The 56,850-nt window shown below is 71.1% G+C and carries 52 protein-coding genes (1 of these 52 only partly in view); 21 read left to right on the forward strand and 31 right to left on the reverse strand.

The genetic code is table 11. The features are described from left to right. Positions 1–139 precede the first annotated feature (139 nt). Positions 140–301 (reverse strand): hypothetical protein, encoded by a 162-nt coding sequence (locus AB0J74_RS22015; RefSeq protein WP_363450714.1) that lies wholly within the window; start codon positions 299–301, stop codon positions 140–142. 60 nt (positions 302–361) lie between these two features. Here AB0J74_RS22015 and AB0J74_RS22020 point away from each other — a divergent pair, with 60 nt between their 5' ends. Next, positions 362–766: an SRPBCC family protein gene (locus AB0J74_RS22020; protein WP_363450716.1), complete on the forward strand. Its 405-nt coding sequence runs from the start codon at positions 362–364 to the stop codon at positions 764–766. 3 nt (positions 767–769) lie between these two features. Here the strand turns inward: AB0J74_RS22020 and AB0J74_RS22025 are convergent, their stop codons facing one another. After that, complete coding sequence (locus AB0J74_RS22025; RefSeq protein ID WP_363450718.1) at positions 770–1,762, reverse strand: class I mannose-6-phosphate isomerase; 993 nt, start codon at positions 1,760–1,762, stop codon at positions 770–772. A gap of 36 nt (positions 1,763–1,798) precedes the next feature. Beyond that, positions 1,799–2,497: an AAA family ATPase gene (locus tag AB0J74_RS22030; protein ID WP_363450720.1), complete on the reverse strand. Its 699-nt coding sequence runs from the start codon at positions 2,495–2,497 to the stop codon at positions 1,799–1,801. Between the two features lie 70 nt (positions 2,498–2,567). Between AB0J74_RS22030 and AB0J74_RS22035 the strand changes: the two genes are divergently transcribed. The 10 genes from AB0J74_RS22035 (at position 2,568) to AB0J74_RS22080 (ending at position 12,762) form a co-directional block, all read left to right on the forward strand. Continuing rightward, the gene (locus AB0J74_RS22035; RefSeq protein WP_363450722.1) at positions 2,568–3,683 is read left to right on the forward strand and encodes a PfkB family carbohydrate kinase; all 1,116 of its coding nucleotides are present in this window, start codon (positions 2,568–2,570) and stop codon (positions 3,681–3,683) included. After that, a complete protein-coding gene (locus AB0J74_RS22040; protein ID WP_363450724.1) occupies positions 3,680–4,687 on the forward strand; it encodes a LacI family DNA-binding transcriptional regulator in 1,008 nt (335 codons plus the stop codon). The genes AB0J74_RS22035 and AB0J74_RS22040 overlap by 4 nt, the downstream gene beginning before the upstream one ends. Continuing rightward, positions 4,684–6,099, forward strand: coding sequence for an FGGY family carbohydrate kinase (locus AB0J74_RS22045; RefSeq protein WP_363450726.1), 1,416 nt, complete (start codon positions 4,684–4,686; stop codon positions 6,097–6,099). The genes AB0J74_RS22040 and AB0J74_RS22045 overlap by 4 nt, the downstream gene beginning before the upstream one ends. Beyond that, the gene (locus tag AB0J74_RS22050; RefSeq protein ID WP_363450728.1) at positions 6,096–6,998 is read left to right on the forward strand and encodes a hypothetical protein; all 903 of its coding nucleotides are present in this window, start codon (positions 6,096–6,098) and stop codon (positions 6,996–6,998) included. Before AB0J74_RS22045 ends, AB0J74_RS22050 begins: the two co-directional genes overlap by 4 nt. A 2-nt stretch (positions 6,999–7,000) precedes the next feature. Next, positions 7,001–7,759 (forward strand): ATP-binding cassette domain-containing protein, encoded by a 759-nt coding sequence (locus tag AB0J74_RS22055; RefSeq protein WP_363450730.1) that lies wholly within the window; start codon positions 7,001–7,003, stop codon positions 7,757–7,759. Positions 7,760–7,829: 70 nt separating this feature from the next. Then, a complete protein-coding gene (locus AB0J74_RS22060) occupies positions 7,830–8,912 on the forward strand; it encodes an ABC transporter permease (protein ID WP_363450732.1) in 1,083 nt (360 codons plus the stop codon). Next, positions 8,909–9,901 (forward strand): ABC transporter substrate-binding protein, encoded by a 993-nt coding sequence (locus tag AB0J74_RS22065; protein ID WP_363450734.1) that lies wholly within the window; start codon positions 8,909–8,911, stop codon positions 9,899–9,901. Before AB0J74_RS22060 ends, AB0J74_RS22065 begins: the two co-directional genes overlap by 4 nt. A 96-nt stretch (positions 9,902–9,997) precedes the next feature. Then, entirely contained in the window at positions 9,998–10,573 is a 576-nt protein-coding gene (locus AB0J74_RS22070) for an RICIN domain-containing protein (RefSeq protein ID WP_363451244.1), read from the forward strand. A 15-nt stretch (positions 10,574–10,588) separates the two neighbouring features. Continuing rightward, positions 10,589–11,395, forward strand: a complete 807-nt coding sequence (locus tag AB0J74_RS22075) for an alpha/beta fold hydrolase (protein ID WP_363450736.1) — start codon at positions 10,589–10,591, stop codon at positions 11,393–11,395. Between the two features lie 158 nt (positions 11,396–11,553). Continuing rightward, positions 11,554–12,762, forward strand: coding sequence for an epoxide hydrolase (locus tag AB0J74_RS22080; protein ID WP_363450737.1), 1,209 nt, complete (start codon positions 11,554–11,556; stop codon positions 12,760–12,762). Here AB0J74_RS22080 and AB0J74_RS22085 read toward each other — a convergent pair. The 11 genes from AB0J74_RS22085 to AB0J74_RS22135 form a co-directional block, all read right to left on the reverse strand. Then, positions 12,725–13,525, reverse strand: coding sequence for a methyltransferase domain-containing protein (locus AB0J74_RS22085; RefSeq protein ID WP_363450739.1), 801 nt, complete (start codon positions 13,523–13,525; stop codon positions 12,725–12,727). The two genes, AB0J74_RS22080 and AB0J74_RS22085, sit on opposite strands and share 38 nt — an antisense overlap. 41 nt (positions 13,526–13,566) lie before the next feature. Beyond that, complete coding sequence (locus AB0J74_RS22090; RefSeq protein ID WP_363450741.1) at positions 13,567–14,292, reverse strand: alpha/beta hydrolase; 726 nt, start codon at positions 14,290–14,292, stop codon at positions 13,567–13,569. A 150-nt stretch (positions 14,293–14,442) separates the two neighbouring features. Then, complete coding sequence (locus tag AB0J74_RS22095) at positions 14,443–17,781, reverse strand: ThuA domain-containing protein (RefSeq protein WP_363450743.1); 3,339 nt, start codon at positions 17,779–17,781, stop codon at positions 14,443–14,445. A 97-nt stretch (positions 17,782–17,878) separates the two neighbouring features. Next, positions 17,879–18,982, reverse strand: a complete 1,104-nt coding sequence (locus tag AB0J74_RS22100; RefSeq protein ID WP_363450745.1) for a sugar phosphate isomerase/epimerase — start codon at positions 18,980–18,982, stop codon at positions 17,879–17,881. A gap of 321 nt (positions 18,983–19,303) precedes the next feature. Further along, a complete protein-coding gene (manD, locus tag AB0J74_RS22105; RefSeq protein ID WP_363450748.1) occupies positions 19,304–20,512 on the reverse strand; it encodes a D-mannonate dehydratase ManD in 1,209 nt (402 codons plus the stop codon). 15 nt (positions 20,513–20,527) lie between these two features. After that, positions 20,528–21,367 (reverse strand): sugar phosphate isomerase/epimerase family protein, encoded by an 840-nt coding sequence (locus AB0J74_RS22110; protein ID WP_363450750.1) that lies wholly within the window; start codon positions 21,365–21,367, stop codon positions 20,528–20,530. After that, a complete protein-coding gene (locus AB0J74_RS22115; protein WP_363450753.1) occupies positions 21,364–22,446 on the reverse strand; it encodes a Gfo/Idh/MocA family oxidoreductase in 1,083 nt (360 codons plus the stop codon). The genes AB0J74_RS22110 and AB0J74_RS22115 overlap by 4 nt, the downstream gene beginning before the upstream one ends. Then, positions 22,443–23,276 carry a sugar phosphate isomerase/epimerase family protein gene (locus AB0J74_RS22120; RefSeq protein ID WP_363450755.1) on the reverse strand — a complete coding sequence of 278 codons (834 nt, stop codon included), beginning with the start codon at positions 23,274–23,276 and terminating at the stop codon, positions 22,443–22,445. Before AB0J74_RS22120 ends, AB0J74_RS22115 begins: the two co-directional genes overlap by 4 nt. Further along, on the reverse strand, positions 23,273–24,136 hold the full coding sequence (locus AB0J74_RS22125) for a carbohydrate ABC transporter permease (RefSeq protein ID WP_363450757.1): 864 nt from the start codon (positions 24,134–24,136) through the stop codon (positions 23,273–23,275). The genes AB0J74_RS22120 and AB0J74_RS22125 overlap by 4 nt, the downstream gene beginning before the upstream one ends. Beyond that, complete coding sequence (locus tag AB0J74_RS22130; protein WP_363450759.1) at positions 24,133–25,023, reverse strand: sugar ABC transporter permease; 891 nt, start codon at positions 25,021–25,023, stop codon at positions 24,133–24,135. The genes AB0J74_RS22125 and AB0J74_RS22130 overlap by 4 nt, the downstream gene beginning before the upstream one ends. Beyond that, positions 25,020–26,357, reverse strand: coding sequence for an extracellular solute-binding protein (locus AB0J74_RS22135; RefSeq protein WP_363450761.1), 1,338 nt, complete (start codon positions 26,355–26,357; stop codon positions 25,020–25,022). Before AB0J74_RS22135 ends, AB0J74_RS22130 begins: the two co-directional genes overlap by 4 nt. Before the next feature lie 123 nt (positions 26,358–26,480). Here AB0J74_RS22135 and AB0J74_RS22140 point away from each other — a divergent pair, with 123 nt between their 5' ends. Beyond that, on the forward strand, positions 26,481–27,497 hold the full coding sequence (locus AB0J74_RS22140; protein WP_363450763.1) for a LacI family DNA-binding transcriptional regulator: 1,017 nt from the start codon (positions 26,481–26,483) through the stop codon (positions 27,495–27,497). Positions 27,498–27,567: 70 nt separating this feature from the next. Here the strand turns inward: AB0J74_RS22140 and AB0J74_RS22145 are convergent, their stop codons facing one another. The 6 genes from AB0J74_RS22145 to rhaI form a co-directional block, all read right to left on the reverse strand. Continuing rightward, positions 27,568–28,770 (reverse strand): hypothetical protein, encoded by a 1,203-nt coding sequence (locus AB0J74_RS22145; protein ID WP_363450765.1) that lies wholly within the window; start codon positions 28,768–28,770, stop codon positions 27,568–27,570. 72 nt (positions 28,771–28,842) lie between these two features. Continuing rightward, the gene (locus AB0J74_RS22150; RefSeq protein WP_363450767.1) at positions 28,843–29,493 is read right to left on the reverse strand and encodes a ThuA domain-containing protein; all 651 of its coding nucleotides are present in this window, start codon (positions 29,491–29,493) and stop codon (positions 28,843–28,845) included. Positions 29,494–29,498: 5 nt separating this feature from the next. Further along, entirely contained in the window at positions 29,499–30,659 is a 1,161-nt protein-coding gene (locus AB0J74_RS22155; protein WP_363450769.1) for an MFS transporter, read from the reverse strand. Continuing rightward, a complete protein-coding gene (locus AB0J74_RS22160; protein ID WP_363450771.1) occupies positions 30,656–32,074 on the reverse strand; it encodes a rhamnulokinase family protein in 1,419 nt (472 codons plus the stop codon). The genes AB0J74_RS22155 and AB0J74_RS22160 overlap by 4 nt, the downstream gene beginning before the upstream one ends. After that, on the reverse strand, positions 32,071–34,101 hold the full coding sequence (locus AB0J74_RS22165; RefSeq protein ID WP_363450773.1) for a bifunctional aldolase/short-chain dehydrogenase: 2,031 nt from the start codon (positions 34,099–34,101) through the stop codon (positions 32,071–32,073). Before AB0J74_RS22165 ends, AB0J74_RS22160 begins: the two co-directional genes overlap by 4 nt. Positions 34,102–34,105: 4 nt before the next feature. Beyond that, positions 34,106–35,287: an L-rhamnose isomerase gene (gene rhaI, locus AB0J74_RS22170; RefSeq protein ID WP_363450775.1), complete on the reverse strand. Its 1,182-nt coding sequence runs from the start codon at positions 35,285–35,287 to the stop codon at positions 34,106–34,108. A 123-nt stretch (positions 35,288–35,410) separates the two neighbouring features. Between rhaI and AB0J74_RS22175 the strand changes: the two genes are divergently transcribed. Then, positions 35,411–36,436 (forward strand): LacI family DNA-binding transcriptional regulator, encoded by a 1,026-nt coding sequence (locus AB0J74_RS22175; RefSeq protein WP_363450777.1) that lies wholly within the window; start codon positions 35,411–35,413, stop codon positions 36,434–36,436. On the opposite strand, the gene AB0J74_RS22180 is transcribed toward AB0J74_RS22175, so the two are convergent. From AB0J74_RS22180 to AB0J74_RS22190, 3 genes are read right to left on the reverse strand one after another with little or no spacing between them, the layout of a single operon-like run. Continuing rightward, on the reverse strand, positions 36,433–37,152 hold the full coding sequence (locus AB0J74_RS22180; RefSeq protein WP_363450779.1) for a hypothetical protein: 720 nt from the start codon (positions 37,150–37,152) through the stop codon (positions 36,433–36,435). The genes AB0J74_RS22175 and AB0J74_RS22180 overlap by 4 nt on opposite strands. A 23-nt stretch (positions 37,153–37,175) precedes the next feature. Further along, positions 37,176–37,958, reverse strand: coding sequence for a class I SAM-dependent methyltransferase (locus AB0J74_RS22185; protein WP_363450781.1), 783 nt, complete (start codon positions 37,956–37,958; stop codon positions 37,176–37,178). A 10-nt stretch (positions 37,959–37,968) separates the two neighbouring features. After that, complete coding sequence (locus tag AB0J74_RS22190; protein ID WP_363450783.1) at positions 37,969–38,865, reverse strand: SDR family NAD(P)-dependent oxidoreductase; 897 nt, start codon at positions 38,863–38,865, stop codon at positions 37,969–37,971. 57 nt (positions 38,866–38,922) lie between these two features. Here AB0J74_RS22190 and AB0J74_RS22195 point away from each other — a divergent pair, with 57 nt between their 5' ends. Next, entirely contained in the window at positions 38,923–39,339 is a 417-nt protein-coding gene (locus tag AB0J74_RS22195) for a MerR family transcriptional regulator (protein ID WP_363450785.1), read from the forward strand. Here AB0J74_RS22195 and AB0J74_RS22200 read toward each other — a convergent pair. After that, positions 39,322–39,939: a TetR/AcrR family transcriptional regulator gene (locus tag AB0J74_RS22200; RefSeq protein WP_363450787.1), complete on the reverse strand. Its 618-nt coding sequence runs from the start codon at positions 39,937–39,939 to the stop codon at positions 39,322–39,324. The genes AB0J74_RS22195 and AB0J74_RS22200 overlap by 18 nt on opposite strands. Before the next feature lie 63 nt (positions 39,940–40,002). Here AB0J74_RS22200 and AB0J74_RS22205 point away from each other — a divergent pair, with 63 nt between their 5' ends. Both AB0J74_RS22205 and AB0J74_RS22210 read left to right on the forward strand, forming a co-directional pair. Continuing rightward, complete coding sequence (locus AB0J74_RS22205) at positions 40,003–40,434, forward strand: VOC family protein (protein ID WP_363450789.1); 432 nt, start codon at positions 40,003–40,005, stop codon at positions 40,432–40,434. Further along, positions 40,431–41,432 carry an aldo/keto reductase gene (locus AB0J74_RS22210; protein ID WP_363450791.1) on the forward strand — a complete coding sequence of 334 codons (1,002 nt, stop codon included), beginning with the start codon at positions 40,431–40,433 and terminating at the stop codon, positions 41,430–41,432. The genes AB0J74_RS22205 and AB0J74_RS22210 overlap by 4 nt, the downstream gene beginning before the upstream one ends. On the opposite strand, the gene AB0J74_RS22215 is transcribed toward AB0J74_RS22210, so the two are convergent. The 4 genes from AB0J74_RS22215 to AB0J74_RS22230 all read right to left on the reverse strand — a co-directional run bounded on the left by AB0J74_RS22215 (position 41,422) and on the right by AB0J74_RS22230 (position 47,512). Next, positions 41,422–42,276, reverse strand: coding sequence for a carbohydrate ABC transporter permease (locus AB0J74_RS22215; RefSeq protein ID WP_363450793.1), 855 nt, complete (start codon positions 42,274–42,276; stop codon positions 41,422–41,424). The two genes, AB0J74_RS22210 and AB0J74_RS22215, sit on opposite strands and share 11 nt — an antisense overlap. Further along, complete coding sequence (locus tag AB0J74_RS22220) at positions 42,273–43,205, reverse strand: sugar ABC transporter permease (protein WP_363450795.1); 933 nt, start codon at positions 43,203–43,205, stop codon at positions 42,273–42,275. The genes AB0J74_RS22215 and AB0J74_RS22220 overlap by 4 nt, the downstream gene beginning before the upstream one ends. Positions 43,206–43,266: 61 nt before the next feature. Then, on the reverse strand, positions 43,267–44,592 hold the full coding sequence (locus AB0J74_RS22225) for an extracellular solute-binding protein (RefSeq protein WP_363450797.1): 1,326 nt from the start codon (positions 44,590–44,592) through the stop codon (positions 43,267–43,269). Positions 44,593–44,686: 94 nt separating this feature from the next. After that, positions 44,687–47,512, reverse strand: coding sequence for a glycoside hydrolase family 78 protein (locus AB0J74_RS22230; RefSeq protein WP_363450799.1), 2,826 nt, complete (start codon positions 47,510–47,512; stop codon positions 44,687–44,689). 152 nt (positions 47,513–47,664) lie between these two features. Here AB0J74_RS22230 and AB0J74_RS22235 point away from each other — a divergent pair, with 152 nt between their 5' ends. Further along, positions 47,665–50,025, forward strand: coding sequence for a glycoside hydrolase family 3 C-terminal domain-containing protein (locus tag AB0J74_RS22235; protein WP_363450801.1), 2,361 nt, complete (start codon positions 47,665–47,667; stop codon positions 50,023–50,025). 24 nt (positions 50,026–50,049) lie between these two features. On the opposite strand, the gene AB0J74_RS22240 is transcribed toward AB0J74_RS22235, so the two are convergent. The 3 genes from AB0J74_RS22240 to AB0J74_RS22250 all read right to left on the reverse strand — a co-directional run bounded on the left by AB0J74_RS22240 (position 50,050) and on the right by AB0J74_RS22250 (position 52,634). Then, the gene (locus tag AB0J74_RS22240) at positions 50,050–51,150 is read right to left on the reverse strand and encodes a crosslink repair DNA glycosylase YcaQ family protein (RefSeq protein ID WP_363450803.1); all 1,101 of its coding nucleotides are present in this window, start codon (positions 51,148–51,150) and stop codon (positions 50,050–50,052) included. A gap of 322 nt (positions 51,151–51,472) precedes the next feature. Beyond that, the gene (locus tag AB0J74_RS22245) at positions 51,473–51,667 is read right to left on the reverse strand and encodes a hypothetical protein (protein ID WP_363450805.1); all 195 of its coding nucleotides are present in this window, start codon (positions 51,665–51,667) and stop codon (positions 51,473–51,475) included. A 136-nt stretch (positions 51,668–51,803) separates the two neighbouring features. Then, entirely contained in the window at positions 51,804–52,634 is an 831-nt protein-coding gene (locus AB0J74_RS22250; protein ID WP_363450807.1) for a ThiF family adenylyltransferase, read from the reverse strand. A gap of 87 nt (positions 52,635–52,721) precedes the next feature. Here AB0J74_RS22250 and AB0J74_RS22255 point away from each other — a divergent pair, with 87 nt between their 5' ends. The 4 genes in view from AB0J74_RS22255 to AB0J74_RS22270 are tightly spaced (at most 38 nt apart) and all read left to right on the forward strand, a layout consistent with a single transcriptional unit that may run on beyond the window. Next, the gene (locus AB0J74_RS22255) at positions 52,722–53,933 is read left to right on the forward strand and encodes an ROK family transcriptional regulator (protein ID WP_363450809.1); all 1,212 of its coding nucleotides are present in this window, start codon (positions 52,722–52,724) and stop codon (positions 53,931–53,933) included. Next, complete coding sequence (locus AB0J74_RS22260; RefSeq protein WP_363450811.1) at positions 53,930–54,808, forward strand: sugar ABC transporter permease; 879 nt, start codon at positions 53,930–53,932, stop codon at positions 54,806–54,808. Before AB0J74_RS22255 ends, AB0J74_RS22260 begins: the two co-directional genes overlap by 4 nt. Continuing rightward, positions 54,801–55,610, forward strand: a complete 810-nt coding sequence (locus AB0J74_RS22265; RefSeq protein ID WP_363450814.1) for a carbohydrate ABC transporter permease — start codon at positions 54,801–54,803, stop codon at positions 55,608–55,610. Before AB0J74_RS22260 ends, AB0J74_RS22265 begins: the two co-directional genes overlap by 8 nt. A gap of 38 nt (positions 55,611–55,648) precedes the next feature. Continuing rightward, positions 55,649–56,850, forward strand: partial view of a sugar ABC transporter substrate-binding protein gene (locus AB0J74_RS22270; RefSeq protein WP_363450816.1) — the 5' portion only. Its footprint extends 55 nt past the window's final position; only the first 1,202 of its 1,257 coding nucleotides appear in the window; it begins with the start codon at positions 55,649–55,651; its stop codon lies beyond the right edge, outside the window.

The following is a 56,850-nucleotide window of genomic DNA, read 5'->3' on the forward strand; positions in this document are numbered from 1 at the left end:
CACCCGCTTCGCGAAACGCGCCGCGATCTACCGGGCCAGCCTGCTGCTGATAGCCACCATCATCTGGCTCTCATGATCGGCAGGACACGCCCTAGTCGCCAGCCATCCGCACCGACGCGAGGAACCGGTCGCCGCGGTCCTAGAGGATGGCGCCTGCCTCGGCGACCTGCCGCGCGATGGCCTGGGCGCCGCTGGCCTCGGCGAGGTCGGCGGCGGAGTGGTCGGAGCGCAGCGTGCTCGCGCGGCTGGCGTTGGGCGTGCGCTTCGATGCCAGCGCCCTGATCTGGCACGTGGCGGGCATCCTCCCGCTGGCCGTCGTCCACCACGGGCTCGCCCGAAACAGCGATCGGAGGTAGCGAGCATGGCAACGGTCAGTGTCGACGCCGTGGTCGACGTCCCCGCACAGCGGGTCTGGGACGCCATCGCCGACGTCGGTGCCGTGCACCGGCGGCTGTTGCCCGGCCGGGTGGCCGACGCACGCATCGAGGGCGACGTGCGCATCCTGACCATGCCGGACGGCACGGTGGTCCGCGAACTCATCCTCGCCGTCGACCACAGCCTGCGCCGGATGGCCTACACGGTGACCGACGGGCAACGCCTGCCGCTGACCTACCACCACGCGGCGTTCCAGGTCTTCGCCGAGGGCGACCGCAGCCGGGTCGTGTGGGTCACCGACGTTCTCCCACACGACATGGCCGACCTGGTCCGGCCCCGTGTCCAGCGGGGGATCGCGGAGCTCAAAGCGGTCCTGGAAAGCGGACGGTAGCGTTCAGGCGACCGGCGGGCGGCAACGGACCAGCTCGACCGGGCCCTCGACGCGGACCGTGCCGGCGGCGTGCGGTACCAGCACGGTCATGCCCTTGCGCAGGGCCAGCGACTCGTCGGTGCCCCAGGCCAGCCGGCCCTCTCCGGAAAGCACCACGGCGATCGAGAAACCGGGCTCCCAAGTGGACGGTCCATCGTGGTGGACGGCACGGAAGAAGGCATCGCCGTACGCCGGGAAGATTCGTGAATCGTCGATCCGCCCGCAGAGTTCGTTGAGGGTGTCGGCCGGCACCGCCTGGTGGCGCACGCACGGCAGGGCCGCGTCGAAGCCGATGCCGAGGTGGCCGTCGCGGGGGCCGTCGATCGCGAAACCGTCATACTCCAGCAGCAGCGACAGGTCGGCGGCCTGCTGGAGTTCGAGCAGCAGGATGCCGGCGCCGATCGCGTGCGCGTAGCCGGCCGGCACGAAGACCGTGTCGCCGGCGGCCACCTCGACCGCGTGCAGCGCGCCCAGCATCGCTTCCCGGTCCTGGCGGGCCACCCAGCCGGCCAGGGTCGCCGGCTCGACGTCTTCGCGGAAGCCGAGGTGCACCTTGGCGCCCGGTTCCGCGTCCAGGATGATCCACGACTCGGTCTTGCCGTTGCGGCAACCCAGGTGCGACTGGGCGAACGCGTCATCCGGGTGTACGTGCACCGGCAGCCGCTCGCCCGCGTCGAGCAGCTTGACCAGCAGGGCCGGGTCGGCGCCGAAGCGCGCGACGTGCTCGGCGCCCAGCCAACGCACCGGATCGTCGGCGATCGCGGCGCGCAGGAAGCGGCCGTCGTCGAGGACGGTCAGCCCGAGCGAGTCGAAGCCCGCGACCGTGGTGGTCGACCCCACCCAGTCTTCCGGCGTGTGGTCACCGGCGGGCGCGCTCCCGCGGAACGCCGCGATCCGGTCGCCGCCGAGGTAGAACCGGTCGGCCGGCTGATTGGCGGGAAGCACGATGACGGTCATGGGTTTCTCCTCCGAGCGAGAGCGGCGGCGACGTGATCATTGGCGGGGTGGTCCCGCGGCGTCAAGGTGGTCCCGCACGAGCCGGACCTGGTCGGCGGGTGCGGCGGCGGCGGAAACCGCGAGGTGGGGGACCGTCGGCGGGGCCAGGTCGACCCGGTCCAGGAAGGCGGCGAGATCGGCGAGCTTGGCGCGGTCGCGCGCGGCCGACCGGCCGCTCATCCGCTCGCGCAGCAGGTCCGGTGTCGCCCGTAGCCAGACAAGCGTCGTCTTACCGCCGAAAGCCGCGAACCGGTCGGCGACGCGGCGCAGGGCGAGCGGATCACGGCGTTCGGCGGTGAACGGCGCGACCAGCACGACCGGGTTGCCGATCGCGAGGTTGTCGGCGGCGGCGTCGAACAGCGTCTCGTAGCGAGCGGCCCGGGTGGACAGAGCCAGCCGCGGATCATCGAGATCGTCGGTGCCGAGCAAGCCGGCGACCACCGCGGTCAGCGGCCTGGTGAGCACGTCCTGATCGAACAGAGCTGCGTTGAGCGATCGCGCGACGGCGCGGGCGAGCACGGTCTTGCCGCTCGCCGGCGGCCCGGTAACGAGCACGGCGGGCAGGTTGACCAAATTGGTCACCTCCGTCCTGACGGAACGTGACTGCTGCGTCACTCTCCATGTAGTACGGCCCGTTCCGGGAAACGATCCTGTTACGAAACGTCCCTGAAAACTCTTCGTCATCTTGACAGTCATGAAGCACCGTGCACATAGTTCGAGCACCGCTGTGACATCGATTACCTCGTCTCGTGACAACGATTACCTGATGAGTCGAAGAGGGGACCGGTCAGTGCTGATCGCGACGCCCAACCTGTGTCTGGATCGGACACAGCTCGTCCCGGAGCTGGTGCTCGGTGGGGTGATGCGCGCCCGGTCGGTGGAGGTCACGGCCGGCGGCAAGGGTGTCAACATCGCCCGCGTCGCCCGGGCACACCGTCAGCGCGCGACCGTCGTCGGCCTGGTCGCCGACCGCGACCGGGAACGCCTGTTGCGGCTGCTCGCCGAGGAGGGCGCCGACGTCGTCGACGTGCCGATGCCCGGCGACACCCGCAACGCGATCATCGTGATCGAACAGCCCGGCGGCCGCACCACCATCGTCAACGAGCCCGGTTCCACCATCGACGCCGCCATCTGGAAGCGCTACCGCGACGCGATCGCGGCCAGCCTGCCCGGCCACCGCACGTTGGCCTGCTCGGGCAGCCTGCCGCCGGGCGCGCCGGAAGACGGCTACGGACAGTTGGTGCGCCTGGCCCACGAGGCCGGCGTGATCGCCGTCGTCGACACCGCGCCGGCCGCCCTGCGCGCGTCCCTGGCCAGCGGTCCCGACCTGGTCAAGCCCAACCTGCAAGAGGCCGAGGCGGCCATCTCCGGCACCTCCGGCCTGGTGCTCCTCGACGCCGACAGCGACGTGCGCGAGCGGGCCATGGCGGCCGCGACCACCCTGTGCGAGTTGGGCGCCCACAACGCCGCGGTCACCGCGGGCGCGCACGGTGTCGCGCTCGCCGAAGGCACGAGCCGGGTCCGCTGGTTCCCGGCGATCAAGGTCGAGGTGGTCAGCGCCGTCGGCGCCGGCGACTCCTTCCTTGGCGGCGTGCTGCTCGAGATCGAAGCCGCCGGCGCAGCGTCGGACAATGCCGCAGGCGCAGGCAGCGCCGGCGGCGGTGGCGCGAGCCGCGCCGAGAGCGGTGGCGCGGGCAGCGCCGCGGGTTCCGGCACCGGGGGAGCGGGGAAAGCCGGCGGCACCGTCGACTGGGCGGCCGCCATACTGCGCGGGTCCGCCACCGCCAGCGCGTCCTGCGAGCAACTCCGGGCCGGCGGCGTCGACCCGGACCGGGCCGCCGAATTGCTGGCGCAACTGCGCAAGCTGGGCACCCAGCCATGAAGCGGCCCCGGGCCCGGCTTCGCGACGTCGCGGAGGCCGCACAGACCAGCACCAAGACCGCGTCCCGGGTGATCAACGGCGACGAACGGGTCTCGGCGGCCACCCGGGCGCGGGTCGAGCAGGCGGTCGTCGAACTCGGCTACCGGCCCGACCCGCTCGCGCGGTCGCTGCGGCTGGGCCAGGACGAGACCATCGGCGTGGTGGTCGACGAGGTCGGCGACCCGTTCTTCGCCAGCGTCATCGGCGAGATCGAGCGGATGGCCCTCGACCGCGGTGTCTCGGTCATCATCGCCAGCACCCGCCGGCGGGCCGAGCGCGAGCGCATCGTGCTCGACGGCCTGTTCCAACGGCGGGTCGCCGGGCTCATCATCGCGTCCATTTCAGACGATCACGCGTACCTGCGTACCTCCAGCTGCCCTTTGGTCTTCATCGACCGTGCCGCCGAAGACCTGGCGGCCGACGCGGTGGTGGTCGACGACCGCGGGGGTGCCCGGATGGCCGTCGAGCACCTGATGCGGCACGGCCACCGGCGGATCGCCTACATCGGCGACCGGCTGAGCACCGCGACCGCGCGCTACCGGCTGGCCGGTTATCGGGACGCGATCGAGGCCGCCGGCATCGCGTTCGACGACGACCTGGTCGCCCAGGTCGAGCCGGCCAAGGGCGACGCCGGCGTGGCGGTCGAGGCGCTGCTGCGGATGACCGACCCGCCGACCGCCGTGTTCAGCGCCAACACCCGCTGCTCGCTGGGCTCGCTGCCGACGATCCACCGGCTGCGCCGCACCGACCTCGGCTTCATCTCGTTCGGCGACTTCGCCATGGCCGACACGCTGACCCCGGCGATCACCATCGTCGACCACTCGCCCGAGGCGATCGGCCGGCTCGCGGCGGAGCGGCTGTTCAGCCGGCTGGCCGGCGACGAGCCGCCGGTCGAGACCATCCTGGCGCCGCTGCGGGTGGTGCCCCGCGGCAGCGGCGAGTTGGCACCGGAGGTGACCGCATGACCGAAGTCGTCGCCGGTGTCGACCTCGGCACCACCGTCACCAAGGCCGTGCTCACCCGCCCGGACGGCAGCACCGTCGCCTTCGCCCGCAACCCGACCACCTGGACCCAGACGCCCGACGGCCGGCTGGAGACCACCGGCGCGGCGCTCGTGGCCGACGTGCTGCGCACGCTCGAAGACGCGGTCGGCCAGGTCGAGGGAGACGTTCAGGTGGCCGGCATCGGCATCGCCGGCCTGGCCGAGAGCGGCACGATCCTCGACGCGTACGGCCGGGAAACCTCACCGGTCATCGCCTGGTTCGACGAGCGCGGCGCAGCCGAACTCAAAGGGCAGGGAAACCAGTTCGTCGCCGACTTCCCGCGCCGCACGGGCCTGCCGGTCGGTTCACAGTGGAGTCTGCCCAAGCTGCTCTGGATGCGCGGCGCCGGCATCGGGCTCGACAAGACGTCGCGCTGGCTCAACATGCCGGAGTTCGTCGCCTACGTGCTGACCGGCGAACGGATCAGCGAACCCTCCCTGGCCTCCCGCACCGGGCTGCTCGACCAGGCCACCGGCCAGCCGTGGACCGAGGCCCTTGACCGGATCGGCGTCGGCCCGGAGTTCCTGCCCGAGACCAGGCCGGCTGGCCAGCCGGCCGGCCTGGTCCGGAGAGGCATCGGCATCCCGGCACTCGAGGGCGCCGCCGTCACCGTCGCCGGCCACGACCACCCGGTCGCCGCGATCGGCGCCGGCGCCACCGGCCCGGCCGACCTGTTCGACTCGTGTGGCACCGCCGAGGTGCTGCTCCGCTCGGTGCCCCGCATCCTCACCGACGACGAGCGGGCCACCCTGGTCGGCCTCGGTATCGACGCCGGCCGGCACGTGCTGCCCGACCACGCGGTGCTGATCGGGGGAATGCGCTCGGGCCTGGTGATGCGCCGGGTGCTCGCGCTGGTCGGCGCCGACGGCCCGAAGCGCCGCGACGACCTCGACCGGCGCTGGCAGCCCGACGCCCCTGTGGGTGACGCGCTGACCGTGGTCGGCGCAGCGATGCACGACAACGACGTGACCCTCCGGATCCGCGACGGCGCCAGCCCCGACCTGCTCTGGGCGGCCACGCTCAAGCACCTCGGCGAACAGACCGCGGCGCTGCTGGCCGCGGTCAACTCGGTCGTCGGCGAGCACCGCACGGCGGTCGCGGCCGGCGGCTGGACCCGGATGGCGAGCGTGCGGCGGGCCAAGGCGGCGGTGATACCCCGGCTGCGGATCTCCGAACTGGAGCAACCGGGCGCGCGGGGTGCCGCGATGTTCGGCGCCTGCGCCGCGTACGACATCCCACTGGACAAGGTGACTCGGCAGTTCCTCGACACGGTTGACCGGGCGGACGTCACCGCCGTCGCGACCGCAGCGAGCACACGAAAGGACAACGCATGACGGAGCGAGATACAGGTCTGAGCGCGATCGCGGACGCCAACGGCATCTTCTCGATCGTCGCGATGGACCAGCGCAACACGCTGCGCCGGATGTTCGCCGCGGTCGGCCAGGACCCCAGCGAAGGCGACATGCACCAGGCGAAGATCGACGTCGCCGCGGCGCTCACCCCGCTGGCCAGCGCCATCCTGCTCGACCCGACCTACGGCGTGCCCTCGGTGACCGAGGCCGGCGCCCGGGCGGCGTCCTGCGGACTGCTGGTCGCGGCCGAGCCGGCCGACCGCGGCAACTACAACGGCGAGCCGCGGACCCACCGCGACCCGAAGCAGGACGCGGCCTGGGTCAAGGCCCAGGGCGGCGACGCGGTCAAGTTCCTCGTCCAGCTTCGCCCGGGCCGCCCGGTCGGTGACGGCCCGGACATCTCGGCCGAGGTGCTCGACATCGTCCGTGAGGTGGCCGCCGACTGCAAGGCGGTCGGCATCCCGTCGGTGGTGGAGAACCTCATCTACGCGCTGCCCGGCGAGGAGTTGACCGCGCAGCAGCGCGAGGACCTGATCGTCGAGGCGGCGGTGCGGATCGCCGACACCGGCGTCGACCTGGTGAAGATCGAATACCCGGGCTCACCGCGCGGGTGCCGGCGGGTCGCCGAGACGGTCAAGGCTCCGTGGGCGGTGCTCTCCGCGGGCGTCGGCTTCGACGAGTTCCAGAACGTGCTGCGGGTCTCGTGCGACGAGGGTGGCGCGTCCGGGTTCATCGCCGGGCGGTCCATCTGGAAGGAAGCGATCGGCCTTTCCGGGCCGGCACGGCAGGAGTTCCTGGACACCGTGGCGCGCCAGCGGTTGCAGACCTGCCTCGACACGGTGGCGGGGCGGGCACGGCCCTTCACGGAGGCGGTGAACTAGCCATGACAGCGGTACTCGAAGCGCGCGGGATCACCAAGCATTACGGCCACGTCGAGGCGCTGACCAACGCCAACTTCGACGTACAGGCCGGCGAGGTGGTCGCCCTCATCGGTGACAACGGCGCCGGGAAGAGCACCCTGGTGCGGATCCTGTCCGGGGCGGAGAGCGCCGACGCGGGCGAGATCCTTTTCGACGGCAAGCCGGTGCAGCTCACCTCGCCGACCGACGCCCGTGAACTCGGCATGGAGACCGTGTTCCAGGACCTCGCGCTGGCACCGCACCTCTCGCCGGTGCAGAACATGTACCTGGGCCGCGAGGTGATGCGCAAGGGCCTGCTCGGCAAGCTCGGCTTCATGGACGGCAAGGCGATGCGCGACGGCAGCCGCAGCGCGTTCGACCGGCTCGGCGCCACCGTCCGCGACCTGGGGGGCACCGTCGGCGGGATGTCGGGCGGCCAGCGCCAGGGCATCGCCGTCGCCCGGGCCGCCGCCTGGGCCCAGAAAGTCATCTTCCTCGACGAGCCGACGGCCGCGCTGGGCGTGGTGCAGACCCAGAACGTGCTCGAACTCGTCCGCCGCGTCAGCGGCGAGGGGATCGGGGTGGTGTTCATCAGCCACTCGATGCCGCACGTCATGGAGGTCGCCGACCGCATCCAGGTGATGTGGCGGGGCCGCCGGGTCGCGACCTACAACAAGGCGGACACCTCGATGGAGCAGTTGGTGTCCGCGATGACCGGTGCCGTGGCACAGGAGGCGTCATGAGCGAGCGAAGCGAGCGCAGCCGGCTCAGTGACCGGTTGTCGTGCCCCGCCGACCGAAGGGAGGCAGCGGCATGACCACCACGCAGACGGCGCCCGCGGCGTCCACCGAGGACGCACCGGCCGGCCGGCTCAGCCGGATCTCCCGCCTGCAGGCGCTGCAGATCCTGATCCTGCTGGTCGTCACGGTCGCGGTGTTCACCGCGCTGCGCCCGGACACGTTCCTGACCGGGTTCAACATCCGCGGCATCGTGCAGAACACGGCCATCTACGCCGTACTCGGCGTCGGTATGACCTTCGTGATCATCACCGGCGGAATCGACCTGTCGGTCGGCAGCGTGCTGGTGTTCAGTGGCGTGGTCGCCGACAAGATCATGGTCGCGTTCGGCGGCCAGGGCTGGGGCACGGTCCTCGTCGGACTCGTCGCCGCCCTCGTCTCCGGGCTGGCCTGGGGCCTGCTCAACGGGTTCCTGGTGGCCAAGGCGAAAGTGCCGCCGCTGGTGGTGACGCTCGGATCGCTGAGTGCCGCGCTGGGCTTCGCGCAGATCATGACGAAGGGTCTCGACCTGCGTGACGCGCCGCAGACGCTGGTCAACGACATCGGCTTCGGCAACATCGTCGGCCAGGTGCCGACGATCGCGGTGATCTCCGCGGTCGTGGTGATCTTCGGCATCGTGCTCCTGCACCGCACCCGGTTCGGCCTCTACACCTACGCCATCGGTTCCAACGCCGAGGCCGGCCGCCGGGCCGGTGTCAAGGTCGAGCGACACCTCATCAAGGTGTACGCGTTCGCGGGGCTGCTGGCCGGCTTCGCCGGCCTGCTCAACCTCGGCTTCTTCCAGTCCACGACGATCGGCGGCCAGTCCAACACGCCGCTGAACGTCATCGCCGGCGTCGCCATCGGCGGCACCAGCCTGTTCGGTGGCATTGGTTCCGTGTTCGGCACCGTCATCGGACTGTTCATCCCGATCGTGCTGCAGAACGGCTTCATCCAGACCGGCGTGCAGCCGTTCTGGCAGCAGGTCGTCGTCGGCGCGGTGCTCGTCGCCGTCGTCTACGTCGACCAGCTCCGCCGTGCAGCCGCGATTAGAGGCACGAAAACACGCCTGCCATTCCTGTCCCGTGCAGGAAGCGCATCGAGAAAGGGATCAGCATGAAGCGCAAGTCAACCGCCATAGTCGCCGCGTTGGCCGCCGTCGCGCTCGGCGCGGCCGCCTGTGGCTCCGACAGCGACGGCGGCGGCTCCACCGCCGGCGGCGCGAAGTCCGGCAACTACAAGCTGGCGTTCGTCCAGGGCGTCGCGGGCGACGCGTTCTACATCACGATGGAATGCGGCATCAAGGAGGAGGCGGCCAAGGAAGGCGCCACCGTCACGACCCAGGGTGCGCAGAAGTTCGACCCGACCCTGCAGACCCCGGTGTTGCAGTCGGTCATCGCGTCCAAGCCCGACGCGATCCTGATCGCTCCGACCGACGTCTCGGCCATGCAGCAGCCGATCGCACAGGCCAAGGCCCAGGGCATCAAGATCGTGCTGGTCGACACCACGCTCAACGACCCGTCGGTCGCGGTGTCGGCGATCTCGTCCGACAACAGCGCGGGTGGCAAGGCCGCGTTCGAGGCCATCCAGAAGCTCGCGCCCAACGGCGGCAAGGTGCTCGGCGTCGGCGTGCAGCCCGGCATCAGCACCACCGACGCCCGCGACAAGGGCTTCGGTGACGCCGCCAAGGCCGACCCGAAGTTCACCTACCTGGGCGTGCAGTACTCGCAGAACGACCCGGCCAAGGCCGCCTCGATCGTGAGTGCCGCACTGCAGAAGGACCCCGACATCGTGGGCATCTTCGCGTCGAACCTCTTCTCGGCGCAGGGCTCGGCGACCGGTATCCGCCAGGCCGGCAAGCAGGGCAAGGTCAACGTGGTCGGCTTCGACGCCGGACCGGAGCAGATCAAGGCGCTCCAGGACGGCACCGTGCAGGCACTGATCGCGCAGCAGCCGGGCGACATCGGCGTACGGGGCGTGCAGCAGGCGATCAAGGCCCTCAAGGGCGAGCCCAACGAGGCCAACATCCAGACCGGCTCGACCATCATCACCAAGGACAACCTGACCAGCGCCGAGGGCCAGGCCGCCGCCTACAAGGCGAGCTGCTGACCCTGTTCCGGCACGGCGGCCCGGCACCCCTCACCAGGAGTGCCGGGCCGCTTCGGATAGATCAAAAATAGGTCGCGTGGCTACGGTCCCCGCGTGATGAAACAGCTGAGCCGTGCCTTCGCGGTGCTGCTGCTGGCGGTGACCGGCCTGGTGCTGGTCGGCGGCCCGGCACAGGCGGCGCCCTACACCTATCACCACGTGACGCCGGGCTCCGGCGGCACCTACTACATCGTCAACGACATGTCGCGGAAGTGCATCGACATCCGCGACTGGAACTTCCACAACGGCGCCGTCGTGCAGCAGTACAGCTGCTTCGACACCAACAACCAGAAGTTCGAGCTGGAGAACATCGGCCGGGTCAACGGCGTGACGGCCTGGCGGATCAAGCCGATGTTCCTGCTCTACCAGAACCCGGACAAGTGCCTGGACGTGCTCGACGGCCGGTTCGAGAACGGCCAGCGGATCCAGACCTGGGACTGCAGCCCGGGTTGGCAGCAGATGTTCGAGTTCGTGCAGGGGGCCAACGGTCTCTACCAGATGCGGCCCGTCTACGACCACAAGTGCGTCGACGTGCCGGCCGCCGACCGCTACGACCTGACCGAGCTGCGGCAGTGGGACTGTTTCGGTCCGGAGTTCCCGTACACGAACCAGTGGTGGTTCTTCGCCTTCTGATGCATGCTCCACCTCGTGGAGCTCGAGTTCCGGCTGGACCGGCGCGGCGACACCGTGGTGCTGATCTTCCACGGTGGACACATGCGCGCCGGTCTTCCGCTGGGCGAGGAGGTTTTCGCGGCGGCCGGCTGCACCGTGCTGGTGCCGTCCCGCCCCGGCTACGGCGGCACGCCGCTGTCCACGGCACCGCACTTCTGCGACGCGGTCCGGGAGTTGTGTGCGGATCTCGGCGTCGACCGCGTCGCAGCGGCCGTCGGCATCTCCGGCGGCGGGCCCACGGCCGCGACAATGGCGGCGCGCCACCCCTCGCTGGTCGACCGCTTGATCATGATCAGTGCCGTCAGCTTTCTGCCCTATCCGGACCCGGTGACCCGACTCGGTGCGTACGTCGTCTTCAATGGCGCGACCGAGCGGCTCACCTGGGCCGGCGTGCGCGCCCTCATGCGGCTGGCGCCCGAGGCCGGCCTGCGGCTGATGCTGCGGGGCCTGTCCACGCTCCCGGTCGGGACGGTCATGGCGGCGTTGAGCGACGACGACCGTGCCATGCTGCTGCACCTGTTCTCCCACATGCGTTCGGGTCGCGGATTCGTCAGCGACCTGCGCCCTACTCCCGACGTCACCGCCGGCATCGACCAGCCCACCCTGGTGATAGCCACCCGCACCGACCGCGGCGTCCCGTTCGCGCACGCCGAGTCTCTCGCCAACACCATCCGCCACGCCTCGCTCGTGGAAAGCCAGGCGCACACGCATCTCGTCTGGCTCGGTACCGACTGGCCGTCCATCGCCGACCGCATCCGCACGTTCTTGGACGCGTACGCGTGAACCGACCTCGGCCTACGCCGGGTCCGGCCTACCATGAAGATTCATAAACCTGGCGTGCTGGCTGGCTTTCGGCGCCGGCCCAGGATGACGTTCCCCGACGTGCCGTGGATCAAGCCGCTGGCGCGCGGCATGCCACGTCCACGCGAGAGGAGCCCGAGTTGTCCAGGAAAAACCACGAGGTCCGGCCGTTCACCGTCGAGATCCCCGAGGCGGACCTCGCCGACCTCCGTAGCCGCATCGCCAACACCCGCTGGTCCGAGTGTGAGCCTGTCGACGACGCGTCGCAGGGTGTCCAGCAAGACACTATGCAGGCTCTCGCCCGCTACTGGGGCGGCGACTACGACTGGCGGCGGGTCGAGCAGCGGCTCAACTCGTTCCCCCAATTCCTGACCAGCATCGATGACCTCGACATTCACTTCATCCACGTGCGGTCCAAGCATGACGACGCGCTTCCGCTGATTCTCACCCACGGGTGGCCGGGTTCCGTCGTCGAGATGCTGATGGCGATCGGACCGCTCACCGATCCGGAGACCTACGGCGGCCGCGCCGAAGACGCCTTCCACGTGGTGATCCCGTCGATGCCGGGGTACGGGTTCTCCGAGCGCCCGGACACCATCGGCTGGGACCCCGGCCACATCGCCCGGGCCTGGACTGTGTTGATGAAGCGGTTGGGCTATTCGCGGTTCGCGGCACAGGGGGGCGACTGGGGCGCGATCGTCACCGACCTGATGGGCGTGCAGGCCCCAGAAGGGCTGCTCGGCATCCACTCCAACATGCCCGGCACCGTCCCGGCCGCCGTCTCCAAGGTGATCGCGTCCAATGTGCTCGGTGCCGGCGATCCGCGGCCGACCGACCTGTCGGAGGACGAGAGCCGCGCCTTCGACCAGCTCATGTTCATGTTCACCAAGGGCATCGGGTACGCCGTGGAGATGGCCCTGCGCCCGCAGACGCTCTGCGGCCTGGCCGACTCGCCGATCGGCCTCGCGGCTTGGATGCTCGACCACGACGCGCAGAGTTACGACGACATCTCGACCGCGTTCGTGCGGGAGGAGCCGGTCGGCAGCCTCACCCGTGACGAGATCCTCGACAACATCACGCTGACGTGGCTGACCAACACGGGCGTCTCGTCGGCCCGGCTCTACTGGGAGAACAAGCTCGGCTTCTTCGACGCCAAGGGCGTGCGGGTGCCGGCCGCGGTGAGCGTCTTCCCGCACGAGCTCTACCAGGCGCCGAAGTCGTGGACCGAGGCGGCGTACCCGGACCTCATCTATTTCAACGAGGTCGACCTGGGCAACCACTTCGCGGCCTGGCAGCAGCCGGAAATCTTCGTCAGCGAGGTGCGCGACGGCCTGCAGGCGCTGCGCTAGCGGTGTAGACGACGGTCAGGCGCGGGTCGTCGACCCCGCCGTCGACCAGGGCGGCGAGCCGGCCGAGAAACTGCTCGCGCTCGGCCGGGCCGAGTTCGGCCACGTTGGGGAACGTCGACCAGAGCTCGCGGGCCGAGTCGGGGGTCAGTCGCTGCTGCCACTCGATGACGTCGACCGAGACGTCGCCGAACCAGCCGCCCGCTGTCAGCACCGCGCTCCAGCGCTCGGTGTCGAGCACGTGTGAGCGACTGTCGCGATAGCCCGGTTCGGCCGGCATCAGGTCGCGGTAGACCTCGTCGAGCCGGTCGCGGAACGCGGTCGGGCGGTTGACGTCGCCGAACTCGGTCCACCACGCGGCGAGCCAGCCGCCCGGCCGCACCAGCGTGCCGAGCTTCGCGATCCCGGCGACCGGGTCGACCCAGTGGAGTGACGTCGCGGCGACGGCAAGGTCGAACGGACCTGTCAACGGGGCCGTCTCGAAGTCGCCGACCACCACCTCGACCTCGGGATGGTCGGCGGCGAGCAGCGCGGCGAGATTGGCGCCGGGCTCGACGGCGACCACGTTGGCGCCCCGCGCCAGCAGTGGCCCGGTCGCGAGGCCGGCGCCGGCGCCGATCTCGAGCACCCGGACGCCGGGCCGCAATCCACACCGGGCGGTCAGCAGATCGAAGACCGCTTCCGGGTACGCCGGCCGCCCGCGCCGATAGGTGCCCGCCGCCCCGTCGAACGACATCCGGCGTCGACCCCGCTGAGCCTCATCCACCGGGCGAGTCTGCGGTGGCGTTCACCGACCCGGCAAGGGATTTAGCCGACCGACGCCGCCGCAGCCTGGATCGCGTCGATGGTCGCCTGCGGCTTCGAGATCATCGAGACGTGCGAGGCGTCGGCGGTGGTGACCGTGGCACCGGCGCGTTCGGACATGTGGCGCTGCACGTCGGGCGGGATGATCCGGTCCTGCAGGCCGATGACGGACCAACTCGGCACCGACTTCCAGGCCGGCGGGCCGGACGGGATGTTGTTGGCGCTGAGCGTCAGCGGCCGCTGGCCGGCGGCGATCAACCTGCGGTCGGCCTCCGGCAGGTCCTGCGCGAACGAGGCGTGCACCGCGTCGTTGCGCAGGAACGCCTCGACGTCGCCCTGCGGGCCGCCCGGGTAGGGGACCGCGTCGAACACGGTGGTCGGGTCGGGCACCGCGAGCGCCGAACTGGAACCACCGATGATCTGGAAGGTCGTCTCGCCCTCGTCGGGGATGAACGCGTCGACGTAGACCAGGGCCCGCACGTCGCCGCCGCCGGTCGCGGCGTTGGTGATGACGAAGCCGCCGTAGGAGTGGCCGACCAGCACCACCGGCCCGGTCGTGCGACCGGCCAGGAACGAGGCCACGTAGGGCGCGTCGATAGTGACGCCGCGCAGCAGGTTGGTCGGCGCGAAGACGGTGAAGCCCTGCCCCTGCAACGCCGCAGCGACGGCGTTCCAACTGGACGCGTCGGCCCACGCGCCGTGCACGAGGACGATGGTGGGCTTTGCCATGTGTGTCTCCCTCACGCAGGGCAGAATGATCCTCACCGAGAGTAATGGAAGCGGTCGTTTCGCGGGGTGGTTTCGCGCGACGTCGTCGTCTCGACTGACCAACGGCCCGCCACCCCCGGATGGGGATGGCGGGCCGCACCGGGAGGAACGTCAGTCGAACTGGACCCAGTTGAGGTTGACCAGGCCGGTCGTCGGGCCGCCGGGCACGGCGCCGAAGACCAGGTAGAGCTTGTGGGTGCCGGCCGGGTAGCTGACCGGGACCGCGGTGTCGACGAAGGCGCCGTTGCCGGTCGTCGCGTTGAGCGTCGCGGTGGCCACCACCGGGCCCGTGGGTGAGTCGGCCCGCAACTCGACGGTCGCCCGCGGCGTGCCCGCGGTCGTCGCCGATCCGCCCGAGTGCCGCAACGTCACGGTCGACACGCCACCCAGGTTGATCGGGTCGAAGGCGATGTTGTCGCCCACGTCGATGCCGTTGACGTGTTGGCCGCCCCCGGTGTCGCCGGTGTTGGCGACCGTCACGCCGGTCCGCACCTGCGCGAACTCGGCCTGCTGCCGCGGCGTCTGGATGACCGCCTGGCCGACCGTGGTCAGCGGCGGCTGCCCACCGCCACCGAGGTCGGTGTAGGAGGCGCTGATTCCGCCGTACAGGTAGCCACCGGCGTGGTCGGCGCCGTCGGCCGGCGACTGCACCGTGCCGGAGCAGCCCGTGGTCGAACCGTCCGGGTGGCCGTGTGTGTCGTGACCGAGCACGAACGTCACCACCACGCGCGAGCAGTCGACCGGCCCGTCTTCGGGGTCGGAAACCTCGACCGTGTAAGGGATCGAGTCACCCCAGTTGAAGAACGAGCCGGCGATCGGGGTTGTCACCCGCACGGAAGGTGCCGTGTTGCCGACCACGATGACCGTCGTCAGCACGCCGGTCTTGCCGCTCGAGTCGGTCACCGTCAGCTTGGCCACATAGGAGCCGTTCTCGGTGTACGTGAACGAGGGGTTCGGGTCCGCCGAGTCGACGGTGCCGTCGTTGGTGAAGTCCCAGGCGTACGAGATGGACTCGCCCGGGTCCGGGTCGAACGTGCCGGCCGAGGAGAACGCGACGGTCAGTGGCGCCTGCCCCGACGTCGGTGTCGCGGACAGCTTGACCACCGGCGACCGGGTGCCCTTGACATACCGGATGACGGACAGTTGCGCGTCCGGGTTGGCGTTGAAGAAGCCGTCGCCGTACTCCAGGACGTAGAGCGCGCCGTCGGGGCCGAACTCCATCTCCATCGGGTTGTCGAACACCACGCCGGGCAGGAACTGCTCGACGCCGGTCAGGTTCCCCTTGCCGTCGGTGCGCATCATGAAGATCTTGTCCCGGGTGAACTCGCCGAAGACGACCGAGTTGTTGTAGTACTCCGGGAACTTCACGTCCGAGGTGCTGTCCGCCGCGTACTTGTAGATCGGGCCGCCGTGCGGCCCGACGCCACCGGTGCCGATCACTGGCCACTTGAAGTCGCACGGGATCGGCGGGTTCTGCAGGTAGGCGCCGCCGCACGGAGTGCGGGCCTCGTACGTGTACCAGAACTGAGGCTGCTGCACCGCGGGCAGCACCGTCAGGCCGGTGTTGTGCCGCGAGTCGTTGACCGGCGCACCGCAGTTGAACGGCGCCCCGGACGTGCGGGTCGCGAAGTCGTAGTCCACATAGGGCAGACTTGGCGAGACACACAGCGGCCAGCCGTAGTTTCCGGCCGTGTTGGTGCTGAACCACCGGCCGGTGCCCTCCGGCCCGCGCAGCGGGTTGGACACCCGCGAGTCGGGGGAGTAGTCACCGACATACACCCTGCCGGTGCTGTCGACGTCGAACCGGAACGGGTTGCGCAGGCCCATCAGGAAGATCTCCGGACGGGTCTTGTCGGCGGTGTCCTGCGCCTCCGGGAACAGGTTGCCGGCGGGCACGGTGTAGGTGCCGTTGTCCTTCACCCTGATCCGCACGATCTTGCCGCGCAGGTCGTTGGTGTTGGCCGCGGAGCGCCGCGCGTCGTAGCCCGGGCCCTGGCCCGGCGCGTCGTTGATCGGGGCGAAGCCGTCGGAGCCGCCGGCGTTGGTGTCGTCGCCGGTGATCAGGAACAGGTTGCCCTTGCCGTCGAACTTCACCTTGCCCGCGACGTGGCAGCAGATGCCGCGGTCGGTGTCGACCCGGATGATCTGCTGTTCGGTGGCCAGGTCGAGATGCGGGTTGGCGCCGTCGACCAGCTTGAACCGGGAAAGCTGGTTGTAGCCCTTGAACTTGTCCCACGTCGTCGGGTCGGTGCTGGTCGCCGGTGCGTCACCCTCGTTGACGCCCGGCGTGGCCGGGTTGTCGACGGGCGTGTTCAGCGGCGGCGCGTAGTAGACGTAGACCCACTTGTTGGTGGCGAAGTCGGGGTCGATCGCCAGCGTCTGCAGGCCGTCTTCATCGTGCGAGTAGACCGGGATCGTGGTGATCACCGGGCTGGCATTGGTTGCCGGATCGTAGAGCCGGATCTGGCCGCCGCGGGTGTTGTGCAGCACCCGGCCGTCGGGCAGCACGGCCAGCGACATCGGCTCGCCGGGCTCGTCGTTGAGGGTGACCTTCTCGTAGTTGGCCAGCACGGTCGCGCCGCAGTCGCCCTCGACCACGCCGGAGGCCCACTGGATGCCGCCGAGCAGGTGCTTCTTGTAGGCCGCGGCCCGGTAGGTCTCGATCGAGTGGCCGAGACCGGTGTAGAACGACCGCCCGCCCTGGTAGTCCTTGCACCAGGTGATCGGGTGGTCGAAGCCCATCGTGCCGCCGGTGACGCTGTTCTCGTCGACCGTGCCCAGCACGTGTGACTGGCCGCGGACGTTGGCCGTGAAGTTGTACCACTCCTCGGTCAGCGTCAGCGTGCGCGGCACCGTCTCGGTCGCCGGGTGGACCCGGTCGGCGATGTCGACGTTGCCGGCCTCGACGCCGGTCGCAGTGGCCACCTTGGCGCCGACCAGCGCCTGGTAGAACGGCCAGTCTGGCTCGGTCTCGGCCGCCGCGTGCACGCCGACGTAGCCGCCACCGGCCTTGATGTAGGCCTCGAACGCGGCCTGCTGCGCCGCGTTGAGGATGTCGCCGGTGGTGTTGAGGAACACCACGGCGCGGAAGTTGGCCAGGTTCGCGGCGGTGAAGTCGGCCGCGTCCTGCGACGCCGTCACGGTGAAGCCGTTGTCCTTGGCTAGTGCGCGGATGGTCACAACACCGTCCTGGATGGACGGACGACGGACACCGGCGGTCTTGGTGAAGACGAGCACCTTGTAGCTCTTTGGCGCTCGCACCGATGAACGCAGCGCCTTCGGGCCGTTCTCGGCCGCGACAAGCGTCTCCGGGTCCGCGGTGCGGCTGCTGCCGGCCGCGGGGTCGGTGGTGCGGGGGTCCGCCTGCGCGCTGGTGGGCGCCAGCACGAGCGGGATCCCGATGGTCGCCGCGGCCAGCACTGCCAGCCGTCGGCGGAGGTTCGATGGCATTGTTCCTCCGGGGTAGTGGGTTTCCTCGGAGGCCGGGCGCGCGCCGCCGCGCCCGGCCCGTTTCGCGGGTGGAGCCGGAACCGGGTGGTGCGGCGGCTCAGTGGCCGCGCTTGTAGATGGTCAGCTCGCTCATGTTCTGGTAGGACAGCGCGGCGAAGTCCAGCGACTGGCCGGGGTTGGCGGCGCCGCCGGGCGCGTTGTCCTGCTCCCAGTTGGCGTGCCGGTAGTCGGCGTCGCCGATGGTCTCGAAGAACTGCTGGAAGTTGATGTCGCCCTCGCCTAGCGGCACCATCTCGTAGCCGTTGGCCAGGGCGCTGTTGCGGTTGCCGTCCTTGGCGTGGAACAGCGGGAACCGGTCGCCGCGGGAGGCCACGTTGAGGATCGGGTCGAACAGGTCCGTACGCTCGACGCCGCTCTTGTCGATGAACTTCTGGTGCTTGAACCGGGCCACGTAGGCCCAGTAGATGTCGAGCTCGAAGAAGACGTACTTCGGGTCGGCCTTGCCGAAGAAGTATTCGAGCTTGCGCATGCCCGACGAACGGGTCGGCTTGCCGTTGGCGTCCAGCGGGCCCTCGTCGAGCAGGAACCCGTACGCCGCGTCGTGGTTGTGGGTGTAGAGCTTCATCCCCCGCTTGCGCGCCTGCCGGCCGAGCTCGTTCCACACGTCGGCGGCCGCGTCCCAATCCGCGCGGTAGGCGGAGTTGGTCGGGTCGGAGCCGGTGCCGATGTGCTTCATGCCGAGCGTCTCGGAGATGTCGAGCTGCTCGGTGAAGGTGGTCGGGTTGATCGAGGTGTGCGTGCCGTTGGCGACCAGACCGTTGTCCTCGAGGATCTTGCGGATCTCCGCCGGCGTGATCTGCCGGCCGAGGATCGAGGTGTGCTGGGTGTAGCCGGCGAACTCGACCTCCTTGTAGCCGAGCTCGGCCACCCGGGCCAGCACCCGCTCGAAGCCGTACGGCACACCGCTGTCGTCGGGCGCGGCGGTGATCCGGTCGCGCACCGAGTAGAGGATGATGCCGCGCCGGTTCGCCGGGATCAGCTCTTCGGGGTGCAGGCCGCGGTCGCCGATCGCGGGAGCGCTGGTCGACAGCACGGGCAGCCCGGCCGCGCCGATCGCGGCCGCGGCGGCACCGGAGGCCTTCAGGATGTTGCGCCGGGTGAGGCGGCTGCGCGCGGCTGGGTCCAACGGAGTTTCGGTCATCGTCGTCCGTCCTCTCGGCGGCGGGCAGCCGCCAACGTCACGACGGCAGCAAGAGGCCGTCGCGTGGGATGGGTGAATCGATTCAGGCGCGGCCGGCGCGCCCGGGAGGAGAGCTCATCGCTGACAGGGACAGGAACACGCCGCGGTGCCACTCGCGGCAGGCGACCGGCTCTGGGATGACCGGCCGACCCGGGATGTGTCGGGGGTGTTACGGATAGAGAGACGATAATGGCACGCGGGGCCAAAAAGATAGATGGTGATGCGCGGAAAGTTCTGAGAGAATCCTCGGAACTTTTGCACGATCAGCGGAAAGCTTGCCCGTCACCAGCTGTGCAGCGTGCCGTCTTCGAGCCGGTTGACCGGCAGCGCTGCCGGGCGGTAGGGGAACTGGGCGGCCAGCTCCTCGTCGATGTCGACACCGAGCCCGGGCTCCTCCGACGGGTGCAGGTAGCCGTCGGCGAAGTGGTAGTCGTGCGGGAAGACCGCGTCGGTCTCCGCCGTGTGCCGCATGTATTCCTGTAGCCCGAAGTTGGGGATCGAGATATCCAGGTGCAGCGCCGCCGACATGCAGACCGGCGACAGGTCGGTCGCACCGTGCGAGCCGCTGCGCACCTGGTGCAGCGCGGCCAGGTCGAAGATCCGGCGCAGGTGGGTGATGCCGCCGGCGTGCACCACGGTCGCCCGGATGTAGTCGATCAGCTGCTCGGCGATCAGCTGCTGGCAGTCCCAGATCGAGCTGAAGATCTCGCCGATCGCGATCGGCGTCGTGGTGTGCCGGCGGATCAGCCGCAGGCTCTCCTGCAACTCGGCCGGAGTCGGGTCTTCCATCCAGGTCAGCGCGTAGGGTTCGAGGCTCTTGCCGAGCCGGCCGGCCTCGATCGGGGTGAGCCGGTGGTGGACGTCGTGCAGCAACCGCAACTGCGGGCCGAACTCGTCGCGGACCCGGGCGAACACGGCCGGCGTGTGGGTCAGGTAGCGCTCGGTCGACCAGACCGCCTCGCTCGGTATCGCCGCGTCGGCCGGCTCGTAGAACATCTTGTCGCCGCTGACCCCGTAGGTGGTGGCCAGGCCCGGCACGCCGGCCTGCACCCGCACGGCCTTGTAGCCCAGGTCGACGTAGCGGGCCACCTCTGCGAGCACGCCGTCGGTGGTCTCGGCGTTGGCATGCCCGTACACCGTGACGCCCTCCCGGCTGCGACCACCGAGCAGCTGGTAGACCGGCATGCCGGCGGCCTTGCCCTTGATGTCCCAGAGCGCCGTGTCGACCGCCGCGATGGCGGTCATCGTCACCGGGCCGCGCCGCCAGTAGGCGCCCTTGTAGAGGTATTGCCAGGTGTCTTCGATCCGGCTGGCGTCGCGCCCGATCAGCGCCGGGACCACGTGCTCGGTCAGGTAGGCGGCGACCGCGAGTTCGCGCCCGTTGAGGGTGGCGTCGCCGACCCCGGTCAGGCCGTCGTCGGTGACCAGCTTGAGGGTGACGAAGTTGCGGCCGGGGCTGGTCACGATCACCCGCGCGTCGACGATCTTCACGGCTGCTCCCTGTGGTCAACCCACCAGCGTGCGCAGGTAGGCCAGGTTGTCCCGGGTGCGCTCCAGGAGCGGTAGCGCCGTCGAGAAGTCTTCCACGGTCACCCAGTTGTCGTAACCGACGGCCCGCAGCGCAGTGAAGTAGGCCCCAAGGTCGGCCTGGCCGCTCCGCAGCGGTGCCCAGTCCGGCGCCCAGGCGGTCGACCCGTCGGGCCGGGTGCCGACCGGTCGCCAGGCGACGTTCTTCACGTGTACGTGTGCCAGATAGGGACCGAGCAACTCGAACGCGGCCAGATGGTCCTCGTGGCCCTCGATGACCAGGTTGCCGACGTCGTGGATGACCGCGACCCGGCCCGGGTCGAGCCCGTCGACCAGGCGCAGCGCGGCCGACGCGGCCGCGGCGATCGTGCCGTGGTGCAACTCGATCAGCGCCGTGACGCCGTGCGCCGCGGCCCGCTCGGCGACCCAGGTCAGGTCGTCGCGGGTGGCCGCGAACAACTCTGGATAGGGCGCCGTGCCCAGCCGCGGCATGGTGACCCGGACCCGCCCGGCGCCGAGGGTCGCGGTGGCCGCCAGCATCCGCTCGACGCCGGCGCGGTCGCTGCTCGGCACGTAGCCGCCGATGCCCGAGTAGTCCAGGCCCGCCTCGCGGGTGATCCGGGCGATCTCCGGCAGGTTCGCCTCCAGGCCGCGCAACGGCCAGGTCGCCCGGTTGCCGGTCCAGAAGCCCGGCACCGGCGCGTCGTCCTGGTCGGTGACCCGCCACTCGATGCCGTCCCAGCCCTGCGCGGCCAGCTCGGCCGCCGCTTCCTGTGGGGTCCACTGTGGGGTCGAGGCGGTGAACACCGAGAACCTCATCGGGCCACCTCCGCCAGGTCGTCGAAGGCGCCGGCGAGCACCTCGTCGACCGCGACCGGCCGGCCGAGCGCGGCGGAGGCGTAGACGGCGTGCACCACCGCGACCGCGAGCATGCCGTCGCGCAACCCGACACCCGGTGGCCGCCCCCCGTCGATGGCGGCCACCACGTCGTCGTACTGGCGCAGGTGGCCCAGGACGAAGCTGTCCGGCGGTTTCGCCGCACCGCGCAACTCCGCGGCCGGGACAGCGTCGGCGGCGGTCTCCATCCCGGTCGCGTGCAGGTATTCGAGTTGGTCGTCGTGGATGACCGCGGAGCCGGCGGTGCCGTGCACCTGGAGCCGCACGCCGAGGCCGGGATGGCCGGCGGTGGTCGCGTGCAGGGTCGCCAGCGCGCCGGAGGCGAACCGCAGCGTGGCGACCGCGACGTCTTCGACCTCGATCCGGTCGTGGGCCAGCCGGGCGGTGTAGGCGGCGACCTCGACCGGCCTGCCGAGCAGCCAGAGCAGCAGGTCGACGGTGTGCACGCCCTGGTTCATCAGCGCGCCGCCGCCGTCGAGCCGCCGGGTGCCCCGCCAGTCGGCCGAGTCGTAGTAGCTCTGCGCCCGCCACCACGGCACCGTCGCCACCGCCGACGTGAGCTGCCCGAGACCGCCGCCGTGCACGGCCGCCGCGACGGCGACACTGGCCGGGTCGAAGCGGTGCTGGCTGACCACCGACGCGACCAGCCCGCTTTCGGCCAGCTCGTCAGCCCGGTCCGCCAGCCGGCGGGCCGCACCCGGTGACGCGTCCAACGGCTTTTCCACCAGCACGTGTACGCCGGCCGCCAGCGCTTCCTCGGCCTGCGCGGCATGCAGCCCGCTCGGGGTGCACACGGCGACCAGCCGGATCGGGCCGGCGGCGAGAGCGTCGGCGAGAGTCGCGAACGCCGCGGCGCCGGTCTTCGCGGCCAGCGCCTCGCGGGCCGGCGGGTCGGAGTCGACGACGGCGGCCAGCCGGAGGCGGGGATGGCGGGCCACGGCCTCGGCGTGGGCGTCGCCGATGATGCCGGCGCCGACAACGGCCACTGGGATGCTGGTCATCGGGTGTCCACTCCGATCGATTCGGTGAGTGCGGCGAACGCGCGGGCGGCGCGGCCGAACGCGGCCGGGCCGGAGAAGCCGCCGGTCGCGCTCTGCAGTGCGAGGTGCGGTTCGAGCGAGGCGAAGCCGGTGTAGCCGTCGTCGCGCAGCGCGGTCAGCGTCTCGCGCAACTCGCCGTCGCCGTGCCCGGCCGGCACCACCGCGCCGGTGGCCGCGACGGCGTCCTTGACCTGGAGATACTCGAGGTATGGGCGGAGCATGGCATAGCCGTCGGTGAACGGCCGCACGCCGACCTGCACGAAGTTGGCGTTGTCCCACGCCACCCGCAGCGCCGGCGAGCCGACCGACTCGACCAGGTCGCGTACCCGGTCCGGGGTGTCGCCGTAGATCTCCTTCTCGTTCTCGTGCAGCAGCGTGACGCCCTCCCGCTCGGCGACGGTGGCCCACTCCCGCATCCGGCGCAGCACCTCGTCGCGGATGTCGTGCGCGGTGCTGCCGGCGGCGCGATAGAACGAGAACAGCCGGATGTAACGGCAGTCGAGGCGGTGTGCGGCCGCGATCGCCTTGTCCAACCGCGCGCGCTCGCCGGCCGGGTCGTCGGCGATGTCGACCTTCCCGATCGGCGACGCGATCGCGGACACCGCCATGCCACGCTCGGCCAGCAGCGCCGCGATCGTGTCGAGCTGGCCGGCGTCGAGGTCGACGACGTTGACGTCCCACGCGCTGCGCAGCTCGAGGTGCCGGGCGCCGAGAGCGGCCAGCACCGCGAGTTGCACCACCGGGTCCGGGTCGATCTCGTCGCCGAACCCGGACAGGACCCACTGCGTCACCGCACGCCTCCCGTGGTCAGCCCGGCCACCAGATATCGCTGGAACACGAGGTAGAGCGCCACCACCGGCACGGCGCAGACCAGGGCCGCGGCCATCAGCTGGCCGTAGACCGGCAGGGCACCGCCCTCCTGGCTGGCGCCGAAGATCTGCAACTCGACGGCGGCGGTGCGGCTGTCGGGGTTGGTGAGCACCGAGGCGAACAGTACGTCGTTCCAGCCCAGCAGGAAGGCGAACACGCCACTGACGACCAGCCCCGGCCAGCTCAGCGGCGCGATCACCCGGGTCAGCACCCGCCACGGCGAGGCGCCGTCGACCCGGGCCGCCTCGTCGAGCTCCGGCGGCAGCTCGCGCAGGTAGGTGACCATCACCCAGGTGGAGAACGGCAGGGCGAAGGTGAGGTAGGTGACCAGCACCGCCCACCGGGTGCCGATGATGGTGATGCCCAGTGCGGTGGCGGCACTGGCGAACAGCACGAACACCGGGAGCAGCAGCAGCGTGCCGGGAATGCTCTGCAGCGCGAGCAGGCCGCGCAGCACCGCGACGCGGCCGCGGAAGGCATAGCGCACGAGGACGTACGCGGACAGCAGCGCGACGAACGCACTGACGACCGCGACCGCGCCGGCGATCAGCACGCTGTTGACCAGCCCGCGGCCCAGGTTGGTGGTCGACCAGATCCGGGCGTAGTTGTCGATGTGGAACCCGTCGGGCCAGAGCGCGCCCCGGGCCACCGCCAGGTCGGAGCTGACGCTCGCGAGTGCCATGTAGGCCAGCGGGCCGAGCACGATCAGCAGCAGCACGGCCAGCACCACCGTGCGCAGCGGGCCGGGCAGCAGCCGGGCGACTTCCTCGCTGCGCCTCATCGCGAGCTCCGTTCGCGGCCGGTGTCGAGGCGCACGGCGCGCAGGTAGACCGCCATCGGGATGGCCACCAGCACCAGCGAGATCACGGCCATCGCCACGCTCAGGCCGAACTCGAAGTTCTGGAAGCTCTCCACATAGGTCAGCACCGGCAGCACCTCCACGTCGACCGGGCTCGGCACGCCGAACAGCACGAACGGCAGGGTGAAGCTGTTGACGTTGTGCAGGAACGAGATGACCAGCGCGAGCGAGAGCGGCCCGCGCAGCTGGGGCAGCACCACGTGGCGCAGTTTGGCCCACCAGCCGGCGCCGTCGAGCGCGGCCGCCTCGTGCACGCTCGCGTCGACCGACTGCAGGCCGGCCGCGGCCAGCAGGTAGACCAGCGGCCAGCCGGCCCAGAGCTGCACCAGGACCAGCGCCCAGAAGCTGCGCGGCCCGTTGAGCCACAGGCCCTCGGTGCCGAGCACCCGGTTGGCGATGCCGTCCGGCTGGAAGATGATCCGCCAGGTGCTGCCGACCACGAACGCCGGCAGCACGTAGGGCACCAGCAGGATCGAGCGGACCAGCGCGCGGCCGCGGAACCGGTCCTGGGTGGCGATGGCCGCGGCCAGCCCGAGCGGGACGCAGGCCGCCGACACCAGCGCCGAGTAGCCGAGGCTGATGCCGATCGCGTGCACCAGGTGTGAGTCGCGGACCGCCTCGACGTAGTTGTCGAACGCGATGAAGTCGGCGCCGACCCATTCCCGGATCGAGTACTGGTCGAGGTCGAGCAGCGAGATGTAGAGGGCGAGCGCCAACGGTATGGCGATCACCAGGAGGGTGAGCACGCCACCCGGCAGGAACATCCAGAGTGGACGTCCCTGCCGGGTGGCGGGGCGGCGGTCGCTCACTTGGCCTTGTCGAGCGCGCCTTGCGCGGTCGATTGGGCCTGGCCGAGCAGCCCGGTCAGCTTGCCGTCGTCGACCTTGCCGGCGGACAGGTCGGGGATCGACTGCACCACCACGTTGGTCAGCGCGAGCTGCACCTGGCTCCAGCCACCGGTGAACGGCGTGTTGACCGACTTGCCGGCCGACTCGACGATCGCGGCCAACGCCGGGTCACTGCCCAGGGCCTGGGCCGCGGCCTGGTTGGTCGGCAGCTCACCGAACGTCTTGTAGTAACTGGTCTGCGACTCTTCGCTGGTGAGCAGCTTGACCAGGGCCAGCGCGAGGTCCTTGTGCTTGCTGTATTTGGCGACCACGACGTTGTCGCCGGACAGGATGCTGGTCGCCGCGACGCCACCGGGCGGCAGCGAGGTCGCGCCGGGCGGGATCGTGGGCATCACCGCGTACGCGTATTTGCCGGCCACGCTCGACTTGTCGAGGGTCACCTTGGAACTGGCCGAGACCATCGGCAGGAAGGCCGCCTTGCCCTCGCCGAACGCGGCGATCGCCTGGGCGTTCTTCCAGCCCACGGCGGCCGGGTCGACGACCTTGTCGGTGGCCAGCCAGCCGAGGTAGCTCTGGTAGGCGAGCTTGGTGTTGGGGCTGTCCAGCGCGGCCTTGCCGTCCTTGACGACCGGGGCGCCGGCCTGGGTGGTCATCGCCCAGATGAACTTCCACGGGTCGAAGCCGTCGGCGTAGCCGATCGCCAGGCCGTACTTGCCGTCCTTGGTGAGCTGCTTGGCCTGGTCGCGCAGGCCGTCCCAGCTGTCGGCGGGCTTGTCGATGCCGGCCGCGGTCAGCAGGTCCTTGTTGTAGGCCATCACGAACGGGCGGCTGGCGAACGGGATGCCGACCTCGTGCTGCTGGTCGGGGCCGGAGATGCCGAGCGTGGCCGGCAGGAACCGGTCGCGGCCGCCGACCTTGTCCCAGTCTTCCTTCTGCAACTCGACGAACGCGCCGGTGGCGTACGCCGTCGGGGTGAAGGTCGTGCCGAGCGCGTAGACGTCGGGGCCCTGGCCCGCGACGACCGACGTCTGGATCTTCGTCAGTTCGTCGTTGGCCGAGGCGAACGTCTCGAACCGGACGGTGGCACCGGTCTGCTGTTGGAACTTGGACGAGACCTCGGTGAACCACTGCCGTTGCTGCTCGGGGTAGATGTTGTTGACGCCCATGAGCATCGTGAGCGTGACGCCGGAGTTGTCGCCGGTAGCGCCGCCGCCGTCGTCGTCGGAACCGCAGGCGGTGAGCGCCGAACCAAGCAAGAGCGCGCTGACCAGCGCGGCGAGGGTGCGTCTGTGCATCGGGAACTCCTCGGGTACCGCGAAGGAGTGGAACATGGTCGATGTTGTCCGGTGACGCTAGTCAGTGGCAATCCGGCGTGACAACCGTTTGCCATGTGTTGCCATCGGTGGTTGGCTGGCGCCGTGGACGACGGACGGCGGCGGCCGGTGACCATCGCCGACATCGCGGCGGCGACCGGGGTGGCGACCTCGACGGTGTCCCGCGCGCTGTCCCGCCCGGGCCGGGTCAGCGCCGCCACCCGCGAGCGGATCCAGGCCGCGGCCCGCGAACTCGACTACGTGCCACACCCGCCGGCGCGGGCGCTCGCGTCCGGCCGCACCGGCACGGTCGCTCTGGTCGTCTCCGACGTCACCAACCCGTTCTACTTTGGCATGATCCGCGGAACACAGCAGCAGTTGAAGGCCGCCGGTTACGCCCACCTGCTGATCGACACCGAAGACTCGGGCGAGCACGAGATCGAGATGCTGCACACGATGCGCCGCTCGCTTGACGGCGCGATTCTCGGCGCCTCCCGGCTGCCGGCACGGTCGTTGGTCGCGCTGGCCGGCGAGATCCCGCTGGTCACCGTCAACCGCAACGTGCGCGGCGTGCCGTCGGTGGTGATCGACACCCCCGCGGGCATCGCGCAGGCGGTCGAGCACCTGGTCTCGCTCGGCCACCGCGACATCGTCTACGTCTCCGGGCCGCAGCAGTCGTGGTCCAACCAGGCCCGCTGGCAGGCGATGAAGGCCGCGCTCGAGCGGCACAAACTGCGGGCGCAGCGGGTCGGCCCGTTCCCGTCGGGCCGGGGCTCGGGCACGGCGGCCGCCGACGCGGTGCTCAACAGCGGCGCCACCGCCTGCGTGGCGTTCAACGACCTGTTCGCGATCGGCATGCTGACCCGGCTGCGCGAGCGCGGCGTGCAGGTGCCGGCCGATCTGAGCGTGGTCGGCTGCGACGACATCTTCGGCGCCGACTTCAGCAACCCGCCGCTGACCACCCTGACCGCGCCGATCGAGCAGGCCGGCCGGGTCGCGGTGTCAATGCTGCTCTCCGGCCTCGACCACCGGGCACCGGAGCCGCAGCGCCGCGCGGTGGTGCTGCCGACCTACCTGACCGTGCGCGAGTCGACCGGCCCGGCAGACCCGTCGCGGCGGTAGCCGCCGCGCCACTAGGTCTGAGCCAACTCGCGGGCGAACGCGCCGTCCGTCGCGGGGCGGGGACCGGCGATCAGCGAGGGGATCCGGCCGGGGTCGGTGCCCGCCTGACGAACAGGGTGGTCCAGTGGACGGCGGCCACCCGGCCGTCGTGGAGTGGGGTCAGCGAGGTCGGCACGCCGTCGCAGCCCAGTTCCTCACGGCTCCACGAGCCGCCGGGGGAGCGTAGCCAGGCGGCGGCACACTCGCGGGTGCCGCCGGTCTCGTCGGTGTCGCGCGTCTCGCCCGTGCTGCTCACCGCGACCACCGTGCCACCGGGCAGCACCGTCGCCGACGTGAGCATGCGGGCGTCGGTTTCCTCGCGCTGCCAGGACGTGCCGTCGGCGGAGGTGAGCACCAGAGCCGGGCCGCGCACGTCGCCGTTGGCGCCGCCGAGCGCGACGAAACGGCGGCCGTCGTGCACCAGGACCGGCAGTTGCGGGTCGCCGCCGGGGTCGGGCACCGTGCCGCGTCGCCAGGTTCGGCCGCCGTCGGCCGAGAGCCAGCTCAGGATCGTGTAGTGGGCGTCGCGGCGGGCGCTGGTGCCGACGGCGACCAGCCGGCCGTCGGGTGCGGCGGCGACCGCGTCGACACCGGTGCTCCGCGCGCCCGGCGGGGTCGGCAGGTCGACCGCCCGCCACCGCTGCCCGTCGGTCGACAGCCAGGCCAACGGCCGGTCGTTGTGCCGGCCGACCGCGACGTAGCCCTCCTCGGTGGCGGCCAGGGCGAGCGGGCCGACGTGGCTGGCGAACGGGTCTTCGCCCGCGTCGGCGTCGAACTGGGCGACCGTCCGCCACCCACCAGGAGCTCCGTCACCGCGCACGATGGCCGTCTCGTAGGCGTAGGCATCGCCGTGGAAGGTGTGTCGGGTGATGGCGAGATAGCCGCCGCCGTGCGCGGGCACGGCCGACAGGACGCTGTTGCGGTCTTCACCGCCGATGCCATCGCCGCCGGTGAACCGCTGTGGAGTCACCACGGTGGACCGCAGGCAGTCGCCCTCGCCGGCCCAGTAGCCGGTGGACAGCCCGTCGCGCCCGAAGCCCACGTAGCAGCCGTCGGGGTCGGCGACCAACAGCTGCGGGCCGCCCATCCAGTCGTCGTCGACCGCGAACGCGTCGTGCACGACCCGCCAGTCGCCGACCCCGTCGGCGCGATCGGGGCGCCCCCTCGCCGCCCCGTCGCGCACCAGCCAGGCGGCGCCCACCGCCACCGCGAGCACCGCGACTGCGGCACCCACGACGGCACCTGGAGACTTCCGCACCGCGCCAGCCTGCCACGGGGGTGCGATGCCGCTGATGAGTCCGGATACTCAATCGGCGGTGCGTAACCAGGCGGCGGCTCGGCGCAGCAGCGCGGCATGCGCGGGCTCCGCATACGACCGGGTGTCGTGGCCGAGCGCGTCGTAGACGACCCGGCCGCCGCCGACCTCGCGGGCCCAGACCAGCGGGTGGCTCGCGCCGCCCTCGTCGTGGGTGAACAGCGGCGTGATCCCCTCGACCAGGTCGAGGTCGGTGTAGCGCTCGTCGACGACCTCGAAGTCGCCCAACGCGCCGGCGACCGGGTGCGCGTGCCCGGTGCGCTTGATCTTGCTGGGGCCGTGCGGCGGATGGAACGTGCGGCCGTGTTCCCAGGCCGCACCGACCAGAGCACGCCAGGCCGGCTGGCCCGGGAACGCGACCGTCGCGCTGTGCATCGCGAGCAGCCCACCGCCCCCGGCCAGGAAGGCCGCCACGACGGCGGCGAACGCGTCGTCGTCGGGCACCGGTTCGAGCCGGTAGGAGGTCGCGTTGACCACGAGCAGAACAGCGCCGTCGAGCGCTGCTTCGAGGTCTCCGACCGCGGTGACGCTCGTCCCGCCGCCGAGCACGCCGGCCAGCGCCGCGCTCGTTGCCGGCAGGTCGTGCCAGGGGTCGGTGTGCGCGTCGCCATGACCGGTGAAGATGACGGTTCGCGTGTCCATGGCACCTATTCCACACCCGGTGGAGGTCTGAGCGCCGCGCCGGCCAGCAGGACCGCGCAGCCGAAGAGCACGGCGACGGCGGTCAGCGCCCGCAGCACGGTGACCCGGTCGCCGAGCAGGCCGAGCAGTGGGGGACCGGCGAGGAACGCGCAATAGCCGATCGAGGCGACCACGCTGACCCGGCCCGCGGCCGCCGCCGGGTCCTCGGCCGCGGCGCTCATCCCGACCGGGAAGCCGAGCGCCGCGCCCAGGCCCCAGAGCGCCGTGCCGGCCACCGCCAGCGGCAGGGTCGGCGCGAATACGAACAGGGCCGTGCCAGCCAGGCCGGCGAGAGCCAGGGCGCGCAGCGTGGCGGCCCGGCCGTAGCGGTGCAGCAGCCACGGCCCATACCAGCGGCCGATCGTCATGGCGGCCAGGAAGGCGGCGAAGGCGAGGGTGCCCAGTGCCGCCGAGCTGTGGTGGCCGTCGACCGCGGCGATCACGATCCAGTCGTTGCCGGCGCCCTCGGCGAGGGTGAAGGCGAGCACGAACAGTCCGATGAGGAGGGTACGCGGCTCGCGCCACGCGGCGAACCCGGTGCGGGCAGCGGTGGCGCTGCCGTGGATGTCCGGCAGGAAACCGCGGGCGGAGGCGGGCACGCCGACGGCGACGAGCACGGCGACCGCGGTCAGGTGCACGGCGAACGGCACCTGCAGGGCGACCAACGGGGCCCCGGCCAGCGCTCCGGCCACACTGCCGACGGAGAAGCCGGCGTGCAGCCGCGACATGATCGGCCGGTCGAGCCGCCGCTCGAGCACGGTGCCCTGGAGGTTCATCGCGACGTCCCAGGCGCCGGTGGAAAGGCCGAGCACGAACAGGCCGACGACCGCCGGGGCCAGCCCGGCGAGCGCGCCGATCGCCATCGTCGCGAGGCCCGCCGCGAACAGCACCGCGCTGACCGTGACGACGCTCCGGGAGCCGAAACGGGCGACGACCGGGCCGGACAGGACCAGCGCGAGTACGGCCCCGGCGGAGCCGACCAGCAGCAGCAGGCCCAGCCCGGCCGGGCTGAGCTGGAGTTGGTCGCGGATCTGCGGCAGCCGGGCGAACCAACTCGCGAACGCGAACCCGGACGCGCCGAAGCAGGCGAACGTCGCCACCGTTGCCCGGCGCGGCCCAGAGCTCACCCGAGCCGGCCCGCGGCGGCGTCCCACTCGGCGGCGTCACCCCGGGGCGCGTAGGCGCGCAGTTCGTGGGTCTCGCGGACCAACTTGCGCAACGCGGCCAGGCCACCGCGGACGGCACCGGCCGCGCGCGCCTGCACCAGCACGTTGCCGACCGCGGTGGCCTCGACCGGGCCGGCCAGCACCGGCAGGCCGCAGGCGTCGGCGGTGAGCTGGCAGAGCAGGGCGTTGTGGGCACCGCCGCCGACCAGGTGGACGACCCGAACGTCGCGGCCGGACAGCGCGGCGGCGGCCAGGACCGCCCGGCGGTGCGCCAGCGCCAGGCTGTCCATGATGCACCGCACGAGCGCGGGCCGGCTCTCCGGCGCGGGCTGCCCGGTTCGCCGGCACTCCCGCGCGATCCGCGCCGGCATGTCGCCCGGCTGGAGGAACACCGGGTCGTCGGCGTCGACGACGGCGCCGAAGGCGGGCTCGTCCGCCGCGGCTCGTAACAGCGCGTCGAGGTCGGCGTCGCCCCACGCACGGAGGCACTCCTGCAGCAACCAGAGGCCCATCACGTTGCGCAGGTAGCGGATCGTGCCGTCGACCCCACCCTCGTTGGTGAAGTTGGCTCGCCGGCTGTCCTCGGTGAGCACGGGTCCGTCGAGTTCGACCCCGACCAGAGACCAGGTGCCGCAGGAGATGTACGCGAAGTCGGTGCCGTCAGCCGGCACCCCCACGACGGCCGAGGCGGTGTCGTGCGAGCCGACCGCGACCACCTCGGTGGTGTAGGGGAGCCCGGCGTCGGCGCGCACCGGCCCGATCCGGTCGCCGGGCCGCCGCAGTGCGGGGAACAGGCGCGCGGGCAACCCGGCGTCGGCGATCAGGTCCGTCGCCCAGCCGCGAGCGCGGACGTCGTACAACTGGGTGGTGGACGCGTTTGTCTCCTCGGCGCCGATCGAGCCGGTGAGCCAGTAGCCGATCAGGTCCGGGATGAGCAGCAGGTGCCGGGCGGCGGCCAGTTGCGGGCTGCCGGCCGCCGCGGCGAGTTGGTAGAGCGTGTTGAACGGAAGCTGTTGAAGGCCCGTCGTCGCGTAGAGCCGCTCCTCACCGAGTCGCTCGGCGGTCGCCCGCCAGCCGTCGGTGCGGCCGTCGCGATAGTGCACCGGGTTGCCGAGCAGCGCGCCGGCCGCGTCGACCAGGCCGTAGTCGACCGCCCAGGCGTCGACGCCGACGCTGTGCACCGGGCCGGCGGCGCGCAGCCCGTCGAGGATGCCGGCGTAGAGCCCCAGCACGTCCCAGTGCAGCGTGCCGCCGACGCGAACCGGGTTGTTGGGGAACCGGTGCACGGTCGACAGGTCGAGGCGGCCGTCGCCGACCCGGCCGACCACGACGCGGCCGCTGGACGCGCCGAGGTCGACGGCCGCGTAGGCGTTCACCGCAGGAACGCGGCCGGGACGCCGGCGTCGACCGGCACGTGTAGGCCGGTGGTGTGTGACAGGTCGCCGGCGGTCAGTGCGTAGACGGCGTTGGCCACGGTTTCCGGGAGTACTTCGAGTTTGAGGAGGGTGCGGCCGGCGTAGTAGGCGCCGAGGTCTTCTTCTTTGACGCCGTAGACGGCGGCGCGTTTGGCGCCCCAGCCGCCGGCGAAGATGCCGGAGCCGCGGACGACGCCGTCGGGGTTGATGCCGTTGACCCGGATGCCGTGTTCGCCGAGTTCGGCGGCCAGGAGGCGGACCTGGTGGGCCTGGTCGGCTTTGGCCGAGCCGTAGGCGACGTTGTTGGGGCCGGCGAAGACGGAGTTCTTCGAGGAGATGTAGATGATGTCGCCGCCCAGGCCCTGGTCGACGAGCACGCGGGCGGCTTCGCGGGAGACGAGGAAGGAGCCTTTGGCCATGACGTCGTGTTGCAGGTCCCAGTCGGCGTCGGTGGTTTCCAGCAGTGGTTTGGAGATGGACAGGCCGGCGTTGTTGACGACCAGATCGATCCCCCCGTACGCCAGGACAGCCGCGTTGATGGCGGCGGTGATCGCGGCCGCGTCCGTGACGTCGGCGGTGACCGCGATCGCGGTGTCGGTGCCGCCGATCTCGGCCGCGACCTTGGCGGCGGCGGCGCCGTCCCGGTCGGCAACGACGACGCAGGCGCCTTCGGCGGCCAGGCGGTGGGCGATGGCGCGGCCGATGCCGGAGCCGCCGCCGGTCACGAACGCGACCCGGGTGGCCAGCGGTCGCGGTGTCGGCATTCTCCGCAGTTTGGCTTCTTCGAGGTGCCAGTATTCGATGCGGAACTTCTCGGCCTCGTCGATGGGGGTGTAGCGGGAGACGGCCTCGGCGCCGCGCATGACGTTGATGGCGTTGACGTAGAACTCGCCGGCGACCCGGGCGGTCTGTTTGTTGGCGCCGAAGGAGAACATGCCCACGCCCGGCACCAGCACGATCGCCGGGTCGGCGCCGCGCATCGGCGGCGAGTCCGCTGTCGCGTGCCGCTGGTAGTAGGCGCGGTAGTCGTCGCGGTATGCGGCGTGCAGCGTCTTGAGGCGCTCGACGGCCTGATCGAGGGGTGCGTCGGCGGGCAGGTCGAGCACCAGCGGCCGGACCTTGGTGCGCAGGAAATGGTCGGGGCAGGAGGTGCCGAGGCCGGCCAGCCGGGGGTGTTCGGCCCGGGCCAGAAAGTCGAGCACCTCGGGGCTGTCGGTGTAGTGCCCGACCGTCCGCCGGTCGGTTCCGGCCAGGCCGCGGATCACCGGGGCCAGCGCGGCGGCCCGGGCCTGCCGCTCGGGCTCGGGAAGCGGCTCGAAGCCGGGGACGACGGGGCCGAACGGGTCGGGGCGGCCGTGCTCGGCGAGATAGCCGGCCGCGGCCTGGATGATCTCCAGGGCGTTGGCCTCGCACTCGTCGCTGGTCGCACCCCACGCGGTAATGCCGTGACCGCCGAGGATCACGCCGATCGCGGCCGGATTGGCCCGGCGGACAGCGGCGATGTCCAGGCCGAGTTGGAAGCCCGGCCGACGCCAGGGCACCCAGACCACCCGGTCGCCGAAGATCTGCTTGGTCAACGCCGGCCCGTCGGCCGCGGTCGCCAGCGCGATCCCGGAGTCCGGATGCAGGTGGTCGACGTGCGCGGCGTCGACCAGAGCGTGCATCGCCGTGTCGATCGACGGCGCCGCACCACCCCTGCCGTGCAGGCAGAAATCGAACGCGGCGACCATCTCGTCCTCACGCTCCACGCCCGGATAGACCTCGACCAGGCCCCTGAGCCGGTCCAGCCGCAGCACCGCGAGCCCGGCCGCCGTGAGCGTGCCGAGATCACCCCCGGAACCCTTCACCCACAACAACTCCACCTCACGGCCGGTCACCGGGTCGATGTCGCAACCCTTCGCCGAGGTGTTCCCGCCCGCGTAGTTGGTGTTACGCGGGTCGGCGCCGAGCCGGTTCGACCGGCCGATCAGCTCGTCCACAACGGACATCTCGTCAGGCTCCCCATCCGGCGGCTTCGCCGCCCACCCGTGCGGCCCGCACGGTCTCGTAATATCCGGAACGCTTGTAGGCGGCGATCGGATCGGGGTCGAGGCCCTGATCGGCGCGCAGATCGCGCAGCAAGGGGCGGACATCGGTGTGATAGGCGTCCATCAACGCGGCGTTGGCTTCCAGCACATCACCATTCTGCTGTGCTTCGCCCAGCGCGTCCGCATCGACGAGCAACGCTTTCGCTGTCGCTTCCTGGACGTTCATCACCGAGCGGATGACGGCCTGGATCTTCGGTTCGATGTTGTGGCACTGGTCGAGCATGAACGCGATCCCGGCGGCTGGTGCCAGCGCGCCCGCGGACACGATCTCGTGCATGATCCGGAACAGCTGGAACGGGTCGGCCGCACCGACCATCAGGTCATCGTCGGCGTAGAACCGGGAATTGAAGTCGAAACCGCCCAACTTCCCGGCCCGCAGCAGGAACGCGACGATGAACTCGATGTTCGTACCCGGAGCGTGATGCCCGGTGTCGATCACGACCTGGGCCCGATCACCCAGCGACAGGCAGTGGGCGTACGCCGTGCCCCAGTCCGGCACGTCGGTCATGTAGAAGGCCGGCTCGAACAGCTTGTATTCCAGCAGCATCCGCTGCCCTGCGCCGAGCCGCGCGTAGACAGCCGACAACGCCTCGGCGAGCCGGTCCTGCCGCGCCCGGACGCTGTCCTGCCCCGGATAGTTCGTGCCGTCGGAGAACCACAACTTCAGGTCCCGCGACCCCGTCGCGTCCATGATGTCGACACACTCGACCAGGTGCGCCAACGCCTTCGCCCGGACCGCCGGATCGGGATGAGTGACCGAGCCCAACTTGTAGTCGTCGTCCTGAAACACGTTCGCGTTGATCGCGCCGAGGGCGACACCCTTTTCCTTGGCGTAGGCCGCCAGCGCCGCGTAGTCGTCGACCCTGTCCCACGGGATGTGCAACGCCACCGTCGGCGCCACACCCGTGAACCGGTGCACGACCGCCGCGTCAGCGATCTTCTCGTACGGGTCCCGCGGCACACCCTCCTGCGCGAACACCTTGAACCGGGTCCCCGAGTTGCCGAACGCCCACGAGGCGGTCTCGACCCGCTGGTCGCGAAGCGCCGCGAAGAGGCGGCTCCGGGTGGACGGGGCAAGCTCGGTCATGGTTGGTCCTCCGCGCGCGGCTTCGAACATGAAACGTTTCATGCGACGGATCGACGATATCCGTCGTCCTGCGGGGGAGTCAAGGTATGAGACGTTTCAGTGGATCGCGTACGCTGATCGACCATGGCGGCGAGCATCAAAGAGGTCGCGCAGCGGGCCGGCGTGTCGCTCGGCACGGTGAGCAACGTGCTCAACCGCCCCGACATCGTCTCGCCACAGACCCGCACGCGCGTCCTCGAGGCGATCGAAGAGCTCGGCTTCGTCCGCAACGACTCGGCCCGCCAGCTCCGGGCCGGCCGCAGCCGCACCGTGGCGATCGTCGTGCTTGACGTCTCCAACCCGTTCTTCACCGACGTGGTCCGCGGTGCCGAGGCGGTGGTCGAGGGCGCCGGCGGCATGGTGGTGGTGTGCAACAGCGGCGGGGACTCGGCCCGCGAGCACCGGCACCTCGACGTGCTGGAGGAACAGCGGGTCCAGGGCATCCTGGTCACCCCGGTCAGCGACGGCAAGCAGCCCCGCCTCGACCGGATGGCCAAGCGCGGCATCCCGGTGGTGCTGGTCGACCGCGGCGCGGGCCTGGCCAACCAGTGCTCGGTCGCGGTCGACGACGTGCTCGGCGGCCGGATCGCCGCGCAACATCTGGCCGAGCGGGGCCACAAGCGGATCGCGTTCGTCGGCGGCCCGACGAGCCTGCGCCAGGTCGCCGACCGGCTGGCCGGGGCGCAGGCGGCGCTGTCCGAGCAGGGCCTGGCCGCGCCGCTGGTGGTCGAGACGCCGGTGCTGTCGGTCTCCGCGGGCCGCCAGGCCGCCGACGAGGTCGTCGCGTTGCCGGCGGCGCGCCGACCCACCGCGATCTTCTGCGCCAACGACCTGGTCGCCCTCGGGGTGCTGCAGGCGCTGACGGCGCACGGCCTGCGGGTGCCCGACGACATCGCGCTGGTCGGCTACGACGACATCGAGTTCGCGGCCGGCGCCGCCGTGCCCCTGTCGTCGGTGCGTCAGCCCCGCGAGCAGTTGGGCCGCACCGCCGCACAACTGTTGCTGGAGGAATCCACCGACGGAGAGCACCACGAGCACCGGCACGTGGTCTTCCAGCCGGAACTCGCGGTCCGCGAGTCGAGCGCCAAGAAGCGCCGCGGCACCCGCTAGCGTCGCAGCGTGGCCCGGGCGGCGTCGATCTCGTCGTTGAGCCCTTCGTGGGTCTCGAAGTCGTCGGCGCGCGCGATGTCGACACCGCAGTCCCGCTGCCGGGCCCGGACCAGGTCCTCATGGCGGTACGCGGAGACGTAGACGGGGAAGGCGAACGGGTCGAGGCCGCGCTTGCGGAGTATCTCGACCGGGTCGCCGCCGTCGTAGCCGATATGCAGCCAGTCGTCGTAGGGGGAGCGGTCGAAGACGCCGGCCGCGAAGCCTTTCGTCCACTCGGCGAACAGGGCGGCGAGGCTGGGCGCGGCCCGGAGCGGGTTCCAGTCGTCGGGGTCGATCTGATAGCGCCAGACCTCTCCGGCCCGCTCGCCGGCCAGCACGACGGTGAACACGAGGTGGTCGATGAAGAACACCGGCACCTGGTGTCGCCAGGGGAACGGCGTCGCGACCGCGAACGACAGGAAGCTGAGCAGCTCGTCACCGTCGGTCCACGGCAGCATGTGCGCGCCGCAGGGCAACACCCGGTCATAGAGCCACGGCTGGGTGGTGAGCCAGAGGGGTTGCTCCGCGAAGCGGTCGACATCGAACACCCGGCACAACGCCTCGACCGGCAGCCGCCCACCCGGGGCGTCGCCGTCGGTCGTCGGGAGACCCGCGGCCGTCCGCGCCGCCCGATAGCCTTCGACCGCCGCCCGCAGCGCACCCATGTCGTCAAGCACCAGAGATCCTCACTGTTGTCGCGCTAGTCGCGGCGGGCCGAACCGCGCCTGCGGGCCAGATAGAGCGCCGTTTCGACGCACAGGTCGACCCGGTCGCCGAGCGAGTCCTCGACGTCGCGGAACAGCCGCGCGTGCGCGTCGCGGTCGAGCAGCAGGTAGTCGGAGCGCGTGGCCAGCAGCGCGACGTAGTCGGCGGCCGACATCGGGCGGTTCCACCGGTAGAGCCGCTCCGCGAGATCACCGAACTCGGCATGCGCGCCCAACTCGGTGCCCGGCCACGACGTGCGCAGCTCGGCTTCGTCGCTGGGCGTGAAGTTGGGCACGATGTGCGGCGCGTGCCGCCGGTGCGCGGCGAGGACGACCGCCGTCACGTCCGGGTCCGCGGGTCGGTCCATGTTCCAGAACAGGGCGAGCGCCCCGCCCGGCGCCAGCGCGTTCGCGGCCCGTTCCCACCGCCCGGCCGGATCGGTCCAGTGCCAGGCCTGCGCGCTGTAGAGCAGGCCGTATCGCCGGGTCGGCCGGTATTCCTCCAGCGAGGAGGTCACCACCGCCACATCAGGCACCCGGCGGGTCAGCACCGCGGCCATCTTTTCGTCGGGCTCGACCGCGGTGATGGCGACGCCTCGTTGCGCGAACGCCACGGTCGCCTTGCCGGTGCCGGCACCGATCTCGATGGCCGGCGCATCGCCGAGCCGGGCATAGTCGAGCACGTCGTCGACCAGCGCGGGCGGATACCCCGGTCGGATCCGGTCGTACTCGTCGGCCACGTCACCGAAAACCCTGGCACCTGGCTCGTGCACCGTCATGCTCGACACCCTAACCGCGGCCGATGCGGTCGATTCCGGTCAGGTCGGCCGACAGCGACCAGAGGCGCGCGGCGTCGCTGCCGTCCGACGGGTTGCCCGCGGTGGGCCGACAGTCCACACAGTACGCACCGCCGTGCCCGTCGAGATCGGCCGAGGTCGCGGCCCAGACCGCGGTCGCGGCGCCCTGCTCCGCCGTCCGGAACAGGCCCGGAACGGACACACCGGCCGCGTCGATCCAGCCGGCCGCGACCATCTCCTCGACGGTGAGATGGCGCTGCAAGGGCGTCCGGATCCAACCCGGATTCACCGAGTACGCGCGTACGCCGTGCGCCCGGCCGAGCACGTCGAGATGCCGGGCGAACAGGATGTTGGCCAGCTTGGACTGGGCGTACGCGGCCCACTTGTCGTAGCCCTTCGTGAAGTGCACGTCGGCCCAGCGGATGCTCCAGTCCGGGTTGCGGCCCGACGCGACCGCGACCACCCGCGCCGTGCCGGCGGCGGTGAGGGCGGGCCAGAGCAGGTTGGTCAGCGCGTAGTGGCCGAGGTGGTTGACCGCGAACTGGGCCTCCCAGCCCGGCCCCACGAGGGTGTACGGGCAGGCCATGATCCCGGCGTTGGCGATCAGGATGTCGAGGGAAGGGTGGCGGAACCGCTCGGCGAAGGCCCGGATCGAGTCGAGGTCGCCCAGGTCCATCTCGTCGACCTCGGCCCGGGCGATCCCGGCGAGGGCCGAGCGCGCCGCGTCGGGCCGCCGGGCGGGCACGACGACCCTGGCACCGGCGTCGCTGAGCGCGCGGGTCGTCGCGAGACCGACGCCCGAATAGCCGCCGGTGACGACGGCGGTCCGGCCCGCGAGGTCGATGCCCGCGAGCACGTCCGCGGCGGTGCTGAGCATGGTGTGCGTCATGTCGACGCAGGCTAGGACCTATACCGGGATATAGGTCAACGCACTAGGGTCGAAGCCGTGCCGGACAACGGGTTGCGGATCGGCGAGGTCGCGCGGCGCACGGGGTTGAGCGTGCAGACGCTGCGCCTCTACGAGCGCGAGGGGCTGTTGGCCGGAGAGGTGCACCGCGACCGTGCGGGCCGCCGCATCTACACCGACTGGGACGTCGAGTGGCTGACCAACTGCGTCAAGTTCCGGGCTTCCGGAATGCCGCTGGCCACCATCGCCCGGTTGGCCCACCTCGTCCGGGCCGGCACCGGCAACGAGGCCGAGCGCCTCGCCCTGCTCCGCGAACACCAGCGGCGGATCGCCGCGCAGATCGCCCAACTGAACGACAGCCTCGACCTGGTCGACGCCAAGGTGGCCACCTACGAGCGGCACCTGGCCGCGGGAGCCGCGGGCGACCCGTGGCAACAGCTACGCGTAGAGCGCTGACACCCACAGGTGGGTCAGGGTGTCGACCAGCACCTTCCGGTCGTCGAACGGCGGCACCCCGCACGCGGCCAGGTAGTAGAGCCGCTCGCCCGTCCAGGTCAGCGTCGCGGCGAGCGCCGGCACGTCGACACCGTCGAGTCGGGCCGCGACGGCCGGGTCGGCCTGCTGGTCGGCGCAGATCCGGGCGATCGTGGCGTCGGTGAACGTCGCCATCTGGCCCAGCCACAGTTCGCGTAGCTGCGGGTCGGACGCCCAACTCTCCACGATCGCGCGCAGCACGCCCGCGTTTTCCAGCCATAGCCCGGCTCCGGCGTCGATCCCCGCTCGGAGGGTCTCGCGCGGGTCGGCCGTCGCTCGCACCCACGGCTCCGCGGCTTCGTGGCCGGCGCCGACCGCGCGCCGCACCAACTCGGCCAGCACCGCCTGTTTGCCCGCGAAATAGAAGTAGAAGCTCGCCCGGGACACCCCGGCGGCACTGATGATCTCGGCCACGCTGAGCCCGTCGAAGGTGCGCTCGCGGAGCAGTTCGTGTAGCGCGTCGAGGATGCGTTCCCGCAGGCCAGTGCCGTCGGGCTGGGGTAGGTCGCGGCGGGCCGGCACGGCGCCGAGCATATCAGATAAGGCGTCTAGACGACATGACCAGACAGGCTGTATGGTCGAGACATGACACAGATCGCCGTCCACCTCGTGGTGGACGATCCCGACACGGCCGCGACCTGGTATGCCGAGGTGCTGGGCGCCGAGGAGACCGGCCGCGTGCCCCTGCCCGACGGCCGACCGCTCACGGTCGAGTTGCGCATCGGCGACACCGTGCTGGCCGTCGCCGGCCAGTGGCCCGACCGCGGGCTGCGCACGCCAGCCGCGCTGGGCGGCACCCCGGCGGCGTTCCACCTGCCGGTGCCCGACGTCGACACCGCCTACGCGCGGGCTCTGGAAGCAGGGGCGACCGCGTTCGAGGCGCCGCACGACGCCTTCTGGGGCGACCGCACCGCCCAGTTCCTCGACCCGTCCGGGCACCGCTGGGCGATCGACCGCCACCTGCGTGACGTGCCGGCCGACGAGGTGGCCGAGCACGTGGCGGCGATGTTCGCATGAGATACACGACCTTCGGCCGGACCGGCCTGCGGGTTTCCGAACTGGTGCTCGGCGCGATGACGTTCGGCGAGCAGGGCGGCGTGGGCGCGCCGATCGAAGAGTGCCGGCGCATCCTCGACGAATACGCCGAGGCCGGCGGAAACGTCGTCGACACCGCCATCAACTATCGCGGTGGCGCCAGTGAGGAGATCCTGGGCACGCTGCTCGCGGGGCGGCGCGACCGGTTCGTGGTGGGCACGAAATACACGGTGAGTCGTGACCAGGCCGACCCCAACGGCGGCGGCAACCACCGCAAGAATCTCCGCCTGTCACTGGAGACCAGCCTGCGCCGCCTGCGGACCGACCACGTCGACATCTACTGGGTGCACATCTGGGATCGGCACACCCCCGTCGAGGAGACCATGCGGGCGCTCGACGACGCGGTGACCGCGGGCAAGGTCCTCTACGTCGGTGTGTCAGACACGCCGGCCTGGGTGGTCTCCCGGGCCAACACGCTGGCCGAGTGGCGCGGCTGGGCGCCGTTCGCGGGCCTCCAGGTGCCCTACAGCCTGGTCAACCGCGACGCCGAGCGGGAGTTGCTGCCGATGGCCGAGGCGCACGGCATGACCGTGACCGCCTGGAGCCCGCTCGGCGGCGGTGTGCTGTCCGGCAAGTATTCCGCCGGCCCGCCTGCCGCGGCCGCTCGACTGCGCCACGACACGATCAGCGGTCGTGACCTCGCCGTCGCCGCTGTTGTCGGTGAGGTCGCCGCCGAGCTCGGCGTCACGCCGGCCCAGGTGGCCCTGGCCTGGACCCGCCGGCGCGCGGGGGTGTTGCCGATCGTCGGCGCCCGCACCGCCGACCAGGTGCGCGACAACCTGGGCTGCCTCGCGGTCACCTTGCCGCCGGACATGGTGGAGCGCGTGGAGAAGGCGACCGAGTTCAGTCTCGGCTTCCCGGCCGAGTTCATCGCGCAGACCAGCCCCTGGGTCCTCGGCGCCGCCGCGCTCAGCCCTTGATCGCTCCCGACGTCAAGCCGGCGACGATGCGGCGGTTGAAGAACAGGAACATGACCAACGGGGGGATCGTGATCAGCAGGATGTTCATGAAGAGCAGGTTGTATTGCGACGTGAACTGGCTCGAGAAGTTGTAGAGGGTCAGTTGCACGGTGGCGTTCTGGTCGCCGGGCAGGAAGTAGAGCGGGTTGACGAAGTCGTTGAAGACCGTGACCGACTGCACGACTATCACCGTGATCGCGACCGACCGCAGCAGCGGGAAGATGACCCGGAAGAACAGCCGCAACGGTGAGGCTCCGTCGATGATGGCCGCCTCGTCGAGCTCGCGGGGGATCGTCGCGATGAAGGCGCGGAACAGCAGGATCGCGAACGAGATGCCGAATGCCACCTCGACCAGGATCAGCCCTGGCATCGTGCGGAACAGGCCGAGCTTCTCCAGCACCCAGATGGTCGGCACCACCGCGGGCGGGATGATCAGGCCGGACAGCACCAGGAAGTTGACCAGGACGTTCCACCTGCTCTTGCGGCGTTGCAGCACGTAGGCGACCATCGCGGCCAGCACGACCATGATGGCCACGCTGGCCACGGTCAGGATCGTGCTGTTGATGAACGCGATGATGAGCATGTAGTCGCGGGCCTTCACCACGTCGACGAAGTTCTGCACGATCTGGAAGTTGTCGGGCCAGGAGAAGTCGAGCAGCGACGCCTGCTGCCGATCCTTGACCGCCGTCAGCACGATGAACGCGAACGGGATGACGAAGACCACGATGGACAGCAGGATCGCCACTGCGCTGAGCCAGTAGTTGCGCCTGGGGCGCCGGCGGGCCACGACCGGGACAGCGCTCACAGCTCGACCTCCTTGCGGGACAGGAACCAGTAGAGCGGCAGGATGATCGCCGTCACGACGACGAACAGGATGACGTTGCCGGCGGTGGAGAGTCCGTAGAAGCCGGCCTGGTACTGCTTGTAGATCACCGACGCGATCACGTCGGAGGTGAAGCCCGGGCCGCCCCGGGTCATCGCCCAGATCAGGTCGAACGATCGGAGCCCGCCGATCAGCGACAGGATGACCACCGTGACGGTGGCCGGCCGGGCCAGCGGCAGCACGATCTTGAAGAAGCTGGCCGTGTCGCTGGCGCCGTCGACCTTGGCCGCCTCGAAATACTCCTGCGGTATCGAGACGATGCCGGCGATGAAGATGAGCGTGGCCAGCCCGACGCCCTTCCAGACGTCGACCAGCGCCACCGAGAGCAGGGCGAAGTCGGGGTCGGTGAGCCAGCCCGGTCCCTGGATCCCGATCATGCCGAGCGACTCGTTGATCAGACCTTTCTCCGGGTTCATCAAGACGGTGAAGGTCAGGCCGACGCCGATCGTGCTGACCAGCACGGGGAAGAAGACCACCGAGCGCAGGTAGCCGCGGCCGACGATCTGCGAGGTGAGCAGCACGGCGAGCAGCAGGCCGAGCACCACCTTGAGACCGGAGGTGACCACCGCGTAGACCAGGGTGTGTGTCAGGCCGGAGACCAACGCCGGCTCGCGGAAGAAGTTGACGAAGTTGTCGAACCCGATGAAGTGCGAGTCGAAGATGGTCCAGCGGGTCAGGCTGAAATAGAACGACGCGAAGGTCGGGACGAGGAAGAGCACGCCGTAGATCAGCGCGGCGGGCAGGTAGAACCAGGAGGGGTACGGGCTCTTCTTGCGCCGGCGCCAGTCCGGTGCGGCCGAGCCGGTCCCTTCTCCGTGGTGCGCGCGTGGAGCGTGGATCGTCGTCGTCATCCCACGGCCTCTCGTCGCGGACGCCGCGCGGCCTGCGGGAGACCGCGCGGCATCACTGGGTTTACCAGCCCGGCAGGCCGAGTTGCTGTGCCTGCTTCTCGACGTCACGGTCGTAGAGCGCGGCACCGTCGGGCGCCTTGCGGATGCCGGAACCGACCTCCACGCAGATCTGTTCGAGGGACGGGCCCTTCACCGGCGACAGGAACTCGAGCGCCAGGCTGGAGCCGCCCGGCTTGTCGATGTAGGGCTGCATGTCCTTGATCGACTGTGGCACGTCGGCCGGGAGCGTACAACCCTTGACCGCGAACGGGCCGGTCGGCGGCGAGGCCTTGGCCTGCGAGGTGCAGCCGTCGGGGCTCGCGATGAAGGCCAGCAGCTTCTTGGCCGCGTCGAGCTTGGCGCCGGTGGTCGAGGTCGGGATGTAGGCGCCGCCCGGTGTCCAGACGGTCAGGCCGTTGGTCGCGGCGTCGTCGCCGGGCAGCGCGAACAGGCCGACGTCGTTGACCTTGTCAGGGTTGTTGATGGCGATGTTGGCGACCGCGGCGGTCAGCATCGGGTAGTGGGCGCCCTCGCCGAGGGCGATCATCCGCTGGCCGTCTTCGTATTTGGCCGACGCGAAGTCCTTGTTGAGATAGCCGGCGTCGTGCACCTCCTGCAGGTGCTTGAATCCTTCCAGCGCGGCGGGGGAGGTGGCGTACTTGACCTGGTTCTTGGTGTATTTGTCGGCGAAGCCGGGGTCGGCGGCCGAGACGTTGTGGAAGTCGCCGAGCACGAACAACTGCGAGGTCCAGGTCTCCTGGTAGGTCTGGATGACCGGCGCGACCTTGCCGTCAGCCTTGACCTTGGCGTTGTTGGCCATGAACTCGGCCCACGTCTTCGGGATCTGCAGGCCCAGCCGCTCGTAGACCTTGCGGTTGTAGAGCACCGCGCCGCCCATGAAGGTGCCGAACGGCGCGCCGTAGAGCTTGCCGCCGCTGGACACCGTGGTCTTGAAGTTGTCGTCGAGTTGGCCCGCGTAGGGCTGGTCGTCGAGCGCGACCAGGTTCGTCTCGGGCTTGAGGGCCTGGAAGAGCGAACCGGAGTTGTAGAAGAAGACGTCACTCATGTCGCCGGTGGACAGTCGGGTCTTGACGATGTTGTCACCCTCGGTGCCCTGCGGCCGGGTCTCCACCTTGACGGTGATGTCCGGGTTCTTCGCGCCGAAGTCCTTGACGACCTGCTCGGCCGTCTTCACGGTGGCTTCGGCGTTGTCGACCAGGAGCGAGATGGCGGTCTTCCCACCTTCCTCGCTGGAGCCGAGGCTCCCGGCGCTGCACGCGGTGAGCGCGACGGCGCTCAACACGGCGGCCGCGAACGCACCCAGGCGCCGCGGCGGGACGTCGAACATGGCCGTACCTCCAAAGGATTATGAATCGTTTCAGTTAAAGTAACCAGACCTTAACGGGACCATCCACCGCGGTCAACCCCTGCGTGATCAGGGCCTACGCAAACAGCGCGTCGATCCGCGCGCGGAACGCGGCGGCCTGCGGCGCGAGCCCGGCCGGTGCCAGCGCCTCGGCGAGTTCGCTGGCCGGCGCGTCCAGATAGTGCAGCGCCCGGCCGGCGGCGTAGGTGTCGTCGCCGGTCACACCGAGTTCGGCCGCCACCGCGAGCACCGCCGCCCACGTCGCCGGGTGGTCGAGCACGTCACGCACCGTCGGATCCGCCGGAAGTTCCCGATCGCGGGGGTACGGGTCGGCGCAGGCGAACTCGTGGCTTCCGTGTCCAACCTGGACCGGCGCGCTGCCGTCCGGAAGGTGCACGGTCGCCGTCGCGCCCACCGGCACCCGGACCGACAGCGTGAACCGTCCGTCCTGGCGGGCCCAGGCCACCGCGGCCTCGCCATAGGGAGTGAGGTGCCGCGCGTAGGCGGAGGTGAGCACCGGCCCGGGCAACGGATGCACGGTCAGCGAGCGGAAGCCCGGCGCGGCCGGCGCGAGACCGGCAACCCGGCGGTGCAACCAGTCGGCGACGGCGCCGAGCGCGTAGTGGTTGAACGAGGTCATCTCGCCCGGGTTGATCCGCCCGTCCGGCAGCATGCTGTCCCAGCGTTCCCAGACCGTCGTCGCGCCCATCGTCACCGCGTAGAGCCAGGACGGCACGCCCTCCTGCAACAGCAGGCGGTAGGCGACGTCGACCTCGCCGACCGAGGTCAGCGCGTCGGCGATCAGCGGGGTGCCGACGAAGCCGGTGCTGATCCGGAAGCCGGAGGTGCGCACCAGGTCGGCGAGGCGGCGACCGGCACCGGCCCGCTCCGGCTCGCCGGGCAGCAGCGCCCACTCCAGCGCCAGCGCGTAAACGGTCTGCGCGTCGCTGATCACCCGGCCCCCACCGGTGACGTACTCGCGGGCGAACGCCTCCCGGGTCCGCGTGGCCAGGTCGGCGTAGTGCCGGGCGACGTCGTGCTCGCCGAGCACCGCGGCGGCGTTGGCGACCAACTCGGCCGAGTGGGCCAGATGCGCGGTCGCGATGACGTCGGGGTCGGCCTTCGCTGCGGCCGGCTCCTCGGGCGGCGCGCTCGGGTCGAGCCAGTCCCCGAACTGGAACCCGCCGGTCCACAGGCAGTCCTTGCCGGCCAGCCCGGCGATCCGGTCGACCCAGGCCCGCATGCTCGGCAGTTGCGCCCGCAGCACGCCCGCGTCGCCGGTGCGCTGGTAGAGCACCCAGGGCACGACGGTCGCGGCGTCACCCCAGGCGGCCGCCGCCGGCCGCACGGTGTGCAGCACGTCGGGGATCACGAACGGCACCGAGCCGTCGTCGTACTGCTCGGCGGCCAGGTCGGCGAGCCAGTTCGTCAGGAAGCCGGCGGCGTCGAAGAGGAACGTGGCGGTGGGCGCGAAGACCTGGATGTCGCCGGTCCAGCCGAGCCGCTCGTCGCGCTGCGGACAGTCGGTCGGCACCTCCAGGAAGTTGCCCCGGGCGCTCCACACCACGTTGTCGTGGAAGCGGTTGAGCAGCGGATGCGATGACTCGAACCAACCGGTGCGGCGCAGGTCGGTGCCGAGCACGACGGCCTCGACGTCCGCGGGGTCCAGGTTCTCGACGCCGCTGACCTCGGCGTAGCGGAAGCCGTGGAAGGTGAAGACGGGCTCCAGGGTGACCTCGTCGGGCCCGGCGACCACGTACTCGTCGGTGGCCTTCGCGGTCTTGAGCGGGCGCACGCCCAACTCGCCGTCTTCGAGCACCTCGGCGTGCCGGACGGTGACCTCCGCGCCTTCCTCGAGGCCGCGGACCGTCAACCGGACCCAGCCGACCAGGTTCTGCCCGAAGTCCACCAGCGTGCGGCCCGAAGGCGAGGTGCTGACCGTGACCGCCGGCAGCACCTCGGTGACCCGCACCGGCGGGCCCTCCGGCGCGACCAGCCGGCCGAGGTCCTCGTCGAGCACGTCGACCGGGTCGGTGGTCCGGTCGGGTCGGGCCGGGCGGCGCAGGTCGGTGCGCTGGCCGTCGTAGTTGTCGCTGGCCAGGATGTCGGTCTCGCCGGCCGTCCAGGAGCCGTCGGTGGCCAGCGTGTGTGTCCTGCCGTCGGCGGTGGTCACCTCGAGCTGGGCGAGCAGGGCCAGCCGGTCGCCGTAGAGCGCGCGCCCGTCGCGGAAGCCGAGCCGGCCGCGGAACCAGCCGTTGCCCAGGGCGACGTCGAGCACGTTGGCGCCGCTTCGGACCAGATCGGTGACGTCGTACGCGCGGTAGCGCAGCCGGTTGGCATAGCTGGTCCAGCCGGGGGCCAACTCGTCGTCGCCGACCCGCCGGCCGTTGAGCTCGGCCCGGTGCAGGCCGTGGCTGGTGATGAAGAGCCGGGCCCGGGTGACCTCGCCGGGGACGTCGAGCCGGCCGCGCAGCAGCGGCGATGGCGCGTCGGGCCCGCCGAGAGTGCGCGGGCTGACGAACCGCGCGGTCCAGTCGGCGGTCTCGAACAGCCCGCCCTCGGCCAGCGCGGCCGGGCTCCAGTCGGTCCATCCGCCGCCGGTGTCGCGGACCCGGACCCGCACGGCGACCTCCTGCCGGGAGGCGATCGGCGCGGCCGGCCACGGCACCAGGACCTGCTCGGCCGACTCGACCACGAAGCTGGCCGGCGGTCCGCCGTCGACGGTGACCTCCAGCTCGTAGGCGGCGGCCGCGAACTCCGGCGGCGCGTCGGGAATCTGCCAGGAGAGGCGGGGAGTGCTGGTCGGCACGGCGAGCACGCGGCCGGCGTCGGTGCGGTGGGCGAATTTGACGGGTGTGGGGGCGGCGGGGCGGGCCATCGGTGCTCCCAGGGTTGGTGTCATGAATCGATTCAAGGCACCCATCTTCCGCGCGGTCCGTCGGGGCAGTCAAGCCTTTCCTCGCGGGGGTTGACCCGTCGACCGCCGTCCTTCTAGTCTGGCCGGGCGGGCCTTTGAATCCTTTCAAGACGGTCCGCGGCGGAGGCGACGACCTGATGGACTACCGGAAGCTCGCGGAATCGCTCGACCTGCCCGGCAAGGTGCGGCTGCTGACCGGTGCCAGCGTCTTCACGCTCGTGCCGGCACCGCAGATCGGCCTCGGCGAGGTGCGCCTCTCCGACGGGCCGACCGGGGTACGCGGGCTGACCTTCACCGGCGGCCCGGTGGTCGCCCTGCTGCCCAACGCCACCCTGCCCGCCGCCGCCTGGAGTGCGGACACCGCCTACGAGGCGGGCCGGCTGCTCGCCGAGGAGGCGATGGCGCAGGGCATCCACGTCGTGCTCGGCCCGACGATCAACCTGCACCGGTCGCCGCTGGGCGGGCGGCTCTTCGAGGCGTACTCGGAAGACCCGTTGTTGACCGGCAAACTGGCCGCGGCGTATGTGCGCGGCCTGCAGGACTGCGGCGTCGGCGCGTGCCTCAAGCACCTGGTCGCCAACGAGTCGGAGACCGACCGCACCACCGTCGACAGCGTGGTCGACGAGGCGACGCTGCGCGAGCTCTACCTGCTGCCGTTCGAGATCGCCGTGGCGGAAGCGGACGCCTGGTCGGTGATGGCCGCCTACAACGACGTCAACGGCGTGCCCGCGACCGAGCAGGACCACGTCGTCAACGGCATCCTCAAGGGGGAGTGGGGCTATCCGGGCCTGGTGGTGTCGGACTGGTTCGCCACCAAGAGCGCGGCGCCGGCCGCCAACGGCGGCCTCGACCTGGTGATGCCCGGGCCGGTCGGGCCGTGGGGTGACGCCCTGGTCGCCGCCGTCGAGGCCGGCGAGGTCGCCGAGGCCGTCGTCGACGACCACCTGGCCCGGCTGCTCCGCCTGGCCGACCGGGTCGGCGCGCTGGGCGAGCCGCGCACCTGGCCAGCCGCGTTGCCGGCGCCGGACAGCCCGCGACGGCGGGCGCAGTTGACCCGGCTGGCGGCGGCTGGGATGACGGTGCTGACCAACCCCGCCGGGTTGCTGCCGCTGGCCGGCGACGCGCGCGTGGCACTGATCGGCCGGCACGCGGTCGAGACCGTCTGCATGGGCGGCGGCTCGGCCCAGGTCAACCCACCACACCAGGTCAGCATCGCGGAGGCGCTGCCCGGCGCGTCGGTCACCGACGGCGTCGAGGTGCGGACGCGGCCGGTGCCGGCGCGACCGGGTGTGTGGTCCGATGTGGATGGTGTCCGGTTCGTCCTGCGGGACGCCGGCGGCGCCGTGCTCGACGAACGGTTCGCCCGCGACTCCTCGATCGTGGCGGGCTTCGACGACGGGCTGGCCGGCCGGATCGCCACGATCGCTGTGCGGGCCCGGTTCGCCACGGGCGGCGAGATCGAGGTCGGCGCTATCGGGGCCGGCGCATGGCGGTTGCGGGTGGGTGCGCACGACCTGGCCTATGACCTGGCGGTGCCGGCCGGCGGCTTCGGCGCCGAGATCCTGGCGCCACCGGCGCAAACCAGCGTGCTGCGGGTCGAGGCCGGCGACCTGCTGGAGGGCATGGTCACGCTCGACCCGTCCGGCCGCATGGGCGCCGTCGGCCGGTTCGGCATCGTGGCCCGCCCGGCGCCCCGCGACCCCGACGAGGTGATCGCGGCCGCGGTGGCCGCGGCGAGCGCCGCCGACGTGGCCGTGGTCGTGGTCGGCCTCACCGAGGAACAGGAGACGGAGGCGGTCGACAAGCACACCCTGCGCCTGCCCGGCCGCCAGGACGACCTGGTGTCCGCGGTGGCCGCCGCGGCCGGGCGGACGGTGGTCGTGGTGAACGCCGCGACCCCCGTGCTGATGCCGTGGCGCGACGAGGTCGACGCGATCCTCTGGGCCGGCCTGCCCGGCCAGGAAGGCGGGCACGCGGTGGTGGCGGCCCTGACCGGCGAGATCGAGCCGGCGGGCCGTCTGGTCACCAGCTTCCCGGCCGCCGATGGGCAGAGCCCGGCGTGGTCGGTCAGCCCGGTCGACGGCAAGTTGCCCTACACCGAGGGCACCTTCATCGGCTATCGCGGCCACCACGCCGGCCGCGCCCCGGAGCCGGCGTTCTGGTTCGGGCATGGCCTCGGCTACACGACCTGGTCCTACAGCGACGTCCGCTGGTCCGGCGGGGCGGTCTCGGTCACGGTGACCAACACGGGAGAGCGCCCGAGCCGCGAGGTGGTGCAGGTCTACTTCGCACCGGCCGCACCGGAGCAACCCGTCCGCCTGGTCGGCTGGGCCGCGGCGGAGGCGGCACCGGGGCAGGCCGTGCCGGTCACCGTCCACTGCGACGCCCGCCTGTGGCGCCGCTGGGACGGCACCGGCTGGACCACCCTGACCGGCGGCAACCTCCTGGTCGCCCGCGGCCTGGGCGATGTCCGTGCCGCCCTGGCCCTGGCGCCATGACGACGTAGGCCGTGTCCTGACCGGTTAGTCGGGCACGTCGAGGGCCAGGCCGAGCCAGCGGGCCAGGTCGCGGATCTCGGCGTCGACGGCCCGGGTCATCGCCGTCGTGAACGGCACGTCGCGGTGGATCGCGTCGACGCGCAGCACGTGATTCTTCCTGTCGGCGGTGGCGTCGAGCTTGCCGACCAGGCGGTCGCCGTAAAGGATCGGGAGCGCGAAATAGCCCCAGCGGCGGTTGGCCGCCGGCTTGTACATCTCCAGCGTGTAGCCGAACGCGAACAGCTCCACCATCCGCTTGCGGTCGAAGACCAACCGGTCCAACGGCGACAGCAGCGCGGCCCGGCCGGCGAACGGCTGGCCGAGTTGGGCCGGGTCCACCCGCCAGCCGCCGCGGACACCGTCGACGACCGCGGGCTCGCCGGCCTCGCCGACGTCGTTGGGTTCGTTGGGCGTCACGGCGGCCCGGGCCCGGGCGATGCCCAGCGCGCGCAGCCGCCGTTCGTTCCGGATCCGCCGGGCGTCCTCGGCGGGCGTGACGTCGTCGGGGTAGATCCGCGTCGCCAGATCCCAGAGTTGCTCGCGGCCGTCGCGGCCCGCCGCGGCGATCTCGCCGCGCAGCGCCATCGACAGCAGCATCATCGCCCGGTTGCGGTCGTTGTTCCAACCCGACGAGCCCCACGGCACCGCGCACGTGTCGGGCAGCGCCGACTGCGGCAGCGGCCCGTCGACGTCTAGCCGGGCGAGGATCTCGCGCCGGCACGCCTCGTTGGCCCGCACCCACTCCTTGCGCCGCTGGCGCCAGTCGGCGGGGTCGTCGGGCCCGGCCCACTCGGCCATCTCCGCGCGGTAGAGGGCGATGTCTTCGCGGGGCCGGATCATCCCGAGCAGCTCGACGAGCCGGTGATGGTCGAGGGCATCGACCAGCTCGCCCGGGTCGTAGGCGGAACCGAGCCGACTCCACAGCACCAGGTCGGCGTTGGGCGCCACCGCCGAGGTCAGGTCGGCCTGCAGCAGGGTCAGGTGCCGCACGACGTCGTGCATCGACTCGGGACGGGCGCGGTCCAGCAGCTGTGCCCGCACGGCGATCCGCCGCGCGTCGCGCGCGGAGAGCCGGTGCACCGTCACCGCACGAACCTACCGCCGGGAGATGTGGGCCCGCGGACCCGCCGCAGGCCCACATCCCGGTCGCGTTTCTTGTCGAGCTTGCGGATCACGATGGCCCCCATTGCGTCACCCCCTCTCCACTGATGGCGGACGCAGCAGAGCGCGCAGCCGGCCCCCGTGCCGGCGGTGCCAGACCACGCACCACATGGCCCAGTAGGAGGCGGTCACCGCGAGCGCCGCCGCCGCGTCGGCTCGCGCCAGCCAGCCCGCGGCCCGGGTGAGCAGCGTCCAGCCGAAGGCAGCGTCACCGTCACGGTGACGGCGAGGCTCAAGGCGGTGCCGATCACGAGCAGCATGGCGTACGCGCGGACCGCGCGCCGTTCGTTGCCCGGCAGGGCGGCGCTGGGGTCGGCCGCTCGCGGCCGGGAGCCCACCACCGCACGTAGGCGCCGCCGTCGCCGTAAAGGTTGCGGCTGCCGGTCAGGTCCTGCAGCACGAAGTAGAGGTCGGTGCGCATGAACAGCAGGAACTGCGGCACACACCGAGCCCGGCGGCCGCCGGCCAGCGCGTCAGCCAGCGCACGTGCGCCGGCCGGAGCCAGGGTAGCGAGGAGCGCATCGGCGGCGGGCCGGCGAGCACCTCGTCGTCAACCGAAGACACGAAGCCGAGGTCGATCAGCGCTTCGACGAAGCCGGCCACGTCGATGTCGCGGTCGTGCCGGTCGCGGAGTGACGCCCTGCAGCCGCGCCGGGGTGACCGACGGCACGCCGGTCAGCAGCGCGGTGGCCAGGTGTGCGGCCAGGTGCCCGGAGATGCCGGCCGCGGGTGCGATCACCGCGTTGCTGCTGCCGCGGGCGACCGCGTACTCGAAGGTCGGATCCGTGGCCCGGCGCCGGTCGACTCGGTGCGCCACATGCACTCGTAGCAGGCGCCGTCGCCGGGCCGGTAGGCGGACGCGGTCGCGACCGGCCCGTGATAGCCCGCGTCGACCCATGGCACGCCGGCGTCGAGGCAGGCGCGGTTGGCCCAGGACCGGATCTCGCCCGGCCGGTCGGCACACAGCACCAGCAGTCGCAGCCCTTGGCCAGGCCGGCGAGGTCGTCGACACCGGTGATGGCCAGCCGTTCGCCGGTCACGACGATGTCGGGGTTGAGCGCCCGCAGTCGTTCGACGGCCGCGTCCACCTTGGACCGGCCCAGGTCGGCCTCGGTGTAGAGGAGGTGCCGATTGAGGTTCGACACCTCCACCGTGTCACTGTCGACGCAGTGCAGCCGGCCGACGCCGCTCGCGGCCAGCGCGCTGGCGGCCGCACCACCGGTGCCGCCGAGGCCGGCGACCACCATCCGCGCGGCGCGCAGCAGCAGTTGCGGCTCCCACCCGGTCGCGCCCGGCCGCAGGTCGATCCAGCGGTAGAAGAGCCTTCCGCGGGAGTAGCGCTCGCGTTCGCGGTTGCTCAGGACGGCCGAGTCCGGTGCGGCGTCGAGAGCACCGTCGAATGTCACCATTCGGCCATATCGACGGGTCTTGACGAGCGATCAAAGCCCGGCCTACATTGCTGCCTAAATTTAGATCCAAACAAAGGGGTCGAGGGCATGTCGCGGAGCGGGCCGGTCTCACCACGCGGCGATCTCGTGCGCGCCGCGGTGCTCGGTCTGCTCGGCACCCGCGGTGCGTCCTCCCGAGCCGACATCGCGCGGGCTCTCGGGGTCAGCCCGGCCACCGTCACCCAGACCACCAAGGAACTGCTGCAACGCGAACTGATCACCGAGTTGCGGTCGGTGCCCAGCAACGGTGGCCGGCCCGCGACGCTGCTCGGCCTGGTCCGGGCGGCCGGTGGCGCGATCGGCGCCAAGGTCACCGCCGACCACGTCGCCGTCGTGTCCGTCGACCTCGACGGCACCGTCCGGGCCGCCCGGTCCGTGCCGTTCGACCCGTTGCGACCGGCCGCGTTGGAAGCGCTCAGCGGCATCCTCAAGGAGGTCGTCGCCGGCCACGAGGGGCACCTGCTCGGCGTCGGGGTCGGGCTGCCCGGCGCGGTCGACGCCCAAGCGTCTGGGATGGTCGACGCGCCGACCCTTGGCTGGTCACGGGTGCCGGTCGGTCGGCGGCTGCGTGACGCGCTCGGCGTGCCCGTGCTGGTCGACAACGACGTCAACACCCTGGCCGCGGCCCAGATCGTGCACGGCAACGGGCGCGAGCACCGCTCGTTCATGGTGGTCACCATCGGGCTCGGCATCGGTTGCGGCATGGTCAACCAGGGTTCGGTCAGCCGCGGCGCCCATGGCGGCGCCGGCGAGATCGGGCACATCCCGGTGTCCGCCGACGGGCCGCTCTGCGGTTGCGGCAACACCGGCTGCCTGGAGGCCTACATCGGCGAGGCCGGGCTGGTCGCCGCCGCTGCCGAGGCGGGCGCCATCGGGTCGGGCGGCACCATCGCCGACCTGGCCCGGGAAGCCCGCGCCGGAAACCCCGAAGCACGAGCCGTCTACGCGGACGCGGGCCGCCTCCTCGGCCGCACCCTCGCCGGCGTCGTGCACACGGTCGACCCCGAGATGGTGGTGCTGATGGGCGAGGGCGTCCGGGACTGGCAGTTCTGGGAAGCCGGCTTCGAAGAGTCGTTCCGGCGGCGCCTGATGCCGGCCCGGCGCAACATCCGCTACCTGGTCGAGTCGTGGACCGAAGACCAGTGGGCGGTCGGCGCCGCCTGCCTCGTGCTGGCCTCGCCGTTCGACGCCGAAGCCACCGGCGCCCAGGGCGAACTCGTCCGCGCCCGCCTGCAGACCGGCCCGGCGGCCGCCCGATGAAACACAACGGCCCGAAGAAGCTCGGCTGGGTGCTGTTCTTCCTCGCACCCAGCGCGATCCCGTTGCTGCTGTTCACGGTCGTGCCGATGGTCTCCTCGGCCTGGGTCAGCCTGCACAGCTGGAACCTCATCTCGCCGATGAGGTGGGTCGGTCTCGACAACTACACCGACCTGCTGAGCGACCCGACGACCCGCGAAGTCTTCCTGCACACGGTGATCTACTGCGCCGGCTATCTCCCGCTGGTGTTCGCCGGCGGCCTCGGCCTGGCCCTGTTGCTCAACCAGCGGCTGCCCGGCCGGGCGTTCTTTCGCGCCGCCTACTTCCTGCCGGTGGTGACCAGTTGGGTGGTCGTCGCGCTGGTCTGGAAGTGGCTGCTCAACCCGACCAGCGGGCTGGTCAACTCGCTGCTCGGCGCGTTCGGCGCACCCCAGCCGGGCTGGTGGACCGACCCGGCCTGGGCGCTGCCCGCGGTCATCCTCGCCTCGGCCTGGAAGGACCTCGGCTTCGTCATGGTGATCATGTTGGCCGGGCTACAGGCGATACCGCAGGACATCCTGGAGGCCGCGCGCACCGACGGCGCCGGCGCCTGGCAGCGGTTCTGGCGGGTCACCCTGCCGCTGCTGTCACCGTCGACGTTCTTCGTCGTCGTGATCTCGCTGATCAACGGCTTCCAGGTCTTCGACCAGGTGTACGTGATGACCGGCGGCGGCCCGTCCGGGTCGAGCCAGGTGGTCGTCGGCCAGATCTACGACCTCACCTTCCGCTACGGCCGGGCCGGCGAAGCGAGCGCGCTGTCCTGGATCCTGTTCGCCGTCATCCTCGTCATCACCGCGCTCCAGGTGCGCGGCCAACGCCGGTGGGTGCACTATGCGTAGCCGTACCGTGCTGCGTCTGCTGCTCGTGGCTGTGGGCGCGTTCCTCATGCTCGTGCCGTTCCTGTGGACGGTGATCACCTCGATCACGCCGAACGGCAGCCTCGCCGGCGGGCCGACGCTGTTCGTGGAGAACCCGACGCTGGCCGCCTACCGCCAACTGCTCGACGCGTTGCCGATGTGGCGCATCGCGGTCAACTCGCTGTGGATCGCCGCCGCGTCGACGGTGTTCCAACTGGTCACCGGGTCGATGGCGGCCTACGGCTTCGCCCGGCTGGCGTTCCGCGGCAAGGGCATCGTGTTCTCGCTCTACCTCGCCACCCTCATGGTGCCGATGCAGGTCCTGGTCGTGCCGCTGTTCATCGAGATGAAGACGCTCAATCTGCAGGACACCTACATGTCGCTGCTCGCACCGTCGATCGCGTCCGCGTTCGGCGTCTTCCTGCTCCGCCAGGCCGTCGAGTCGGTGCCCCGCGACCTCGACGAGGCCGCCACCATCGACGGCGCCGGCCACCTGCGCATCTTCACCACCATTGTGCTGCCGCTGATCCGGCCCGCGCTGGCCACCGTCGCCGTCTTCGCCTTCATGGGCAGCTGGAACTCGTTCCTCTGGCCACTCGTGGTGATCCGGTCGCCGGAGTTCATGACGCTGCCGCTGGGCCTGGCCACCCTCCAGGGCCAGTTCACCACCGACTGGGACGTGGTGATGGCCGGGTCGGTCTTCTCCGTCGTCCCGATCGCCATCGTCTACCTGCTCGCACAGCGCCACATCATCGCCGGGATCGCACACACCGGCATCAAGTAGTCATCCCCCTCTCCCCGAAACCTCCCGAAAGGAACGTCATGAGGAGCTTCGTCAGACGCGGCGCCGCGCCCCTGATCGCCGGGCTGGTGCTAGCGCTCGCCGCCTGTTCGCAAGGGTCGGCCACCAAGTCGGAGGAGCCGGCCGCCGGCAAGACAACCGTCCGCTACATGAACTTCTCCGCCAACGGCGGGCATGAGAAGGACCTGGCGGCGATCAAGGCCGCCTTCGAGGCGGCCAACCCCGACATCACCGTGCAGATCGAGACCATCCCCTACGACGACTACTTCACCAAACTGCAAACCGCGGTCGCCGGGGGTACGGCGGGGGACGCGTTCGAACTCAACTACGAGAACTTCGTCACCTACACCGCGAACGGCTCGCTGGCCGAGCTGAAGAACGTCGACCCCGCACCGTACAAGGAGTCGCTGCTCGACGCGTTCCGGGCCGACGGCAAGCAGTACGGCCTGCCCGCGTCGTTCTCCAACGTCGTCCTCTACTACAACAAGGACCTGTTCAAGGCCGCCGGCGTCGCACCGCCGACCGCCGACTGGACCTGGGCCGACGAGCAGGCCGCCGCACAGAAGCTGACCAACAAGGGCAAGGGCGTCTGGGGCGACTACCAGCCGATCTCCTTCTTCGAGTTCTACAAGACGCTGGCCCAGGCCGGAGGCGAGTTCCTCGCGCCGGACAAGAAGTCGTCGACCTTCAACTCCGACGCGGGCCGCAAGGCCGCCCAGTTCCTCGTCGGCAAGGCCGGCAAGACGATGCCGACCGAGGCGCAGGGCGCCGGCACCCCGGACTTCGACTCGAAGCTCTTCAAGGACGGCAAGCTGGCGATGTGGCACACCGGCATCTGGTTGTTCAGCGCCAACGCCGACGCGAAGTTCGACTGGGACATCGTGGTCGAGCCCGGTGACGCGAAGAAGGCGTCGGCGATGTTCGCCAACGGCGCCGTCGTCTCCGCCGCCAGCAAGAACCAGGAGGCGGCCCAGAAGTGGGTCACCTTCCTGACCTCCTCCGACGACATGGTCAAGGCCCGGCTCGACTCGAGCTGGGAACTGCCGCCGGTGGCCGACAACAGCAAGGTCACGCCCTACCTGAGCGCGGGCAAGCCGGCCAACCGGCAGGCCGTGTTCGACTCGCTCAACGCCACCGTGCTACCGCCGGTCGTCGAGCGCCAGCAGGAGATGCAGGACGCCGTCACCAAGGAACTGACCGCGGCGGCCGCCGGCCGCAAAGA

It is taken from the genome of Asanoa sp. NPDC049573 (genome assembly GCF_040676615.1).
Taxonomy (GTDB): Bacteria; Actinomycetota; Actinomycetes; order Mycobacteriales; family Micromonosporaceae; genus Asanoa.

Bases quoted from the DNA above. Each gene is read 5' to 3' on its own strand.
- AB0J74_RS22100 (WP_363450745.1), bottom strand. From the start codon at position 18,982: ATGACCGAAACTCCGTTGGACCCAGCCGCGCGCAGCCGCCTCACCCGG.
- AB0J74_RS22225 (WP_363450797.1), bottom strand. From the start codon at position 44,592: ATGTTCGACGTCCCGCCGCGGCGCCTGGGTGCGTTCGCGGCCGCCGTG.
- AB0J74_RS22175 (WP_363450777.1), top strand. From the start codon at position 35,411: ATGGCGGCGAGCATCAAAGAGGTCGCGCAGCGGGCCGGCGTGTCGCTC.
- AB0J74_RS22235 (WP_363450801.1), top strand. From the start codon at position 47,665: ATGGACTACCGGAAGCTCGCGGAATCGCTCGACCTGCCCGGCAAGGTG.
- AB0J74_RS22020 (WP_363450716.1), top strand. From the start codon at position 362: ATGGCAACGGTCAGTGTCGACGCCGTGGTCGACGTCCCCGCACAGCGG.
- AB0J74_RS22055 (WP_363450730.1), top strand. From the start codon at position 7,001: ATGACAGCGGTACTCGAAGCGCGCGGGATCACCAAGCATTACGGCCAC.
- AB0J74_RS22115 (WP_363450753.1), bottom strand. From the start codon at position 22,446: ATGACCAGCATCCCAGTGGCCGTTGTCGGCGCCGGCATCATCGGCGAC.
- AB0J74_RS22210 (WP_363450791.1), top strand. From the start codon at position 40,431: ATGAGATACACGACCTTCGGCCGGACCGGCCTGCGGGTTTCCGAACTG.
- AB0J74_RS22185 (WP_363450781.1), bottom strand. From the start codon at position 37,958: ATGACGGTGCACGAGCCAGGTGCCAGGGTTTTCGGTGACGTGGCCGAC.
- AB0J74_RS22040 (WP_363450724.1), top strand. From the start codon at position 3,680: ATGAAGCGGCCCCGGGCCCGGCTTCGCGACGTCGCGGAGGCCGCACAG.
- AB0J74_RS22190 (WP_363450783.1), bottom strand. From the start codon at position 38,865: ATGACGCACACCATGCTCAGCACCGCCGCGGACGTGCTCGCGGGCATC.
- AB0J74_RS22255 (WP_363450809.1), top strand. From the start codon at position 52,722: ATGTCGCGGAGCGGGCCGGTCTCACCACGCGGCGATCTCGTGCGCGCC.
- AB0J74_RS22150 (WP_363450767.1), bottom strand. From the start codon at position 29,493: ATGGACACGCGAACCGTCATCTTCACCGGTCATGGCGACGCGCACACC.
- AB0J74_RS22220 (WP_363450795.1), bottom strand. From the start codon at position 43,205: ATGACGACGACGATCCACGCTCCACGCGCGCACCACGGAGAAGGGACC.
- AB0J74_RS22165 (WP_363450773.1), bottom strand. From the start codon at position 34,101: ATGTCCGTTGTGGACGAGCTGATCGGCCGGTCGAACCGGCTCGGCGCC.
- AB0J74_RS22205 (WP_363450789.1), top strand. From the start codon at position 40,003: ATGACACAGATCGCCGTCCACCTCGTGGTGGACGATCCCGACACGGCC.
- AB0J74_RS22065 (WP_363450734.1), top strand. From the start codon at position 8,909: ATGAAGCGCAAGTCAACCGCCATAGTCGCCGCGTTGGCCGCCGTCGCG.
- AB0J74_RS22070 (WP_363451244.1), top strand. From the start codon at position 9,998: ATGAAACAGCTGAGCCGTGCCTTCGCGGTGCTGCTGCTGGCGGTGACC.
- AB0J74_RS22050 (WP_363450728.1), top strand. From the start codon at position 6,096: ATGACGGAGCGAGATACAGGTCTGAGCGCGATCGCGGACGCCAACGGC.
- AB0J74_RS22045 (WP_363450726.1), top strand. From the start codon at position 4,684: ATGACCGAAGTCGTCGCCGGTGTCGACCTCGGCACCACCGTCACCAAG.
- AB0J74_RS22095 (WP_363450743.1), bottom strand. From the start codon at position 17,781: ATGCCATCGAACCTCCGCCGACGGCTGGCAGTGCTGGCCGCGGCGACC.
- AB0J74_RS22060 (WP_363450732.1), top strand. From the start codon at position 7,830: ATGACCACCACGCAGACGGCGCCCGCGGCGTCCACCGAGGACGCACCG.
- rhaI (WP_363450775.1), bottom strand. From the start codon at position 35,287: ATGACCGAGCTTGCCCCGTCCACCCGGAGCCGCCTCTTCGCGGCGCTT.
- AB0J74_RS22035 (WP_363450722.1), top strand. From the start codon at position 2,568: ATGAGTCGAAGAGGGGACCGGTCAGTGCTGATCGCGACGCCCAACCTG.
- AB0J74_RS22260 (WP_363450811.1), top strand. From the start codon at position 53,930: ATGAAACACAACGGCCCGAAGAAGCTCGGCTGGGTGCTGTTCTTCCTC.
- AB0J74_RS22265 (WP_363450814.1), top strand. From the start codon at position 54,801: ATGCGTAGCCGTACCGTGCTGCGTCTGCTGCTCGTGGCTGTGGGCGCG.
- AB0J74_RS22135 (WP_363450761.1), bottom strand. From the start codon at position 26,357: ATGCACAGACGCACCCTCGCCGCGCTGGTCAGCGCGCTCTTGCTTGGT.
- AB0J74_RS22110 (WP_363450750.1), bottom strand. From the start codon at position 21,367: ATGAGGTTCTCGGTGTTCACCGCCTCGACCCCACAGTGGACCCCACAG.
- AB0J74_RS22230 (WP_363450799.1), bottom strand. From the start codon at position 47,512: ATGACACCAACCCTGGGAGCACCGATGGCCCGCCCCGCCGCCCCCACA.
- AB0J74_RS22030 (WP_363450720.1), bottom strand. From the start codon at position 2,497: ATGACTGTCAAGATGACGAAGAGTTTTCAGGGACGTTTCGTAACAGGA.
- AB0J74_RS22250 (WP_363450807.1), bottom strand. From the start codon at position 52,634: ATGGTGACATTCGACGGTGCTCTCGACGCCGCACCGGACTCGGCCGTC.
- AB0J74_RS22025 (WP_363450718.1), bottom strand. From the start codon at position 1,762: ATGACCGTCATCGTGCTTCCCGCCAATCAGCCGGCCGACCGGTTCTAC.
- AB0J74_RS22090 (WP_363450741.1), bottom strand. From the start codon at position 14,292: ATGGCAAAGCCCACCATCGTCCTCGTGCACGGCGCGTGGGCCGACGCG.
- AB0J74_RS22015 (WP_363450714.1), bottom strand. From the start codon at position 301: ATGCCCGCCACGTGCCAGATCAGGGCGCTGGCATCGAAGCGCACGCCC.
- AB0J74_RS22125 (WP_363450757.1), bottom strand. From the start codon at position 24,136: ATGAGGCGCAGCGAGGAAGTCGCCCGGCTGCTGCCCGGCCCGCTGCGC.